This window comes from Streptomyces antimicrobicus, from assembly GCF_020532625.1.
GTDB classification, from domain to species: domain Bacteria; phylum Actinomycetota; class Actinomycetes; order Streptomycetales; family Streptomycetaceae; genus Streptomyces; species Streptomyces antimicrobicus.
In genome coordinates this window covers 1-43,879 of the sequence record NZ_JAJAUY010000040.1, presented here as the reverse complement: position 1 = coordinate 43,879, position 43,879 = coordinate 1, and the positions used below count along the sequence as shown (strand labels likewise).

The following is a 43,879-nucleotide window of genomic DNA, read 5'->3' as shown; positions in this document are numbered from 1 at the left end:
CGGCGGCGCCGGAGCGGGCGGCTTCGGGGGCGGGGGCGGAGTCGGGGTCGGAGTCGGCGCCGGTTTCGGTGGAGGGGGCGGGGGCGTCGGGGTCGGGGTGGGCTTCGGCGGGGTGGGCCTGGGCGTCGGGCACGGCGGGGGAGGCGGTGGCGGGCAGTGCCGGTGCCCCTTGGGGTACTTGCGGCAGTGCCGGCCCTCGTGATGTCCGCCACCATGGCCACTCCCGTGACCGCCCCCGCGGCCACCGCTGCCCGCGGCCGCGACGAGCCCCACCACCGTGCGACCGCCGCCGTCGGTGATCGTCGCGTAGGCGCAGCTATCGGCCACGGCCGGGGTGGTGGTGAGGGCCGCCCACACCAGGACCGGGACCGCCAGTAAGCGCCGGGAACGGGGTCTGTTCACGCGGGGATCATGGGCCGGACCGGCGGCGCGCACGCCGCGCACGCGAACGGTTCGCCTGAACGGGTGACCTTCGGTCCAGAACGGTTTGAGCCAGAGACGGACAGCGGCGGTCCGCCCGGCGTCAATTCTCAAAAGGGACTTGTCGGTTTCGGCCAATGCGGGGCCGGGGTCCGCGCCCGGCTTTGGTGTGTGACGAAGAACGGACCGCCAATTTCCGCTTTAGCTCGCTCTGTTGGCGAATGATCAGTACATTCGGCTCGGACAGCAGTCCGACCGCAGATGGACTACGGCTTGGAGACCTCGATGGACCGCCCCGCCTGGGCCCCGCCAGGCATCGACATATCGGTGCCGAGCGTGTCGCGCATCTACGATTACTACCTGGGCGGCTCCCACAATTTCGATGTCGACCGCCAGGCCGCCCGCCGGGCCATGGAATTCCTGCCGGGCCTGCCCAAGATCATGCAGGCGAACCGGGCATTCATGCGACGCGCCGTGCGCCACGCCGTGGCCGAGGGCATCACCCAGTTCCTCGACATCGGCTCCGGCATCCCCACCTTCGGCAACGTCCACGAGGTGGCCCAGCAGGCCTGCCCGCAGGCGCGCGTCGTCTACGTCGACCACGACCCGGTCGCGGTCGCCCACAGCCGGGCCGTCCTGGCCGGGGACGACCTCAGCGCCATAGCCGCCGCCGACCTGCGCAAGCCGGCGTCGATCCTGCAGAGCCCCGAGGTGGAGCAGCTGCTGGACCTCGACCGGCCGGTCGCCCTGCTGCTCGTCGCCGTCCTGCACTTCCTGGAGGACGCGGACGACCCGCACGGGGCCGTGGCCGAGTTGCGTGACGCCCTCGCCCCCGGCAGCCTGCTGGTCGTCACCCATGCCTCCTACGAGGGGCTGCCGGTCTCCCAGGAGGAGGCCAGCGGGACCGTCGGCGTCTACCGGGACATGCGCAACCCGCTGGTGATGCGCACCCGCGAGGAGGTCACCCGCTTCTTCGACGGCTTCGACCTGGTCGACCCGGGGCTGGTGCCGATGCCCATGTGGCGGCCCGAGGCGCCCGAGGACCTCGGCTCGCCGGAGGATCCGTACGCCTTCGCCGGCTTCGCGGGTGTGGGACGCAAGGCGTGAGAGTCCCCGCCCAGACGGCGCACCCGGAGCAGGCGCCGGCGGCCACGGGCCTGCCGGAGGACCTGGCGGACCGGATCGGCCGCTTCGCGACCATCTGGAGCCGGGCCATCTTCCCGGTCACCGCGACCTCGCTGACGCGGGCCGAGTTCGAGCGGCACCTGCTGCCACTGGCCCACGCCCTCAACGAGGCCCTGCACGCGCGCTCCTTCGACCCGGCCGTGCCCCAGCGCGTCGGCGCCGAACTCGTCGCCGTCCACTGCACCGACCCCGAGGCCCTGTCCGGGACCCTGGGCGTGGTCGACTCCTACCTGGTGCTGTACTGCGGCCCCGGCGGGGCCGGCCCGGAGGAGAGCGAGCAGTACCGGGCCCGCTGCGCCCGCCTCCAGCACGGCATCGCGGCCGGCTTCGCCCGGGCCCTGCGCGAGCGCACCCTGCGGGAGCAGGAGGCCATCGCCCGCTCGGCCCTGACCGCCCGCTCCGACGCCCAGGAGGCCCTGCACCTGAGCGAGGAGCGCTTCCGGGCCGTCTTCGAGGGCGCCGCCATCGGCATCGGCATCGCCGACCTCGACGGCAACGTCCTGGAGGTCAACGACGCGCTGCTGCAGATGTTCGGCGGCCTCGAAGGCCACGTCCGCGGCCGCAACGTCAGTGAGTGGGGCCACCCCGACGACGCCCCGAACATCTGGCGGATGTACGGCGAACTGGTCCGCGGCGAGCGCGAGCACTACCGGGTCGAGAAGCCGTACTACCGGCACGACGGCACCGTGCTGTGGACCAACCTGACGGTGTCCCTGCTGCGCGACGCCGAGGGCCGCCCGCAGTACCAGCTGGCGCTGATGGAGGACACCACCGAACGCCGGCTCCTCAACCTGCGCCTGCGCTACGAGGCCACCCACGACGCCCTGACCGGCCTGCCCAACCGCACGCTGTTCTTCGAACGGCTGGAGAAGGCGATCAGCGCCCCTGCCGAGGACGGCGCCCGCTTCGGCCTGTGCTACCTCGACCTGGACGGGTTCAAGGCGGTCAACGACAGCCTCGGCCACTCGGCGGGCGACCGCCTACTGGTGGAGGTCGCCGACCGGCTGCAGAGCTGCGCGACCGGCCCCGGCGAGGTGGTCGCCCGGCTCGGCGGCGACGAGTTCGTGGCGCTGACCACCGGTCCCGACACCGAACAGAAGGTCACCGACCTCGCCGTCCGCATCCTCTCCGCGCTGGCCGCCCCGATCCGGCTGGAGGGCCGGGAGCTGACCGTGCGCGGCAGCATCGGCATCGTCGAGGGCCCCGCAGGCGAGCGCACCCCGGCCGAGGTGCTCCGCAGCGCCGACATCACCATGTACCGGGCGAAGGCCGCCGGCGGCAACCGCTTCGAGTTCGCCGACGCCGAGGCCGACGCCCGTGCCATCACCCGACACGGCCTGACCAACGCCCTGCCCGGCGCCCTGGAACGCGGCGAGTTCTTCGTCGAGTACCAGCCGCTGGTGGACATGAACGACGGCAGTGTCTACGGCGCCGAGGCGCTGGTGCGCTGGTCCCACCCCCAGTACGGCGTCCTGGGACCGGACCGGTTCATACCGCTCGCCGAGCGCACCGGCCTGATCGTCCCCCTCGGCCGCTGGGTGCTGGAGGAGGCGGTCCGCCAGGCCCGCAACTGGCAGCGCGAGCACGGCGGCCCCCTGCGGATCAACGTCAACCTCTCACCCACCCAGCTCCACCACCCCGGCCTCGTCGCCGACACCGTGGCGGTCCTGGAGAACTCCGGCCTGGAGCCGGGGTCCTTGTGCCTGGAGGTCACCGAATCGGCCCTGATCGGCGCCGACGACGAACTCCTGGAACCCCTGCGCCGGCTGGCCGCCCTGGGCGTGGACATCGCCCTCGACGACTTCGGCACCGGCTACTCGAACCTCGCCAACCTGCGCCGCCTCCCGGTGAGCGTGCTGAAACTGGACCGCTCCTTCACCCAGGGGATGCAGCAGCAGCCGGCCGACCCCGTCGATGTCAAGATCGTCGAAGGGATCGTCGCCCTCGCCCACAGCCTCGAACTCGCGGTGACGGTCGAGGGCGTGGAGACCGGGGCCCAGGCTGCCCAGCTGCGCGCCCTGGGCTGCGACACGGCACAGGGCTGGTACTACGCCCGCCCCGGCGCACCCGACCGCATCCACTCCCTCACCCTCTCGGACGCCGCCCCTTGACCGCAGCTCAGTCCAGGCCGGCCTCGATCCCGGTGCCGGGTGTCCGCACCGCTTCCCGCACCCTGCGCATGCGCGCCGCGGTGTCGGTCAGCACATGGGCGGCGGCCGGCAGGCGCTCGGTCTCGTAGGTCTCCAGCGGCGCCTCCCCGCTCAGCGAGCGGGCCAGCGCGGCGGCGTCCTCGATGCCGGTGTTCATCCCGAAGCCGCCCGCTATCGGGTGCACATGGGCCGCGTCCCCGGCGAGGAAGGCGCGGCCCTCCCTCAGCCGGTCGGCCATCCGCACGTTGACCCGCCAGGTCGACAGCCAGGTGGGATCGGCCAGCCGTATGCCCGGCATCCGGGCATGCCGGTCGAACAGCCGCTGGCAGCCCTCCAGCGTCGGCGCCAGGGGCCGCCCCTCGGCGTCCCGCTCCGGCGAGGCCTGGAGCTGGAAGGAGTCCGTGCCCGGTATCGGGCAGAGCATCATCGCGTCGCCGTCCGAGGTGAACCACTGGTGCCAGTAGCCCCGGCTCAGCCCTGGCGCCCGTACGTCACCGACGACCATGGCCTGCTCCTCGTCGGTGTGCCCCTCGAAGGAGATGCCGAGGAGCTTGCGCACGGTGCTCCGGCCGCCGTCGCACCCGGCGAGATGAGCCGCCCGCACCGAACGGCCGTCGGTCAAGGTGGCGGTGACGCCGTCCTGGTCCTGGGCGATGGCGCTGACCCCGGCGCCGAACTCGACCCGGCCGCCGAGCTCGGCGAGCCGGTCGCGCAGCGCCTCCTCGATCCGCCACTGGCCGATCAGCAGCATGCCCTCGACGTCGGTGTCGGCGGCGTGCACGCCGTCGAAGTACTTGCGGAAGACCATCCGCGGCTCGCCCGCTGCGCGCACCCGGTCGGCGATGCCGAGGCCGGCGAACACCTCCAGGGCGCCCGGGCGCAGCGCCTTGCCCCGCGACTCGCGGTGCGGTGACTCCCGCTGCTCCAGGAGGCGCACGGTGCGGCCCCGCCGGGCCAGTTCGCAGGCCAGTGTCAGGCCGGTCGGGCCGGCGCCCACGATCACCACATCGGTCGTCATGTGGTCCGTCACGTCGGTCGTCACGTCGTTCATCTCTGGTCCCCCGTCTCCGTTCGCAGTCGGTCGCTGCTGTTCCTCCGCCTCCTGTCGGCGGCCTGGAACCAGGAAAGCGCAACCGAGGAAAAAATGCAACCCAGTAAAAAAATTAACTCGGTCATCAATGTCTGCTACGCTTGGAGTGAGGAGTGAAAGGAGACGGGCATGACGGACGCCGCCACCCCCGGCCTGCGCGAGAGCAAGAAGCAGCGCACCCGCACGCACCTGCGGGCCACCGCGCTGGAGCTGTTCCTGGAGCGCGGGTTCGACGACGTATCGGTGGCCGACGTCGCGGCGGCGGCGGAGGTCTCCAAGCCGACCCTGTTCCGGTACTTCCCCACCAAGGAGGACCTGGTCCTGGACCGGTTCGCCGATCACCAGGACGAGGCCGCCCGTGTCGTGCGGGACCGGCCGGCCGGCCAGACCCCGGTCGGCGCGCTGCACGCGCACTTCACGGCGGCGCTCGCGGAGCGGGACCCGGCCACCGGGCTGTCGGACCTGCCCGACATCGTGGCCTTCATGCAGCTGCTGTACTCCGCGGAGAGCCTGCTCGACCGGGTCGCCCGCTACGTCGAGCGCGAGGTCGAGCTGCTGGCCGAGGTCCTGGAGGCGGAGGCCGTACCGCCGCTGCTGGCCCGGCTCTCCGCCCAGCACCTGATCGCCGTGCGGCACGAGCTCGGCCGGGTCAACTGGACCCGCCTGGCCGCCGGGGCGACCAGCGACGAGGCCTACCCCGACGCCGTGGCCGACGCCGACAGCGCCTTCGGCGCCCTCGCCCACGGCCTCGACTCTGTCCTCCCGAGCCGCACCCCCTGAGCCGGCGGACCTGCCCGGCCGCCGAGGGCGGTCCTGTTCGGGCGATCTTCCTCGGTTGCGTGTCGGGCGGAGCGGTGTGGCAGAGGCAGGGTGCGTGCGATGGAGGAGCTCGGAATGGTCCAGTTCCTGGCCGCGCTTTGCGACGGGAGGTTGGAGCCGTGACCCTTTCTTCAGGTCGGGGCCGAGGTCGCCGATGCGCGCGATGCGCGCGATGCACGCGATGCGCGCGATGCGCGCGATGCACGCGATGCACGCGTGTGCGCGCGTGCCGTGCCTGCGCCGGGGGGCTCGTGACGGGGGTGACGGCGCGGTCGGTATGGCCTCCGGCCCGCCGAGGTGCGGGCGGGGTGCCGCTGGACCCGTTGAGGGGCCCCGTCCGGAGCCGCACCGGCCGGACCGCCCGATGGGGCGTGCGGCTACTCGGTGCCTTGGCCGCTGATGTCGACATGGGGGCAGGATCGGGCGGACGCCGAGTGGGGTCGGCTGCGGCTGTTCCTACCGGTCGGCCCCGTGGGTTGTGGCCGGGAGCGGGATCAACCAGGCGGGCCGCCTCCGCCCCGCCGCCGGCGAGCCGCCTCCGCTCGCCGCGAGCCGCCCCCGGTGAGCCGCCTTCGTCCCGGCGAGCCGCCTCCAGGCGAGGTGGCGAGCCACCTCCGGCCCCACGCGAGTCGCCTCGCCGAGCCACCTCCGGGCTCCCGGCGAGGCGCCCTGTCGAGCCGCTCCGGGTGGGCCCGCCTCCGGCCCCTGTAAGCCGGCCCAGTGCCCGCAGGCGAGCCGTTCGGCCCCCGGCGGGGCGTGCTCGTTGAGCCGCCCCCGGGTGGGCGGCCTGGAGCCGCCTCCGGGCAAGGCGCCCGGGGTGGTCCCTTCCGCCCCCGCCGGGCCGCCCTCGTCGAGCGGCCTCCGCAGGGGCTGCCTCCGTCGAGCTGCCTCCACTGGGCCGCCCCGCCGGGCCGCCCCCGGTTGAGCAGCCTGCGGCGAGGCGCCGAGAGTGGGCCCTTCCACCTCCGCCGGGCCGCCTCTGCTGGGCCGCCCCGCCGAGCCCCCCTCCGTCGGGCCGCCCCCGCGGACCGCTTCCGCCGGGCCGCCCTCCCCGAGCGGCCCCCGTCGAGCCGCATCCGTCGAGCTGCCCCCGCCGGGCCGCCCGCACCGGGTCGCCTCGTGGAGCTGCCCCGATCGAGCCCCCGCCGAGCCCCCGCCGGGGCGTCCCGGTTGAGCCGCCTCGGGTGGGTGGCCTCGAGCCGCCTTCGGCGAGGCGCCGAGAGTGGGCCCTTTCGCCTCCGCCGAGCCGTCCCCGTCGGACTGCCTCCGTCGGGTCGCCCCTGCGGACCGCTTCCCGCTGGGCCGCCCCCGTCGAGCTGCCCCTGCCGAGCCGCCTCCGTGGAGCTGCCTCCATCGAGCCCCGCTGAGCCCCCGGCGGGGCGTCCCGGTTGAGCCGCCTCGGGTGGGCGGCCTCGATCCGCCTTCGGCGAGGCGCCCAGACTGGGCCCTTCCGCCTCCGCCGGGCCGCCCCCGCTGCCGGGCCGCCCCCGCGGACCGCTTCCGCTGGGCCGCTCCCGTCGAGCTGCCCCTGCTGAGCTGCCCCCGCCTGGCCGCCCTCCGCTGAGCCCCCGGCGGGGCGTCTCGGTTGAGCCGCCTCGGGTGGGTGGCCTGGAGCCGCCTTCGGCGAGGTGCCCAGATTGGGCTCTTCCGCCTCCGCCGGGTCGCCCCCGCGGACCGCTTCCGCTGGGCTGCCCTCGTCGAGTTGGCCGCCCAGCCGCATCCGTCGAGCCGCCCCATCGAGCCGCCCCGCCCAGCCGCCCCCGGTGAGCAGCCTCCGGCGAGGCGCCCGGAGGCCCTCCGCTTCCGCCGGGCGGCCCCCGGCAGGTCGCCCCCGCCGAGCCGCCCGCGCCGAGCCACCCCGCCGAGCCCCTCCGCCTCCGCCGGGCCGCCCTCGCCGAGCGGCCCCCGCCGAGCCCCCTCCGCTTCCGCCGGGCCGCCCCCGCCCTACCCCACCAATATCCGCTTCAACTCCCGCGCCGCCCGCGGCGGTGCCACGTCCGTGCGGTGGGCCAGGGCGATCGTGCGGCGCAGGGGGGAGCCCGCCAGGGGGGTCGTCCGCAGGCCGTGGCCGGCATGGTCGACGACCATCGCCGGGACCACCGCCAGCCCGAGGCCCGCCCGGACGAAGCCCAGGACGGCGTCCATCTCGCCGCCCTGCACCGTGAACGTCGGCTCGAACCCCTCCGCCCGGCACGCCGCCACGGTCAGCTCCCGCAGGTCGTACCCGTGCCGGAACATCACCATCGGCTCGTCCCGCAGCGCGGAGATCGTCAGCGGCCCGCCGCCGCCCGGCGGCGGCAGCTCGGCCGAGGAGACCACGACCAGGTCCTCGGTCAGCAGCTCGACGGTGGTCAGCGACGGCGCCGCCGGCGGCAGCGGCAGGGTGATCATCGCGAGGTCCAGCGCCCCGCGCGCCAGTTCCCGCACCAGGTCGAGCGAGCCGCTCTCCTCGATCAGCAGCTCCACCCCCGGATGCGCCGTGTGGAAGGCCCGCAGCACGTCGGGCAGCAGGCCCGTGCAGACGCTCGGCGTGGCCCCCAGCCGGATCCGCCCCCGGCGCAGCTGCGCCAGTTCCTGCACCTCCAGTCGCGCGGTGTCCGCGTCGGCCAGGATCCGGCGCGCCAGCGGCAGCAGCGCCTCGCCCGCGTCGGTCAGCGCGATGTTCCCGCGCGCCCGGCTGAACAGCTCCGCCCCCAACTCCCGCTCCAGGGCCTTGATCTGCTGCGACAACGACGGCTGGGCCACGTGCACCCGCTCCGCCGCGCGGGTGAAGTGCCGGGTCTCGGCGACGGCCACGAAGTAGACGAGCTGCTGGAACTGCATCTCTCCAGGCTAGCCCGACCTCATAGCGGATGCCTATCAACATCAGCCGCATCATGTCTTGGACCTTTCGGGACCTCCGTCCCTACCTTCGTGGCATGGCTCTGGCAACGCGGACGGGCCGACGGCCGTCCATCACGCGCACGCTCTGGGACTCCTCCGTCGGCAAGAAGACCGTCATGGCGGTCTCCGGGCTGATCATGCTCGCGTACCTCGTCGTGCACATGCTCGGCAACCTCAAGGTCTTCTTCGGCCCGGAGGAGCTCAACGCCTACGGCCACTGGCTGCGCCATATGGGAGAACCGTTCCTGCACAGCCACTGGGGCCTGTGGGCCGCCCGCATCGTGCTGATCGTCTCGGTCGTCGCGCACGCCGTCTCCGCGTACCAGCTCAGCCGCCGCGACCTCAAGGCCCGCCCGGTCGCGTACGCCCACAAGCGCCGCCGGGCCGGCTACGCGACCCGCACCATGCGCTGGGGCGGGATCATCGTCGGCCTGTTCATCGTCTGGCACATCCTCGACCTGACGACGCTCACCGTGAACGAGCGCGCCTGGGAGGGCCACCCGTACCAGAACCTGCTGGCGACCTTCTCCACCTGGTACGGCAACACGATCTACATCGTCGCGATGGCGGCCGTCGCCCTCCACGTCCGGCACGGCTTCTGGAGCGCCGCCCAGACCCTGGGCGCCGGCAACGCCCGCCGCGACAAGACCCTGAAGTTCCTGGCCCACGCCCTCGCGCTGGTCCTGTTCGCGGGCTTCGTATCCGTCCCCGTCGGCGTCATGACCGGAGTGGTGAGCTGACCATGAGCACGAGCACGAACACCACCACGAGCAAGAGCACCGCCACGAGCACGAGCACCACCACGCCCACCATGAGCGCGTACACCGACTTCTCCACCGGCGAGCCCCTCGCCGACACCAAGGCCCCGGCCGGCCCCGTCGCCGAACGCTGGGACCGCCGCCGCTTCGAGGCGAAGCTGGTCAATCCGGCCAACCGCCGCAAGCACACCGTGATCGTCGTCGGCACCGGCCTGGCGGGCGGTGCCGCCGGCGCGACCCTCGCCGAGCAGGGCTACCACGTGGTCCAGTTCTGCTACAGCGACTCCCCGCGCCGCGCCCACTCCATCGCCGCCCAGGGCGGCATCAACGCCGCGAAGAACTACCGCAACGACGGTGACTCGATCCACCGCCTCTTCTACGACACCGTCAAGGGCGGCGACTTCCGCGCCCGCGAGTCCAACGTCCACCGCCTCGCCCAGATCTCCGTCGAGATCATCGACCAGTGCGTGGCCCAGGGCGTCCCCTTCGCCCGCGAGTACGGCGGCCTCCTCGACACCCGCTCCTTCGGCGGCGTCCAGGTCTCCCGCACCTTCTACGCCCGCGGCCAGACGGGCCAGCAGCTGCTGCTCGGCGCCTACCAGGCGCTGTCGCGCCAGATCGCCGCCGGCAACGTCGAGATGCACGCCCGCACCGAGATGCTCGACCTGATCGTCGTCGACGGCCGCGCCCGCGGCATCGTCGCCCGCGACCTGGTCACCGGCGCGATCTCCGCGTACTTCGCGGACGCCGTCGTCCTCGCCTCCGGCGGCTACGGCAACGTCTTCTACCTGTCCACCAACGCCATGAACTCCAACGCGACGGCCGTCTGGCGGGCCCACCGGCGCGGCGCGTACTTCGGCAACCCCTGCTTCACCCAGATCCACCCCACCTGCATCCCGCGCACCGGCGACCACCAGTCCAAGCTGACGCTGATGAGCGAGTCCCTGCGCAACGACGGCCGGATCTGGGTCCCCAAGGCCAAGGGCGACACCCGCCCGCCGGCCGAGATCCCCGAGGACGAGCGGGACTACTACCTGGAGCGGATCTACCCCTCCTTCGGCAACCTCGTCCCGCGTGACATCGCCTCCCGCGCCGCCAAGAACGTCTGCGACGAGGGCCGCGGCGTCGGCCCCGGCGGCCAGGGCGTCTACCTGGACTTCGCCGACGCGATCCGCCGCATGGGCAAGGAGAAGGTGGCCGAGAAGTACGGCAACCTCTTCGACATGTACGAGCGGATCACCGCGGAGAACCCGTACGAGGTCCCCATGCGGATCTACCCCGCCGTGCACTACACGATGGGCGGACTGTGGGTCGACTACGACCTCCAGACCACGGTCCCGGGCCTGTTCGCGATCGGGGAGGCCAACTTCTCCGACCACGGGGCCAACCGCCTCGGCGCCTCCGCCCTCATGCAGGGCCTCGCCGACGGCTACTTCGTCCTGCCGTCCACCATCAACGACTACCTGGCCCGCAACCCGCACGCCACCCCCGTGGACGACACCCACCCCGAGGCCGTGTCCGTCCTGCGCGAGACCCGCGAGCGCGTCGAGCGCCTCCTCGCCGTCGACGGCGACCGCACACCCGACTCCTTCCACCGCGAGATCGGTGAACTGATGTGGGAGTACTGCGGCATGGCCCGCACCGAGGCGGGCCTGCGCAAGGCACTCGCCCGGATCCCCGAGATCCGCGAGGAGTTCTGGCGCCGGATCAAGGTCCCGGGCACCGGCGCGGAACTCAACCAGTCCCTGGAGAAGGCCAACCGGATCGTCGACTACCTGGAGCTCGCCGAGCTCATGTGCCTCGACGCGCTGCACCGCGCCGAGTCCTGCGGCGGCCACTTCCGCGAGGAGTCCCAGACCCCCGACGGCGAGGCGGCCCGCCAGGACGAGGCCTTCTCCTACGTCGCCGCCTGGGAGTTCACCGGCACCGGCACCGCCCCCGTCCTGCACAAGGAAGACCTGGTCTTCGAGTACGTCCACCCCACCCAGCGGAGCTACGCATGAAGCTCACCCTGCGCGTCTGGCGCCAGCAGAACGCCGACGCCCCCGGCGCCATGGTCACCTACGAGGTCGACGGCGTCTCGAAGGACATGTCGTTCCTGGAGATGCTCGACACCCTCAACGAGGACCTCATCCTGCGCGGTGAGGAGCCCGTGGCCTTCGACCACGACTGCCGCGAGGGCATCTGCGGCGCGTGCAGCCTCGTCATCAACGGCGACGCGCACGGCCCCGAGCGCACCACCACCTGCCAGCTGCACATGAGGTCCTTCACCGACGGCGACACCATCGACGTCGAGCCGTGGCGGGCAGCGGCCTTCCCCGTGGTCAAGGACCTGGTGGTGGACCGTTCGGCCTTCGACCGGATCATCCAGGCCGGCGGCTACATCACCGCGCCCACCGGCTCCGCACCGGAGGCCCACGCCACCGCCGTGCCGAAGGCCGACGCCGACCACGCCTTCGAACACGCGGAGTGCATCGGCTGCGGCGCGTGCGTGGCGGCCTGCCCGAACGGCTCGGCGATGCTGTTCACCTCGGCCAAGGTCAACCACCTGAACGTGCTGCCGCAGGGCGCCCCGGAGCGCGAGACCCGGGTCCTGGACATGGTCGCCACCATGGACGACGAGGGCTTCGGCGGCTGCACCCTGACCGGCGAGTGCGCGACGGCCTGCCCGAAGGGCATCCCCCTGCCGTCGATCGCCGCGATGAACCGCGAATGGCTGCGCGCCGTCCGCAAGGGCCCCCGCAGGCCCTGACCCCGGTGCCCTGCGCCGATCGGCTGAGCGCACCCCGCTCGCCCGTGCCGCGCCCGGCCCGGCCGACGGCCATCGGCGACAGTGTCGCCCATGGCACACACACGCAGAACCGTGCTTGCGGCCGGGCTCGCCGCGGGGGCCGGGCTCGTGGGGTGCTCCTCCGCCTCCGAGGGGCACCACCACCGGGCCGCCGCCGGGCCGGCGCACCCGGCCGGCGCCCCCGACACGCTGATCATGCTGATCCGGCACGCGGAGAAGCCGTACGCCGGTGACGTCGGCGAGGACGACGAGGGCAACGACGACCCCGGCTCCCTCGCCCTGCGCGGCCGCCGCCGCGCCGAGGCCCTGCCGGGGCTGTTCCCGCCCGCCGCACGGGCCCCGCTGCCGCGGCCCGCGAGCCTGTTCGTGCCGTCGGGGAGCCCGGCCCGCTGCCGTCAGACCGTGGCCCCCCTCGCCGAGGCGCTCAAGCTGCCGATCCGCGCTCCGCTCCCGGCCGGCCGGGAGGCCGACCTGGCCTGCGCCGCCCTCGCCGCACCCGGCCCCGTCCTGATCTGCTGGGAGCACACCGGCCTGCCCCGCGTCGTGCAGGCCCTGGGCGCCGCCGGCCTCCGGGACGTCCCGGCCCTCTGGCCGGACCGCTACGACCTGGTGTGGCTCCTCACCCGGCACCGCGGCGCCTGGTCCTTCCGCGAACAGGGCCAGCACCTCCTGCCCGGCGACCCCTGAGCCCGGTCCGGCGGACCGGGCCGCGGCCCGCGGCGGCGCGGAGGAATGATCCCGGCGGCCACGGGAAGGGGCCCCGACGGGAACGCGTCGACCCGTCCGGGGGGCGAGGGCGACCTTCGGGGGCGAAATTCCGGCCAGACCCGACGAAAGCCGCAACCATGTGTCCGGTGCCGCTGAGAGATCCCGAGACCGTCAAACAGCTGATCGCACGCGAGATCGGTCAGCTCAGGGCCATCGCCGCCCGCTCCGCGGGGGCCTGCGAGGGCTCCGTGCCGACCGCGGAGAGCGAACTGGTCCCCCCGGCCGAGGCCAGCGGCCAGGCCTGCCCGTGCGGGCAGGGCACAGGGGCGGGACACGCCTGCCACGACGCCGCCGAGGGGCACGACCCCTGGGACTGCCTGTGCGCGACGCTCCCGGCCATCCCCGTCTCGGCGGCCCTGCTGGCGCCCGTCAAGGACGAGGACGGCCGGACCGTGGACTTCGTGATCAGGGCCGGCAACCACGTCCGCTCCGCCGGCTGGCTCGACCCCCCGGACCGCCAGGTCGGCAAACGCCTCCTCGACGTCCGGCCCGGCGCCGAGGCCTCCGGCCTGCTCGACGCGCTGATCGAGGTCCTGGCCAGTGGCCGGGCCCTGCGCGCGCACCCCGTGGAGTACACCGAGCGCCGGCCCGACGGCCTGCACCGCACCTCCTTGCTCTACGACGCCGCCGCCTGCGGCGGCCAGGTGCTGGCGACGTGGCGCCAGGCCCGTGACCGCACCGAACTGCTGTCCCTGGAGGCCCAGTTCATCGCGTCGATGGGATGGGCCCGCTACGACCTGCTGTCCGGCGAGACGATCTGGTCCGACGGGCTGTGCGGCATCTTCCGCACCACCCCGGGCCGGCCCCTGACCCTGATGGAGCTGTGCGACGTCGTGCTCCTGGAGGACCTCCCCCTGTGGGGACGACTCCTGCGCGCCCTGCTCGACGGCGAGGAGCCGCCCGGCACCGACATCCGCTTCGCGGTCCAGGGCGACGTCCGCACCCTCCACGTCGTGGGGCGGCCCGTCATCTCCACCGACGGCCTGGCCTGGGCCCTGCACCTGATCGCCCGCGACCTGACCACCCAGATCCGCGGCCGTCAGCGCCTGGCCGCGACCCGCCGCCAGACCGAACGGTTCCGCGAGGAGGCCGTGGCCGAACGGCGGGTGGCCACCGCCCTGCGCGAGGCCCTGCTGCCGACCCATTCCGAGCAGATCGTCGACCTGGGCTACCGGGTGGCCGCGGCCTACCTGCCCGCCGAGGCCGCCGTCGGCGGCGACTGGTACAAGTGCCGGGCCCTGCCCGACGGCCGGATCCTGCTCGCCATCGGCGACGCCTGCGGGCACGGGCTGAGCGCCGTGGCCCGGATGGCCCAGCAGCGCCACGGCCTGGCCGGCCTCGCCCACACCCCCGGCAGCGACGCGAGCCGGCTGACCGGGTGGCTCAACGACCTCATGTGCGCCGATCCGGCCGCCGAGACGGCGACGGCCGTCATCGGCCACCTCCACGGCGACCACCTGCTGACCTGGGCGAACGCCGGACATCCGGCACCCGTCCTGGTACGCGGCGGCACGGCCTCCCCGCTCCCGACCCACCACCGCGGGCCCCTGCTCGGCCTGCTGCCCGGCCATCCGTACGAGACCGCCACGACCTCGCTGGAGCGCGGTGACCTCCTCGTGCTCTACACCGACGGCCTGGTGGAGCGCCGGGACGCCGACATCGAGGAGGGACTGCGCGTCCTGTGCCGGCACCTGGCGGAGCACCCCGGCCTGGGCGCCGAAGGCACCCTGGAGTCGGTGATGGACCACTACGCGACGGGTGACCTCTCCGACGACACCTGCCTGGTCGCCCTCGAAGTCACCTGAGCCACCTGGCCGTCAGCCCGCGCCCGCATCCGCGCCCGCATCCGCGCCCGCGTCCACGCCCGCCGCGCCGAGCGCCCGCGCCAGGTAGGCCGCCGTACGGCTGCCCGCAGCGCGCGCCACCTCGGCCGGGGTACCGGCGGCGACGATCCGGCCGCCCCGCGCGCCGCCGCCCGGACCCAGGTCGATCACCCAGTCCGCCCCCGCCACCACGTCCATGTCGTGCTCCACCACGACCACCGAGTGCCCGGCGTCCACCAGCCCGTGCAACTGCCGCAGCAGCACCTCGACGTCGGCCGGGTGCAGCCCGGTCGTCGGCTCGTCCAGCAGGTACAGCGTGTGGTCCCCGCGCAGCCGCTGGAGCTCGGTGGCCAGCTTGATCCGCTGCGCCTCGCCGCCCGACAGCTCGGTCGCGGGCTGGCCCAGCCGCAGGTAGCCGAGCCCCACGCCCTCCAAGGCGCGCAGGCTGCGGGCCGCCGCCGGGACGTCCGCGAAGAACTCCGCCGCCGCCTCCACCGTCAGGGAGAGCACCTCCGCGATGTCCAGCCCCGCGTACCGCACCTGGAGGGTCTCGGCGTTGTAGCGGGCGCCGCCGCACTCGGGGCAGGGCGCGTACGTGCTCGGCAGGAACAGCAGCTCGACCGAGACGAACCCCTCGCCCGTACAGGTCTCGCAGCGCCCGCCGGGCACGTTGAAGGAGAACCGGCCCGCCTTCCAGCCGCGCGCCTTCGCCTCCGGAGCGGCCGTGAACAGCCGCCGCACCACGTCGAACAGACCGGTGTACGTCGCCAGGTTGGACCTCGGCGTGCGCCCGATCGGCTTCTGGTCGACCTCGACCAGCCGCCGTACCGGGAAGTCCGCCGCCCCGATCCGCTCCGTCACCGCCCCGGCCAGGGCCTGCCCGACCAGGGTGGACTTCCCCGAGCCGGAGACGCCGGTCACCGCGGTGAACACCCCGAGCGGGAACGCGGCGTCCACGCGGCGCAGGTTGTTGCGCTCGACCCCCACCAGCCGGACCGTCCCGGACGGCGTCCGCACCGGCCGGGGCTCCCGCGCCGGACGGGCGTACAGGTACCGGGCCGTGGCCGATTCCGGATGGCCCGCCAGGTCCCGAGGCGGTCCGCTGTGCAGCACCCGGCCGCCGTGCTCCCCGGCCAGCGGACCCACGTCCACCAGCCAGTCCGCGTGCCGCACCACGTCGAGGTGGTGCTCCACCACGCACACCGTGTTGCCGGCCGCCTTCAGCCGGTCCAGCACCCCGAGCAGCGCCTCGGTGTCCGCCGGGTGCAGCCCCGCCGACGGCTCGTCCAGCACGTACACCACCCCGAACAGCCCCGACCGCAGCTGGGTCGCCAGCCGCAGCCGCTGCAGCTCGCCCGCCGACAGGGTCGGCGCGCCCCGGTCCAGGCCGAGGTAGCCGAGCCCCAGCTCGACGACCGGCCCGATCCGTGCGCGCAGGTCCGCGACCAGCACCCGGGCCGCCTCACTCGTCCCCGCCGTCTCGCCCGCCCCCGCCGCCTCGTCCGTCCCCCCGGCCAGTACGGCGTCCAGCTCGGTCAGCGGCAGCGCCGCCAGCTCCGCGATCGTCCGCCCGGCGAAGGTCACCGCCAGGGCCTCCGGCCGCAGCCGGCGGCCCCCGCACGCCGGGCACGGCGCGTCGGTCAGGAACCTCTCGGCCCGCGCCCGCAGGGTGGCGCTCTTGCTGTCGGCGAAGGTCCGCATCACGTAGCGGTGCGCGCTCATGTACGTGCCCTGGTACGGCCGCTGGATCCGGTCCGCGTCGCGCACCGGGTGCACGGTGACCACCGGCTGCTCCTCGGTGAACAGGATCCACGCGCGGTCCTCGGCCCTCAGCTCCCGCCACGGCCGGTCCACGTCGTAGCGCAGCGCCTCCAGGATGTCGCGCAGGTTCTTGCCCTGCCACGCTCCCGGCCAGGCCGCGATCGCGCCCTCGCGGATGGACAGGCCGGGGTCGGGCACCAGCAGTTCCTCGCTGGTGCCGTGGATCCGGCCCAGCCCGTGACAGGCCGGGCAGGCACCGGCCGCCGTGTTGGGGGAGAAGGCGTCGGAGTCCAGCCGGGGCGCGCCGGGCGGATACGTCCCGGCCCGGGAGAACAGCATCCGCAGCGAGTTGGAGAGCATCGTGACCGTCCCGACGGACGAGCGCGAGCCGGGCGAGGAGTGCCGCTGCTCCAGCGAGACGGCCGGCGGCAGACCGCTGACCGCGTCCACCTTCGGCGCCCCGATCTGGTGGATGAGGCGGCGCGCGTACGGTGCCACCGACTCGAAGTAGCGCCGCTGCGCCTCGGCGTAGAGCGTGCCGAAGGCGAGCGAGCTCTTGCCGGAACCGGACACGCCCGTGAAGACGGTCAGGGCGTCCCGCGGGACGTCCACGTCGACGGCCCGGAGGTTGTGCTCCCGGGCGCCCCGGACGCGGATGAAGGGGTCGGTGGGCTGGTGCATTCGCCCCACTTTAGGGGTCAGGGGTCAATGCCCGGCGGGTGGGGGGACCCGTTCAGGCGATGGGCCCGGCCGGGCTTCCCTGGCTACGCTCGTCCCGAAATCCGGCTCAATGCAATTGCATATGGGACGGGCGGTGCGGTGCAGAGGGGAAACGAGAAAGGTGGGCGCTGTGCGTTTTGAGAACGGTGTGGCCGCGGACACCATCCCGGCGGTGCGCTGGGTGAAGAGCTCGGCGAGTTCGGGCATCGGCAACTGCGTGGAGGTGGCGGCCCTTCCGGGCGGCGACTTCGCCGTGCGCAATTCCCGCTTCCCGGCCGGTCCGGCCCTGGTCTTCACGCAGGCCGAGATGACCGCGTTCGCGGCCGGTGCGGGCGCCGGTGAGTTCGACGACCTGCACGGGAGGGGTGCGTAGGGTCAATTCATGGCCAATGCTTGAAGGGGCGGGCATGCGAGAACCAGACTGAGCCGCTGAGAGCGCACCGCGCGCCGGCACGCCGCGCCGGCCGCGCACGTCCCGTTGGGTCAGCAAGGAGCACCGCATGTCCGTCGGCAGTTCGTCCGCCAGCATCGCCGGCCGCGGGGTCGCGGCGCGGTTACTGGGGGAGCGGCTGCGCAGACTGCGCTGCGACGCGCAGCTCTCCCTGGCGGACGCCGCCACCCTCATCCGCGGCTCCTCCTCCAAGCTCAGCCGGCTGGAGCGCGGTGAGAGCCCGCCCAAGGAGAACGACGTCTGGGACCTCGTCCGGCACTACGGCCTCGACGCCGAGGGGCAGGACGAGATCCACGAACTCCTCAGCCAGGTCCGCGACGAGAGCAAGCGCCGCAAGAAGTACAGCGATCTCACCCCCGACTTCGTGCGCCGGCTGATCGCCCTGGAGGGCCAGGCGAAACGGATCTGCGTGTACGAGACCCACGTGGTGCCCGGCCTGCTCCAGACCAAGAACTACGCCCGGGTGCTCGTCGGCCTCGCCCTGGAGGGCGCCGACTACGTGGACGTCAGCCGGCACGTCCAGGTCCGCCGCGACCGCCAGGCGCTGTTCGACCGCCCGCGGCGGCCCGAACTCATCGTGATCATCGACGAGAGCGTGCTGCGCCGGCCGATCGGCGGGCCCGAGGTGATGTGCGAGCAGCTGCGGCACCTGCGGAAGTTCGCGGGGGAGGACGCCCCGGACGTGCACTTCCGGATCCTGCCCTTCGAGCACGAGAACGTCGGCTTCGCCCCCAGCTTCCCGATCACGCACCTGCAGTTCGCCGACGGCGGCCCGGCCGAGCTCGTGTACGTCGAGCAGATGGAGAGCGCGGACTACGTGACCACCCCCGAGCACGTCCGGCGCTACCGCAAGGTGCTGGACGAGCTGATGGCCACCTCGCTGTCCCGGGAGGACACCCTCGACCACCTCGACCGGCGGCTCGCCCACTACGAGGAACGGGCCGCGTCCCGGTCCGCCGAGTTCGGGGAGGTCCCCGCTCCGCGCAGCGCCTGAGCGGGCAGCCTGCCGACCCCGCCCCACGCGATCAGCTCGGCCTCCGCGTCGCGCAGCGTGGGTCTGCGTTCGGCCCGCCAGTGCGCCACGTCGCCCAGTCCGGGTTCGATGATCTCCAGCCCGTCGAGGTATCCGCGCACCTCCTCCTCCTCGCGCAACCGTCCCCAACTGCCGTCGGTGGCCTCGCGCATCAGCCGGGTGACCCGTTCGCGCACGTCGGCGTAGGGGCTGGTGAACTGGCACAGGACCACGAAACTGCCGGGCGCGAGCCGCTGCTTGACCCGCTCGATCATCGGCGTGACGTCCTCGTCGCCGAGGCACTGGGCCACCGAGACGAACAGCGCGGCGGTCGGCTCGTCCGGCCGGATCAGCCGGCGGACGGCGGGGTCGGCGAAGATGGCGGCGGTGTCGCGCACATCGGCGTCGACGACCGCGGTGCGGGGGTTCTCCACGAGCCGGGTCCGGGCGTGGGCCACGACCAGGGGGTCGTTGTCGACGTACACCACGCGGGCGTCGGGGGCGACGGCCTGGGCGACCTCGTGGACGTTGTCCCGGGCGGGCAGGCCGCAGCCGTGCTCCAGGAACTGTCTGATGCCGTAGTCCCGGGCCAGGACATGGACCGCGCGGCGCAGGAAGGCCCGGTTGCTCAGCGCGCCGGTGCGCGAGCCGGGGGCGATGTCGAGGAGGTCGGCGCCCACGCGGTGGTCGGACGGGTAGTTGTCCACCCCGCCCAGTAACCAGTCGTAGATCCGTGCGACGCTCGGCCTGCGCACGTCGTGGTGCATCCGTCCGTCCCCCTCAACGCTGGTCAGCGGCCTCGTCGGTTGGAGTGCCCATGCTAGAGAGGATCCGTCCCGCGCGCCGTCCCCTGAAGGTGTGGTGGCCGGCGGCGTCCGGGTCACGGACGCCGCCGGCCACCGGTGCGTCAGCGCCGTGTACGCCGGAGCCGGCGCCGTACGCGCCGGGAGGCCCACAGGCCGCCGCCGAACAACGCCAGCGTCAGGCTCAGCGCGAAGTCCGCCACGCCCACCGCGTTCGGCCCCGCGGTGCGGTGCAGGGCGACGGCGCCGCCCCCGCCGAGCGGGAGCAGGACGAGGAGGAAGACGGCGCGCAGAACTGTTTGCCGACTGGGGAGGTGCGGGATAATCCGCTTACGGAACGCCAAGATCCCTGCCTGCGTCGCGAGGAGAGCTTGGCGTAACTGGTGCAGCAAGGCGATTCCCTTCTCTTTGCTGGCCGTCGGCCCCGGGCGTTGCAGCGCCCGGGGCCTTCGCGCGTCGGTCGGTCGTCGACCGGGCGCAGCGAATGTACCGTCTTGCTCCACACACGTGACGTCCCGTCGGAGCTTGCAGCCGGCGCGGAAATGGGAAAGCGATTCACCCGATGATCTGCCAGTGCCTGTCAACCCCCGGGAGTGGGCCGGTACGACGGGCCGGAGACCGCAATAACGGTTCTGTCCTGGACCACTCCGACTCCCGGCGGCGGCCGCGAATCAGTCGAATAATTCACCCTCCAGGGTGAAGATCAAATGACCGGAGGATGAAGGGATCAACTCCCGTCCCAGGATTCACCTCGTGCACATGCAACGAGGTAAGGGGACCTTGATTAGCCTTCGTGAACACGCGGCGCCGCCGGGCCCGGCGGCGCCCGCACCGGGACGCCGGCGGCCGCATGGGGCGGGACGCCGGCGGCCGCATGGGGCGGGCGCGGGTGGGCAGACGCGGGAGATGACCGTACCCAAGACACCCGTGATCTCCCTCGACTGCGCCGAGCCCGAGACGCTGGCGCGGTTCTACGCAGGCCTCCTCGACGCCGAGGTCAGGCCCGGACCCACCCAGGACGAGGTGGAGGTGGTGGGCGCGGACGGCGTCCGGCTCGCGTTCCGCCGCGACCCCGGCTTCGCGCCGCCGAGCTGGCCCCGGCCCGAGGGGTCGCTCCAGGCGCACCTGCGGATCCGCGTGGCCGCTGCCGACCTCGACGAGGCCGAGCGGGAAGCGGTCTCGCTGGGCGCCCGGCCGCTGGGGACGGACGACGAGGACGGCCCCCGGCCGGTCCGCCTGCTCAGCGACCCGGCCGGGCACTCGTTCGCGCTGACCGCCGCCGACCCCGCCGCGGGGCCGGGACCGCTCGGCGGCTGAAAGACCGGCACCGACCGTACCGCGCGGTTACGGTGGCGGGATGGAACAGCGGATCAGCCTGATCACCCTGGGGGTCACCGACCTCGCCCGGGCCAAGGGGTTCTACGCCGCGCTCGGCTGGCGCGGCACCGAGGTCGAGGAGACCGTGTTCCACCAGGCGGGCGGTCTGGCCCTGGTGCTGTGGGACCGCGCCAAGCTCGCCGCTGACTGCGGCCTTCCCGCCACCCCGCCGACCGGTTTCGGCGGTATCGCGCTCGCCCACAACGTGCGCACGGACGCCGAGGTGGACGCCGTGCTCGACGCCGCGGCCGCGGCCGGCGGGACCGTCACCCGGCCGGCCGCCGTCAACGCGATCGGCTTCTACTCGGGGGTGTTCACCGACCCGGACGGCCATGCCTGGGAGGTCGCCCACAACCCGGGCTTCACCCTCGCCGCGGACGGTTCGCTGATCCTGCCCGACTTCGGGGTGTAGCCGGGGCCGGGGCGGACCGCCGGGCGCGGGACGCGCGCGGGCCGGCGGTGCGCCGGTGGCGCGCCCGGTGCCGCTGCGGCCCCCGCTCCGGCTCCGACTGCGGCCTCGGCCCCGGCTCCGCCTCCGACCCCGCCTCCGCCGCGGTCGCCGGCTGCCCCGGCGCGGGCCGGGACGGGAGTGGCGGATCCGGGCGGCCGAGCACGAGTTCCTCGTAGCGGCCCAGGGCGAGGACGGCGCAGAGGAGGGCGGGCAGGAGCAGCAACGCGGACATGGCGGCCATGGGGTCGTCCCTTCGTCCCTTCGGCGGGCCTCCTGCCGCGCATGCCCCGGACCGGCCGGGGCACGCAGCCGGGACGCGGCTCAGTCGGTGCCGGCCGTGGTGATCCGCGCGCACTCCCGGACCACGGCCGCGAGGTCGCCCTGCGACGCCAGCAGGTTCCGCTGGACGCGGGCCCCGTTCCCCTGGTCCAGGAGCCGGGCGATGCCCGCCCGGACGAGGTCCTCGTCGCCGGAGTCCGCCAGGGCCTCGCCGACGTGCCGGTGCAGCGCGTCCACGGCCTCCTCGGGCGCGACCCGCCGCATCGTGCGCGGGTGCAGCAGCGGGCCGTCCAGCCCGGACCGGCCGGCCTGCCAGTTGGCCAGCCGGATCAGGCCGGTGCTCACGGGCGCGGGCGGCTCCCCGGCGCGCCAGGCCCGGGCGGCGGTCTCCACCAGTGCGCGGGCGAGGGCCGCCAGCAGGACGGGGGTCGAGGCGTCCAGGCACACGTCCGCGACCCGGAGTTCCACCGTGGGGTAGGAGGCGGACAGGCGGGCGTCGAAGTAGATCATGCCCTCGTCGCGCAGCACGCCCGATCCGACCATGGCGGCCACCTCGGCGTGGTAGCGGTCGGCGGACCCGAAGACGTCCGTGGGTCCGGCCGAGGGCAGGCGGTTCCAGACCCGGCTGCGGTAGCCGGCGTACCGGGTGTCCTCGCCCTGCCAGAACGGCGAGTTGGCGCTCATCGCGGCGAGGACGGGCAGCCAGGGCCGGATCCGGTCCAGGACCGCGACGCCCTCCTCGTCCGACTCGACCGACACGTGGACGTGGCAGCCGCAGGTCAGCTGCTCCTGCGCGGTCAGGCCGAACTGGCGTGCCGCCCACGCGTAGCGGCGGCCCGGGGAGAGCGAGGGCCGCACCGGGAGCGGGGAGGTGGCGAGCGCGGCGATCCGGGCCCCGGCGGTCGCCGCGTGGCGGGCGGCCTCGGCGCGCCACCGGACGATCTCCCGCTGGAGTTCGCCCATCTCCGTGACCGGCTTCGTGGCGAACTCGACCTGTTCCTCCTGGAGCTCCGACTCCAGGGTGTGGCCCGGGGTGCCGTCGTCGGCGACGGGTGCGGCCCCCCGTTCGGCCGCTCGGTCGGCGGCGTCGAGCACGACGCCCGACAGGGCCAGTGGCTCCCCGGTCTCCGCGTCGGCCAGCAGCAGTTCCTCTTCGACACCCACGCTGCGCATGTGTCTCCCTGGTCTCGTGGTGCACTCCGGTCGCGGCCCGTCTGCCCCGGCCGGCGGATTCCGAACCGGTCCGGCCCGTGACCGGGAATTGGGGCGAGTCGATCCGCCGAACGGGGGCAGGCGAGCGGCATGACGACGAACGAATCCGCCGCTCTCGCCGGCGGCCCGGCCCCGCCGGGCCCGGCCTGGCTGCACCTCCTGATCATCGCGTTCGCCCTGGGCGTGCTCCTGCACAGCCTGGCCGGACGCCACCGCGGAGAAAGGAAGCAACCGTGAACGACATCTGGTCCTACCGCCTCACCGCCGGCCGGCTCGAAGGCGTCGATCTGACGGGCTACAAGGTGGAGGCGGTCGACGGCACCATCGGCAAGGTGGACAAGCACTCGCACGAGACCGACGCCTCGTGGATCGTGGTCGACACCGGCCCCTGGATCTTCGGCCGGGAGGTGCTGCTGCCCGCGGGCACGATCACCCGCATCGACACCGCGCAGGAGAAGGTCTACGTCAACCGCACCAAGCAACAGGTCAAGGACGCGCCCGAGTTCGTCCGGGACACCCACCTCGACGACGCCTCCTACCGCCAGGCGGTCGGCGGCTACTGGGGCGACGCCCCGCTGGGCCGCTACTGAGTGCGGCGGGCACCGCCGCGGGAGGACGCGGTGCGGCGGGGCGACGGACGTCGCCCCGGGTTCCGCCCGCGCGGGACGCGCGGATCGCCCGGCCTGATCCGAAAGAGACGACCTACGCTGGCCCGCATGAGTGACAGCGCGCACCGGCCGCCCCTGGCCGTCTTCGACATCGACAACACCCTCTCCGACACCGCGCACCGCCAGCACTTCCTGGAGCGGCGGCCGCGGGACTGGACCGGGTTCTTCGGCGCGGCCCTGGACGACCCGCCGTTGGCGCGCGGGGTGGCCCTGGCGCTGGAGAGCGCGGCCGAGTGCGAGGTGGTGTACCTGACCGGGCGGCCGGAGCGCTGCCGGGCGGACACGTTGGAGTGGCTGGAGCGGCACGGGTTGCCCGAGGGGCGGGTGTGGATGCGCGGTGACCGTGACCGGCGCCCGGCCCGGACCACGAAGCTGGAGGTGCTCCGGCGGCTCGCCCGGGGCCGCGAGGTGCGGATGCTCGTGGACGACGACGAACTGGTCGTCCAGGCCGCCCGCGCGGCGGGCTTCCGCGTGCTGCACGCGGACTGGACCGCCGACTCCCCGGCCCTCAAGGACGCCCAGGAGCGCGAGGGCCGCACCTGAGCACCTGATCCGCGGCGGCGGGGCCGGCCGTGCCCGCCGGCACGTACCGGCCCGGCCGCCGCGTGCGGGCCCGCCGGTGGTGTCAGCCGGCCGGGTCCTCGCCCTCCAGGCGGAAGCCGACCTTCAGGCCCACCTGGTAGTGCGCGACGGCGCCGTCCTCGATGTGGCCGCGCACCTGGGTGACCTCGAACCAGTCCAGCTTCCTCAGCGTCTGGCCGGCCCGGGCGATCGCGTTGCGGATCGCCTGGTCGACGCCTTCGTGCGACGTGCCGACGATTTCGGTCACCCGGTAGGTGTGGTTGGACATGGGCGCTCCCGAGGGTGGGGTCTGATGCCTTGTGTCACTTTGCCCCAGTCCCTACCGGTTCGCGAGGTGGAGGGCGCCGGGCGGAGTCGTACGGGATCGCGGCGAATGCCGGGAAGTTCCCCCACGAAAGGCCCTTGACCGGCTCATTGGTCCATGCCAATTTCAAGCCAGCCATGATCGACCCACCCGAAGGTGACCTTTCGTGAAGATACGCTTCCACGCCGTGTGCGCCGCCCTCACCGCGACCGCCGCGGCCGCCGCGCTCACCGGCTGCGGCCAGCTCACCGGCGCGGACGGCGGCACCCGGAAGGTGACCCTCTGGCTGATGAAGGGCAGCGCCTCCGACGACTTCATCCGGAAGTTCACCGCCTCCTTCGAGAAGGAGCACCCGGGGATCGACCTGCAGGTCGAGATCCAGGAGTGGACCGGCATCGGCGCCAAGGTCAACGCCGTCCTGAACGGGAGCAGCAAGGAGAGCGCCGACGTCATCGAGGTCGGCAACACCCAGGTCGCCCAGTACATCGAGACCGGCGGCCTCTCCGAGGTCACCCTGGAGGGCCTGCGCGCGTGGGGCAGCAAGGACTGGCTCAAGGGCCTGGCCGACCCCGGCAGTGTCAACGGCGCCCAGTACGGCGTCCCCTGGTACGCGGCCAACCGCGTGGTGATCTACCACAAGGACCTGTTCGCCGCCGCCGGCGTCAAGGAGCCCCCGAAGACCCGCGCGGACTGGATCGCGGCGACCCAGAAGCTCGACAAGGGCGACCAGCAGGGCATCTACCTCGCGGGCCAGAACTGGTACGTGCTCGCCGGCTTCGTCTGGGACGAGGGCGGCGACCTCGCCGTCGAGACCGGCGGCCAGTGGCTCGGCACCCTCGACACCGAACCCGCCCAGGCCGGCATGGAGTTCTACAAGAAGCTCCAGGCCCTCGGCGACGGCCCCAAGGGCGCCGACGAGGAGACGCCCCCGCAGGCGGAGGTCTTCGCCCGGGGCCAGGTCGCCCAGATCATCGCGCCGCCCGGTCAGGCCGCCCAGATCGAGCAGCTCAATCCCGCCCTCAAGGGCAAGCTCGGCTTCTTCCCGATCCCGGGCAAGACCGCCGACAAGTACGGCTCCGTCCTCACCGGCGGCTCCGACCTGATCATCCCGAACCGGACCCGGGACCGGGCCGCCGCCGTGGACGTGATCACGGCCCTGGTGAGCGAGAAGTGGCAGACGGAACTGGCCCGTACGATGAGCTACGTCCCCAACAAGACCACGCTCGCCCATGTGGTCCAGGGCAACGAAGGAGCCAGCGCGATGGCGCTCGGCGCCGCCCAGGGCCGGGCCACGCCGAAGTCCGCCCGGTGGGCCGAGGTCGAGTCCAAGAACCCGATCAAGCCGTACATGACGGCCGCGCTCACCGGCCAGGACCCGCAGGCGGCGGCGCGGACCGCCTCCCAGGCCATCAGCAAGGTCCTCAGCTCGGACCGCTGACCGGGCGCCGCCGACCCCGGCGCCGCCGGTCCCGCGCGGCTGATCCGGCGCCGCCGGTCCCGCGCCGCTGACCCCGGCTCCGCCGGTCCCGGCCCCCGCCATTCAACAGCCGCACATGTGGGTGCCGCTGGACGGTCATGTCGAATCCAGCCGGTCACGGAAGAAACGTAGGGAGCCAGGCCGACGCGTCCCGGCCTGGCTCCCGCATCCGGACCAGGAGCCGCCATGACCGTCGCCCCCGTCTCCCCGCTGCAGCCGCCGGCCACCGACCTGCCCGCCCCCCGCTACACCGTCCGCCTCGCCCGGGACGAGGACGAGGTGCGCGCCGCCCAGCGGCTGCGCCACCTGGTCTTCGCCGGCGAGCTGGGCGCCCGCCTCGACGGCCCGGAGCCCGGTCTGGACTGCGACGCCTTCGACGCCTACTGCGACCACCTCCTCGTCGTCGAGGAGCGGACCGAGCAGGTCGTGGGCACCTACCGGCTGCTGCCGCCCGAGCGCGCGGCCGTCGCGGGCCGGCTCTACTCCGAAGGCGAGTTCGACCTCTCCGCCCTCGCGCCGATCCGCCCCGACCTCGTCGAGGTCGGCCGCTCCTGCGTCCACCCCGCCCACCGCAACGGCGCCGTCATCGCCCTGATCTGGGCGGGCCTGGCCCGCTACATGGACCGCTCCGGCCACCAGTGGCTCGCCGGCTGCTGCTCGATACCGCTGTCCGACGGCGGGGTGCTGGCCGCCGCCACCCGCGAGACCGTCCTCGCCCGCAACCTCGCGCCCGAGGAGTACCGCGTCACCCCGCACCACCCCTGGAGCCCGGCCGGCATCACCCACCCCGACCGGACGGAGCTGCCCGCCCTGCTGCGCGGCTACCTGCGGCTGGGGGCCTGGGTGTGCGGCGAGCCGGCCCTCGACGCCGCGTTCGGCTGCGCCGACCTGTACGTCCTGCTCTCGCTGCGCCGGACCAACCCCCGCTACCTGCGCCACTTCCTCTCGCTCGCCCCGGCCGCATGAGCGCCTGGCTGCCCACCGCGCCCTGCACCCCGGCCGGCTGCGCCGCGCACGAGGGCCGGGCCGCCACCGTGGCGCACGCGGTGCTGCGGCTGGCGGCCGTCGCCGCGCTGGTCCTGCTCGGCGTGGCCGGCGCCCCGCCCGTGCGGCTGCTGCCGCAGCGCCCCCGCCGGGCCGTGGTCCGGGCCTGGTGCCGGGCCCTGGTACGCGCCTTCGGCGTCCGGACCACCGTCCACGGCAGCCCCGGCCCCGACGGCGGCCGGCTGATCGTCGCCAACCACGTCTCCTGGCTGGACGTCCCCCTGGTCGCCGCCGCCGTGCCCTCGCGGATGCTGGCCAAGGGCGAGATCGGCCGCTGGCCGGTGCTGGGCCGGCTGGCCGCCCGGGCCGGCACCCTGTTCGTCGACCGCGACCGCATCCGCGCCCTGCCCGCGGTGGTCGGGGCCCTGGCCGCCGCCCTGCGCGCCGGCGACCGGGTCACCGTCTTCCCCGAGGGCAGCACCTGGTGCGGCCGCGGGCAGGGCCTCTTCCGCCGGGCCGCCTTCCAGGCGGCCCTGGACGCCGGGGTCCCCGTCCAGCCGGTGCACCTCGCCTATCTGCTGCCCGACGGCCGCCCGGCCGGGGCGCCCGCCTTCGTCGGGGACGACCCGCTCACCGCCTCCCTGTGGCGGGTCGTGCGCGCCCGCGGGCTGCGCGCCGAGGTACGGCTGCTGCCGCGGATCCCGCCGGGCCGGCATGCGGACCGGCGGGCCCTCGCGGCCGCCGCTCAGTCGGCCGTCACCACCTCCTCGGGCGTCCCGGCCGTGGCGTACCCGCCCAGGGAGCCGGTCCGCACGCTGCCGTCCGCCATCGACAGCGACAGCGCGAAGCGCCCTTGCGCGTCCGTCCACCACTGGGTCAGCTCCAGGCCGGCCGCGGCGAGTTCGGCGCGTACGCCCTCCTGACGGAACTTCGCGGAGATCTCCGTCAGGATCTCCTCGCCCTCGGCGACCGGAACCACCAGGTCCAGGGCCCGGATCTTCACCACCATGTCCGACCGGGCCCGCAGCCGCATCTCGATCCACTCGTGCTCGGCGTTCCACAGCGCCACGTGGTCGAAGTCCTCCGGTCGGAAGTCCGCGGCCAGTTCCCGGTCGATGACGGCCAGCACGTTCTTGTTGAACTCCGCCGTCACCCCTTGGGCGTCGTCGTACGCCGCCACCAGCACGGAGGCGTCCTTGACCAGGTCCGTGCCCATCAGCAGGGCGTCACCGGGCGAGAGCATCGCCCGGACCGACGCGAGGAACGCCGCCCGCTCGGTCGGCACCAGGTTCCCGATGGTGCCCCCGAGGAACACCACCAGCCGCGGACCCGGTGTCGGCGGCAGGTGCAGCGGCCGGGTGAAGTCGGCCAGCAGGCCGTGCACCCGCAGGCCCGGATGCTCCGCCAGCAGGACCTCCGCGGCCCCCGCCAGCGCGCTCTCGCTCACGTCCACCGGGACGTACGTGTCGAGCCCCGGCAGCGCCTCGATCAGGTGCCGGGTCTTCTCCGAGGAGCCCGAGCCCAGCTCCACCAGGGTGCGCGCCCCGGTCGCCGCGGCGATCTCCTGGGCGCGCTCCAGCAGGATCTCCCGTTCGGCCCGGGTCGGGTAGTACTCCGGCAGCCGGGTGATCTCCTCGAACAGCTCGCTGCCGCGGGCGTCGTAGAACCACTTGGGCGGGATCGACTTCGGGGTGCGGGTGAGCCCCGCCAGGACGTCGGCGCGCAGCGCCGTGTCGGCGGCGTGCTCGTCGAGGGTGCGGGTCAGCTGGAAGTCACTCACAGCGGGCTCTCCTTGAGCGGGGTGAGGGCGACGCGGGTGCGGGTGGCCGTCAGCAGGGTGCGGTCGGGCACCTCGCTCCAGCGCGGGTCGTCGTCGTACGGCTCCGACGCCACGACGGTGCGGCCGGCCTCGGGGTCGGCCAGGTACCACAGGGAGTCCCCCCACGCCGTCGCGGTGACGGTCCTGCCGTCCGTGAGCAGCAGGTTCAGCCGGGAACCGGGCGCCGCGGCCGCGAGCTCGCGCACCGGCTCCGCCAGCGCCGTGCCCGGGTCGTCCCCGGCCCGCAACCGGCGCAGCACCAGCGCCCAGACCAGCGCCGAGTCGGTGCGCGCCGTCAGCTGCAGCAGGGCCTCGGGCGGCAGGCCCGCGGCGAGCGGGGCCACCGACCCGGGCCAGTCCCGGACCGCCCCCTGGTGGCTGAACAGCCAGGGCCCGTCGGTGAACGGCGCCGCCGCCGCCTCGCCGTCCGCCCCGGCCAGCGTGGCGTCGCGCACGGCGGCCAGGAACGCCTCGCTGCGCACCACGCGGGCGAGGTCGGCGAAGGACTCGTCGCCCCAGACGGGCCCGTAGCGGCGGTAGCGGGCCGGCACCGGATCGCCCTCGGCGTACCAGCCGACCCCGAAACCGTCGGCGTTGACCGTGCCGTAGCGCTGGCGGCGCGGCGCGTACGACTGGCGCACCAGCGCGTGCTCGGGGTCCGACAGCAGCCGACCGAGCGGTACCGGCGGCCCCACATAGGCGAGATGGCGGCACATCAGGCATCCCTCGCCGTCCGGAACCCGGCGAAGATCTGCCGGCGCACCGGCAGGTCCCAGTTGCGGAACGTGCCCCGGCAGGCCACCGGGTCCACCGCGAACGAGCCGCCGCGCAGCACCTTGTGGGCCGGGCCGAAGAAGACCTCCGAGTACTCCCGGTACGGGAAGGCCCGGAAGCCCGGGTACGGCAGGAAGTCGCTGGCCGTCCACTCCCACACGTCACCGATCAGCTGCCGTACGCCCAGCGGCGAGGCGCCCGCCGGATAGCTGCCCGCCGGGGCCGGACGCAGATGGCGCTGGCCGAGGTTGGCGTGCGCCGGGGTGGGGTCGGCGTCACCCCACGGGTAGCGCGTGGAGCGGCCGGTCGCCGGGTCGTGCCGGGCGGCCTTCTCCCACTCGGCCTCGGTGGGCAGCCGCCGGCCGGCCCACCGGGCGTAGGCGTCCGCCTCGTACCAGCTGACGTGCAGGACCGGTTCGTCGTCCGGCACCGGCTCCGTCACCCCGAACCGGCGGCGCAGCCACACCGTCCCTTCCCGGTGCCAGAACAGCGGGGCCTCGATGCCGTGCTTGCGGATCTGCTCCCAGCCCTCCGGCGCCCACCACGAACGCTCGTGGTAGCCGCCGTCGGTGACGAACGCCCGGTAGTCGGCGCAGGTCACCGGGACGGTGTCGATCCAGAAGGCGGCCGTCTCGCGCCGGTGCGCCGGCCGTTCGTTGTCCAGCGCCCACGGCTCGGTGGAGGTGCCCATGGTGAACGGCCCGGCCGGTACCAGGACCTCGCGCACCGCCGGGGGCGGGCCGGCCGGGGGATCGGGGTCGGGCGCGGAGAGCACCGGTTCACCGCGCCGCAGCTGGTGGGTGATCAGCATGGTCTCGTCGTGCTGCTGCTCGTGCTGGGCGATCATCCCGAAGGCGAACGCCGAGTCCAGCAGCGGGGTTCCCTCCAGCGGCGTCGCCGCCAGCACGTCGAAGACCCGGCCGCGCACCTCCGCCGCGTACCGGCGGGCCTCGGCCGGGCCCAGCAGGGGCAGCCGGGGCCGCTCGGCGCGCGGATGGGCGAAGGCGTCGTAGAGCGGGTCGATCTCCGGGTGCAGGGGGTCGCGTCCGGCGACGTTGCGCAGCAGCCAGAGCTCCTCCTGGTTGCCGATGTGCGCGAGGTCCCACACCAGCGGCGACATCAGCGGGGAGTGCTGGGCGGTCAGGTCCTCGTCGGTGACCGCGTCGGTCAGCAGCCGGGTGCGGGCACGGGCGGCGGTCAGCGCGGTCAGGGCGCGTTCGCGCAAGGACGGTTCGGCCGGGCGGACGGCTTCGGCGGTCATGCGCGGGCCTCCTTCCCGGTGGACAGGTCCTGGGGATCGTCGGCCGGGCAGCGCCCGCGCAGGACGTAGCGTCCGGTGAACTCGGCCACCGCCGCCACGGCCTCGGGCGGCGCGCCGAGCCGGGGCAGGGCCTCGGCGGCGGCCAGGAAGCAGGCGGTGGCGGCCTCGCGCAGCTGCGGGTGGGCCGTGCCGTGGCGGGCCGCGGCGCGCCAGAGCGGGTTGCGGGGGGCCGGCCGGTCGCCGTACGTGCCGGAGAGCGCCTCGGTGACCCGGTACGCGGTCCCGGCGGCCTCGGGGTCGTCGAACAGGGCGTGCACGACGGCCACCGGCACCAGCCAGCCGTCGTCCCCGGGCTGCGCGTCGATCATGCGCAGCTCCAGGTGGCCGCGCGGCCGGACGGGCGGGAACAGGGTGGTCAGGTGGTAGTCGAGGTCCTCGGCGGTGGGCGGGCGGGGGCCGCCGGTGCGCAGCCAGTCGCGGAAGGTCAGCCCGCGGGGCACCGGCCAGGGGTCGGGGCCGTCGGAACGGACGCACATCACCTCGGTGTCCAGCGCGTGCCGGACCCAGCCCGCCCGGGGCGGCGCGTCGAGCGGCGGGGCCAGCGCCCGGCGCCGGTCGAGGGCCTCCCACAGGGCCTGGCGCGCGCACCGCCAGCCGGTGTACGGGCCCTGCCCGGGGGAGTTGGCGAAGGCGGCGACCAGGACGGCGCCCAGCAGGTGGGCGAGGCGCCAGCGGCGGGCGTACCCGAACGGGCCGGGCTCCTCGTGGCCGGCGTCGACGCAGACCTGGACGGAGGCGGAGGAGCGCATCATGACCCGGCCGGCCGGGCCGGTGCGGTCGAAGTACGCCTCCATGGCCTCGTAGCGCGGCTCGGTGAGCAGCCGGCGGGCGAAGGGGCGGCGGTCGCGGCCGAGGCCGCGCAGGACGAGGCCCTGCTCGCGGAGGGTCGCCCGGACGGCGGTCAGGTCCTCCTGGAGGTCCGCCAGGCACTGGGCGAGGGAGGCGGCGGGCGGTGAGCTCAGTTCCAGCTGGCCGCCGGGTTCCACGGTGAACCGGGAGCGCAGCGGCAGCGCGCGGGCCGCGTCGTGGGCGGCGGTGAGCCGGTCGGGGGTCAGGGGGCGGTGCGGACGCTCGGCGTCGACCACCAGCCATTCCAGTTCGGCGCCGAGCAGGCGCGGCGGGCCGGTCTTGAAGCAGATGCCGTGGACCAGGTCCTCGGCGGCGGTCTCGGTGAGGGTACGCGCGGGTGCGAGGGGGGACGTCTGGGACATGACCGGCTCCTCGATTCCTTGGGGGTGCCAGTGGCATCACCCGTGCCTACCCGTCCCGTGCGACAGGAATCGTGTGCTCCGGGCGGTGAATCTGCTTTGCCGACCGGGGCGTTCGGTCGGAATCATGGCCGGATGAGCAGCAGGTTGCGCGCCATCGCGCAGGACAACGCGGAGATCGTGGCGGCCGGTGGGTACCGGACGCGGTCGGGGCGGGAGGTCTCCCTCGCCGCCGCTGTGACGGACGCCACAGCGGGAACCAGGATATACGGGCCGGATCCGGTCGAACCAGGCGAGTCGACCGGTCGGGGAACGGTGGCCGCCTCCGGCCCCACCCGGTTCGAGGTCACCCCGGAGAGCAGCACGGTCGCCGCCCGGCGGCTCGCCGCGGACGGCACGGTCGCGGTGCTGAACTTCGCCTCGGCCCGCAATCCCGGGGGCGGCTACGTGCGCGGGGCCAAGGCCCAGGAGGAGGCGCTGTGCCGGGCGTCGGCCCTGTACACGACGCTGCTGCTGGCCCCGGAGTACTACGCGGCCCACCGCGCCCTGCGCTCGGCGCTCTACACCGACCGGGTGATCCACTCGCCCGGGGTGCCGGTCTTCCGGGACGACCGGGGCGAGCTGCTGGAGGAGCCGTTCCTGGCCGGCTTCCTCACCTGCCCGGCGCCCAACGCGGGCGTCGTGCGCCGGCAGGAGCCGGACCGGGCGCACGAGATCCCCGGCGTCCTCGCCCGGCGGGCCGAACGGGTGCTGGAGGTGGCCGCACTGCACGGCTACCGGCGCCTGGTGCTGGGGGCCTGGGGGTGCGGGGTCTTCCAGAACGACCCCGCCGAGGTGGCAGGGGCGTTCCGGCGGCTGCTGACCGGACGGTTCCGGGGGACGTTCGCGCACGTGGTGTTCGCCGTCCTGGACCGCGAGGGGACCACCCGCCGCGCCTTCGAGACGGCGTTCGCGGAGCAGACGGGGTAGCCGAGGGGGAGCGGGCGGCCCGCAGCGGCAGCCGGGCCGCGGCCCGGACGGCCTAGAGGTGGCCGGCCGGCTCCGGCGGTGCCGAGCGGGGCTGCGCCCGCGGGACCGCGGCATCCGTGAGCGGCGCGGGCGTGCGCAGCTGCCAGGCCGCCGCCGCGAACAGCACGAGCGTCACCACGGCGTACGGGGACGCGAGCGGCTGCTGCCACCAGGCCATGTGCAGGTCCATGTCGCCCTGGTGGGGCACGAGCCACAGCGAGCGGGAGGCGAACACGACGGTCACCGCCAGCGCCGTGCGCTGGTAGCCCGAGGCCACCAGCACGGCGATCACCGGCACGCACCACACGAAGTGGTGCGACCAGCTGATCGGCGAGACGAGCAAAGCCGTCCCGGCCGTGATCGTCACGCCCCAGCGGTCGCCCCGGCCGGGCGTCAGGTGGGCCCGCCGCGCCAGCCACAGCGCGGCCCCGCCGCAGACGGCCGCCGCCAGCGGCCAGACCCAGCCGGAGTCGGTCGTGTGCAGCACCCGGGTGACCAGGCCCTGGAGGGACTGGTTGTCGATGATCCAGGTCTTGCCCACCCGGTCGGTCTCGAACAGCCGGCGGGTCCAGAAGTCCACGCTCGCGCCGGGCAGGACGAACACCCCCAGCAGGACCGATCCGGCGAACGCCGCCAGGGCGGTCAGGCCCGCCTTGATCCGGCCCGTGACGAGCAGGTAGACGATGAACACGGCGGGCGTCAGCTTGATGCCCGCGGCCACGCCCAGGGCGACGCCCTTGCCCGGCGCCCGGTCGTCCCGGCCGAGGTCCCACAGGATCAGGCAGGCCAGGGCCAGGTTGACCTGGCCGAAGAACAGCGTCTGGAACACCGGCTCCAGCCACAGCGCCGCCGCGACCGCCGCCACCATCAGCCCCTTGCGCCGGGGCAGTCCGGCGAACCGCCAGGACAGCACGACCAGCAGCGCCAGCAGGGCCACGTTCCCGGCGAAGAAGGCGGCCTTGAGCAGACCCACCGGCAGCCAGGTCGTCGGCACGAAGAGGATGGCCGCGAACGGCGGGTACGTCGCCGCCAGCTTCCCCTCCGTGACGCGGAAGCCGTACAGGTCCGTGCCGTCGGCGACGGCCGCACCCTCGGCGCGGTACACGAGGGTGTCGACCATCGGGAACCGGTCGAGCAGGAAGAACGCCGACATCGCCAGGAGCGAGGTCGCGAGCAGCAGGACCAGGACGGGTCGCCGGGCGCGCGGCGGGCAGATGGAGGTGAGTCTCCGGATCACTCGCGTGACCCTAGCGGACGCCGAGCGTGATCAGTAGAGCAGCGCGCGGCAACGAGCCGCAGGTCACCGCCAGCCGTACCGTTCCCGCAGCCGGTTCACCACCAGCTGGAACCGGCCGCGGTCCAGGGCGCACGCCTCCCGCCGCATGCCGGTGTCGTGGACCCGCAGCACCCGGTCCACGGCCACCCAGGACGCCCGCCCGGACCGGTCCCACGGCCCGCTGCCGAGCGGGACCCACTCCCGGTCGCCGTCGTGCCGCCTGCTCGACAGCTGCACCGCCAGCACCGTGCCCGCCGGCTCCCGGGCCACGACGAGCACCGGCCGGTCCTTGCCGCGCCCGTCGTTCTCCTCGTACGGCACCCAGGTCCAGACGATCTCGCCCGGGTCGGGGTCGCCGTCGTGGTCGGGGGCGTACGAGGTGCGCACCGGCCCGATGGCGTGCGCGTCGGCCTCGGTGGTGGCGCCGGAGCCGGAGCGGCCGGGCTGGTCGACGTGGTCGGAGAGTGCCGTCATCCCGCACACGCTAGGCCTCGGCCGTCCCCCGCGCACGGTCCGGCGCGCGGCCGGTCCGACTCGTTCGCGCGGCCAGCGGTGGCCAACGGGCGGACCACTGCTGGTCGGCCTCCAGTTGGGCCGCCAGCGAGATCAGCAGCGGTTCGGAGTCGGCGGGGCCCAGGAGCTGGGCGCCCAGGGGCAGCCCCTCCGGGGTGAAACCGGCCGGCACGTTGACCCCGGGCCAGCCCAGGACGTTCCACGTCCACGCGTACGGGCAGGTGGCGATCATCGCCCGGTCCGTGTCCAGCGCGCCGAGCCCGGCCAGTTGGCCGATCCGCAGCGGGCCGGTGGCCGTGGTCGGGGTGAGGACGACGTCGAACCGGCCGAAGATCTCCCCGATCCGGTGCTGGAGCAGTGCCTCGGCCCGGCGGGCCACCCGCAGCGGCAGCCCGCCCAGCAGCCGCCCGGTCCGCATCGCCTCGTGCGTGCGCGGGTCCAGCAGCGCCGGATCGGGCACCCGCGCCCGCCAGTCGAGCACGCCGCGGGTCGCGCGGGGCACGAAGGTCAGGCCGATCTGCCCGTACCGCGGGTCCTCGGGCACCACCTCGTGCCCGAGCCCCTCCAGTCGCGCGGCCAGCCGCTCCACCGCCGTACGCACCACCGGGTCCAGGGACTTGGGGGTCGCGGTGAAGGCCATCCCGAAGGACAGGGCGATCCGCAGCCGGCGCGGGGTCCGCCGGGCCGCCGCGCTCGCGTCGACCGGCGCCGGCCGGTGCAGGTCGCCCGGGTGCGGGCCTGCCGCCGCGTCGAGCAGCAGGGCCGCGTCGGCGACCGTGCGGGCCAGCACGCCGTTGACGGTCAGCCCGCGGAACGACTCCGGCTCCGGCCAGGTCGACACGCGCCCGCGCTGCGGCTTGATCCCCACCAGGTGGGTCCAGGCGGCGGGGATCCGGACCGAGCCGGCGCCGTCCGAGCCGAGCGCCGCCGGCACCAGCCCGGCCGCGACCGCCGCCGCGGACCCGCCCGAGGAGCCGCCGGGTGTGCGCTCGGGGTCCCACGGGTTGCGCGTGGCGCCGAAGGCCGGGCCCTCGGTGAACGGCCACTGCCCCAGCTCCGGGGTCGTGGTCTTGCCGACGATCACGGCGCCGGCCGCGCGCAGCCGGCGTACCGCCTCGCTGTCGGCGAGCTTCGGCGGGAAGTCGCCCGGGCAGCCGAAGGCGGTCGGCAGTCCGGCCACGTCCATGTCGTCCTTCACCGCGAGCGGCACGCCGAGCAGCGGCAGCCGTTCACCGGCGGCGAGCCGCCGGTCCGCCGCGTCGGCCTCGGCCAGGGCCGCCGCCGCGCGGACGATGCGGAAGGCGCCCAGCACGGGCTGCGCTGCCTCGATCCGCGTCAGGCAGGACTCGGTCAACTCCCGTGAGGTCACCTCGCCTTCGGCGAGTGCGCGGACCGACTCCTGCAGGCCGCGAGGCATGGAACCCGACACCGGACCTCCCCTGTTACCGTTCGGTAGGGCGACAGTAGCGGGGGAGGTCCGAGGAGGGCCAGGATCGGGACCCGCGACCGCCGCACGGCCCGCCGCCGCCACGATCGCGCCGAATTGCGCATCCTCGTCCGCCGGGCCGATCTCCTCGCCCCGGAGCGCGCGCAGCACCCCCGTGACGCCGGCGGGGAGCGCGTACGGCGCGGCGCGGCCGACGAGCAGCGCGGTCGCCGGGCACCCCACGGCCGACGGGGCGCAACCGCGGTCGCGGCGGCAAAGGCGCCGCCGCCGGAGCCGGTTCGGGTTCCGGCCATCCGCCGGGCTCCCGGCGCGGGCGGTCTGGAAGGATGCCACGGCAATGTCACAGTCACCGAACCCGCCGAAGCCGCCCCCGCCCTCCCGGCCGACCCGCCCGGCTCCGGCGGCTCCCGTCCCCACCAGCGCCGACGTGGCGCGCCTGGCCGGCGTCTCGCGGGCGACGGTCAGCTACGTCCTCAACAACGCCGAGGCCGTCCGCATCAGCGAGCCGACGCGCCGCAAGGTCCGCGAGGCCGCCGAGGAACTGGGCTACGTCCCGCACGCCGCCGCCCGCACCCTGCGTGCCGGGCACACCCGGATCGTGCTGCTGCCGACCTCCCACGTCCCGGCCGGCCCGCTGTACGGCACCTTCCTGGGCGACCTCCAGTGGGCCCTGCGCCGCCTGGACTACACCGTCGTGCAGTACGGCAGCCTCGGCCTCAGCGGCGACCAGGCCGCCCGCGCCTGGGCCGAGCTGCGCCCGGTCGCGGTGATCTCCTTCGGTGAGACCCTGCTCAGCGCCCGCAACGTGGCCACCCTCAAGCGGGCCGGCGCCAAGGCCGTCCTCACCCTCGGACCGGTGGGGGTGCCCGGCGCGCACGCGCTCGTCATGGACCAGCGCGAGGTCGGCGCGGTGGCCGCCGCCCACCTCGTGGCCCGCGGCCACCGCCGGATCGGCGTGGTGGTCCCCGAGGAGCCCGGGCTGGAGCTGTTCTCCGCGCCCCGGCTGGCCGGCGCCCGGTCGGTGCCCGGCGCCGAGGTCGAGGCGCTGCCGCTGGCGTACACCGAACCCTCCGCGGGCGCGTTGGCCCGGCGCTTCCGCTCGCTCGGCCTCGACGCCGTCTTCGCGTACAACGACGAGTACGCGATGCTGCTGATGCGGGCCCTGCAGGACGAGGGGCTCCGGGTCCCCGACGACGTGGCCGTCATGGGCGCCGACGACCTGCTGCTCGGCCGGTTGCTGCGGCCCCGGCTGAGCACCGTGCGGATCGAGATGCCGACCGGCGAGCACCTGGCCGCCCTGGTGGACCGGGCCGTGCGCGAGCCCGAGGAGGCGCCGGAGCAGCACGGTCCGATGGCGGCGGTCGCCGTCGTGCGCGAATCGGGCTGATCACCGGGACCCCCGGGCAGGCGTTGACAGGCCGTGATCGGGGGACGGAGACTGCGGGCGCGCCCACCGGCGCGCCTGCACGGATCCGCCCAGGAGACCCCCATGAGCATCCGCGACGTGTACATCGTCGACGCCGTACGGACCCCCATCGGCAAGTTCGGCGGCGCCCTCGCCGGAGTACGGCCCGACGACCTCGCCGCCCACGTCGTACGGGCCCTGGTCGACCGCACGCCCGAGCTGGACCCCGCCCGCATCGACGACGTCGTCTTCGGCGACGCCAACGGCGCCGGCGAGGACAACCGGGACGTGGCCCGGATGGCCGTGCTGCTCGCCGGGCTGCCCGTGACCGTGCCCGGCGTCACCGTCAACCGGCTCTGCGGCTCCGGCCTGGAGGCCGTGATCCAGGCCGCCCGCGCCATCGCCCTCGGTGACGCCTCGGTGGCCGTCGCAGGAGGCGTGGAGTCCATGACCCGCGCGCCCTGGGTGGTGCAGAAGCCCGAGCGCGCCTACCCCGCAACCCACCAGCAGATGTGGTCCACGGCGCTGGGCTGGCGGATGACCAACCCGCGCATGCCCCAGGAATGGACCGTCTCCCTGGGTGAGGGCGCGGAGCTGATCGCCGACAAGTACGGCATCGACCGCGCCGCGCAGGACGCCTTCGCCCTCGACAGCCACCGCAAGGCCGCCGAGGCCTGGGCCGCCGGGCACTACGACGGCGAGGTGGTCCCCCTGGACGGGGTGGACCTCGTACGCGACGAATGCATCCGCGAGGGCTCCACCCCCGAGGCGCTGGCCCGCCTGAAGCCCGCCTTCCGCCCCGACGGCACGGTGACCGCCGCCAACTCCTCGCCGCTCAACGACGGCGCCGCCGCCCTGCTGCTCACCGACGAGGCGGGCCTCGCCGCCACCGGACGCGAACCGCTGGCCCGGATCCGCGCCTCGGCCGTGACCGGCATCGAGCCGCACCTGTTCGGGCTGGGACCCGTCGACGCGGTCGAGCGGGCGCTCGCCAAGGCCGGCCGCGGCTTCGGCGACCTGACCGCCTTCGAGCTCAACGAGGCCTTCGCCGCCCAGGCGCTGGGCTGTCTCGCGGCGTGGCCCGAGCTGGACCCGGCGCTGGTCAACCCGCGCGGCGGCGCCATCGCGATCGGCCACCCGCTGGGCGCCTCCGGGGCCCGGCTCGCGGGCTCCGCCGCCCACCAGCTCGCGGCGGCCGGCTCCGGCACCGCGCTCGCGGCGCTGTGCATCGGCGTGGGACAGGGCATCGCGCTCGTCCTGGAGCGCTGAGCGCGGGCGGGCGTCCGCACGCGCGGCGACGTCGATCGTTTCCGGTCACCTGCCGCCTCAACTGCCCTATAACAGAAGAGAATCGGGACCTCCGGTCTGGCAGCATGGCGGCTGGCCCGCCACCCCCCGCCCCGTGCCTTCCGGAGGCCCCGCACCATGCCGCTCCTCGACCCCACCATCTGGCAGGACGGACCGACGCTCCGCGGCGGTACCGCCCCGGTCCTCGAACCCGCGACCGGCCGGACCCTGGCCACCCTCGACCTCGCCGCGCCCCCCGACGTCGCCGAGGCCGCCCTGCGCGCGCGGGCCGCGCAGCAGGACTGGGCGCGGGCGACCCACGTCGAGCGGGCCGCCGTACTGCGCCGCGCCGGCGACCTGTTCGCCGCGCACGCCGAGGAACTGCGCACCTGGCTGGTCCGCGAGTCCGGGTCCCTGCCCGGCAAGGCGGACTTCGAGCTGTCCGTCGCCGCTCAGGAGTGCTACGAGGCCGCCGCGCTCGCCTCCCGCCCCACCGGGCAGGTGCTGCCGAGCGAGGCGCCCCGGCTGTCGTGGACCCGCCGGGTCCCGGCCGGGGTCGTGGGCGTCATAGCCCCCTTCAACGTGCCGCTGGTGCTGGCCGTCCGCTCGGTCGCGCCGGCCCTCGCCCTCGGCAACGCCGTGCTGCTCAAGCCGGACCGGCGCACCGCCGTCTGCGGCGGCCTCGCGCTCGCCGCGGTCCTCGCCGCCGCCGGACTGCCCGGCGGGCTGCTGCACGTCCTGCCCGGCGACGCCGCCACCGGTCAGGCACTGGTCACCGATCCGCACGTCCGGATCGTCTCGTTCACCGGGTCCACCGCCACCGGCCGCCGGGTGGGCGAGCTGGCGGGCCGTCACCTCAAGCGGGCCCACCTGGAGCTCGGCGGCAACTCGGCACTCGTCGTGCTGCGCGACGCCGACGTCGAGGCCGCGGTCGCCCAGGCCTCCTGGGGCGCGTTCTTCCACCAGGGTCAGATCTGCATGACCGCGGGCCGCCACCTGGTGCACTCCTCGCTCTACGACGAGTACGTCGAACGCCTCGCGGCCAAGGCCGACACGCTGGCGGTCGGCGACCCCTTCCGCGAGCAGGTCCACCTCGGGCCGCTGATCGACCGGACCCAGCGGGAGCGGGTGCACGCCCTGGTCGAGGCCAGCACCGAGCAGGGCGCCAAGCTGGTCACCGGCGGCACGTACGACGACCTCTTCTACCGCCCGACGGTCCTGGCCGGGGTCGCGGACGACACCCCCGCCTACGCCGAGGAGGTCTTCGGCCCCGTGGCACCCGTGCGCTCCTTCGCCACCGAGGACGAGGCGGTGGCCCTGGCCTCGGCCGGGCCGTACGGGCTCTCCCTGGGCATCGTCACCCCGGACACCGGCCGCGCGCTGGAACTGGCCGAGCGGATCCCGACCGGCATCGCGCACATCAACGACCAGACCGTCAACGACGAGGCCGTCGCCCCCTTCGGAGGGCTCGGGGCCTCCGGCACCGGCGCCCGCTTCGGCGGTGAGGCGAACCTGGAGGCCTTCACCGAACTGCGGTGGACCACCTCGCGCCGCACCCCGGCCGGGCACCCCTTCTAGCCCGGGCGGAATGCCGGACCCGGTTCGTTCGTTCCATGGGGCAGAGGCAAGACTTTGGAGGTCTGGACACCGTGGCAACCATCGAGCTCACCAAGGAGAACTTCGACCGGACGGTCAGCGAGAACGACTTCGTGCTGATCGACTTCTGGGCGGAGTGGTGCGGTCCGTGCCGGGGCTTCGCGCCGGTCTTCGAGAGGGCCTCGGAGACCCACCCCGACCTGGTCTTCGCCAAGGTCGACACCGAGGCGCAGCAGGAACTGGCCGCTGCCTTCGACATCCGCTCGATCCCGACGCTGATGATCATCCGGGACCAGGTGGCCATCTACGCGCAGCCCGGCGCCCTGCCCGCGCCGATGCTGGAGGACGTCATCGGCCAGGCCCGCGCCGTGGACATGGACGAGGTCCGCGGCAAGATCGCCGAACTCCAGGCGCAGGCCGAGGCCCAGGCGAAGTCCCAGGACGGCCGGGCCGAGGCGTAGGCCCCGCCGCCGCGGACCGGGCCGCGCGACGGTCCCGGCACGCCGGATGCGGGAGATCGCTTGGCGGGTCCCTGCCCAGCGGCGAGACTGGGCCGCATGACGCGAGCGGTGGAGTACGACGTGGTGGTGCTGGGCGCGGGCCCGGCCGGCGAGAACATCGTGGACCGGACCCGCGCCGCCGGGCTGAGCACGGCGGTGGTGGAGAGCGAACTCGTCGGCGGCGAATGCTCGTACTGGGCCTGCATCCCCAGCAAGGCGCTGCTCCGCCCGGCGCTCGCCCGCGCCGACGCCCGCCGCGTGCCCGGGCTCGCCCGGGCCGTCTCGGGCCCCCTGGACACGGCGGCGGTCCTCGCCCACCGCGACTACTGGACCGGCGACTGGAAGGACGACGGCCAGCTGGACTGGCTCGACTCCGTCGGCGCCGACCTCTACCGCGGCCACGGCCGGCTGCGCGGCGCCCGGCAGGTCGCCGTCGCCGGCCCCGAGGGCGAGCAGCACCTGCTGACCGCCCGGCACGCCGTGGTCGTCGCCACCGGCAGCCGGGCGCTGATCCCCGACCTCCCCGGGATCGCCGGGGTCCGGCCCTGGACCAGCCGGGAGGCCACCTCGGCCCGGCACGTGCCGGGCCGGCTGCTGATCGTGGGCGGCTCGGTGGTCGCCGTGGAGATGGCCACCGCCTGGCAGGCCCTCGGGTCCCGGGTCACCCTGCTCGCCCGGGGGCCGCGCCTGCTGCCGCGCATGGAGCCCTTCGCGGGCGAGCTCGTCGCCGAGGCGCTGCGCGAGGCCGGTGCGCAGGTCCGTACGGGCGTCGGTGCCGAGGCGGTCGTCCGCGACGGGCACACCGGGCCGGTCACCGTGGTCCTCGAAGGCGGCGAGACCGTCGAGGGCGACGAACTGCTGATGGCCACCGGCCGGACCCCGCGCACCGAGGACATCGGCCTGGAGACCGTCGGGCTGGAGCCCGGCGGCTGGCTCGCCGTCGACGACAGCTGCCGGGTCACCGGACACGACTGGCTGTACGCCGTGGGGGACGTCAACCACCGCGCCCTGCTGACCCACCAGGGCAAGTACCAGGCCCGGATCGCCGGCGCGGCCATCGCGGCGCGCGCCACGGGCGAGGCGAGCGCCCTGGACACCACGCGGTGGGGGGCGCACGTGGCGACCGCCGACACCGCCGCCGTGCCGCAGGTGGTCTTCACCGACCCGGAGGCCGCGGCCGTCGGCCTGAGCCTGGCCGACGCCGAGCGCGCGGGGCTGCGCGTGCGGGCCGTCGACCACGACCTGGGCAAGGTCTCCGGGGCCGGGCTCTACGCCGACGGCTACCGCGGCCGGGCCCGGATGGTGGTCGACCTGGACCGCGAGGTCCTGGTCGGGGCCACCTTCGTCGGACCCGGCGCCGCCGAACTGCTGCACGCCGCCACGATCGCCGTCGCCGGTGAGGTCCCGATCGACCGGCTCTGGCACGCGGTCCCCGCCTTCCCGACCATCAGCGAGATCTGGCTGCGGCTGCTGGAGACGTACCGGGGCTAGGGGGTGTCCGGCGGTCAGAGGAGCTTCTGCAGCCCGAACCCGACCGCCGTCAGAGCCCAGGCACCCAGGCAGGCGAACAGGACGCCCCGGCCGAACGGCAGGGCGCGCACGGCGGTGGCGAAGGCCCGGGCCTGGGCGGGACGGCTCGGGAGCGGGTGGCGGCCGGTGACCAGGATCAGCACGCCGAACAGCGCCATGCCGACGGCCAGCGAGACGATCGCGGCGGCACCGGCGACCGATCCCGCGCCCGGCTCGATGTAGATCGTGCCGTTGTCCCGGACCTCGATCCGGTCGCCGGGCCGCGCCTCGTCGCTGACGAGTTCGTGCTCCGGGTCGGCGGCCGACCCGTCCTCGGCGCTGAAGCGCCCCCAGCAGCGGCGCGTGGCGTGCCGGTCGTCGTCCTCGCGGTCCCGGTCACCGTACGAGACGTCCGTACGGCAGCCGGTGACGGTCAGGGTGCCTCCGGTTCCGCTCAGGCCGGCGGCCGTGGCGAGGGAGCCCGTGCCGTAGAGGCCGAGGAGGAGGCTGAAGAGCACGAGGACGAGACCGCCGGCGCGGGTGATGCTGTGGGACATGGCGGCCGACTGTACCCCGCCGAGCCGCCGTGCCCCCACCCGCGTCGGCGCCGGGGGAGGGGAGCGACCGCCGAAGCCGCTGACGCCGCCCTAGCTGCGGTAGACCTTCACCACCTTGCCGTCGATGCCGGCGTGGACGTAGCCGCCGTTGCCGGTCTCGTCGGTGAGGTACGGGCGCAGGGACGGACTGCCGTCCATCAGCCACGGCTCGACGACCACGTACCGCATGCTCGGGTGGCCGATGCCGAGGTCGCGCTGGGACCGGTCCATCAGGGCGGGCAGCGCGTCCCAGTCGATCTTGGTCATGTCGATCGGCGGCTTGCCCTGCTGCACGGGCAGGCCGCTCGCCCCGAACCGGCTGGCCTTGCCCTTGTCGTACCGGTAGGAGTTCGTCGCCTTGGCCCCGGGCGTCACGGGGATGTCGGCGAGCACGTAGCCCTCGTACAGGCGCAGGTTGAGGAACGTGGTCGTGCCGGTCTCCTTGCGGAACGCCTCGATCGCGGCCCGCGCCCCGGCCGGGCTGATCAGGCTGCCCTCGGGTGCGGCGGCGGCCGGGCCGTCGTCGCCGGAGCCTGCCGAACCGCCCGCCCCGCGGGAGCCGCCGGTGGTGCCCGCCGAGCCGGCCGCCGTCGCAGCGCCGGACGGCGCCGGGGTGGACCCCTGGGCCTGCGACGCGCCCGAGCCCTTCCCCTTCCCGGAGCCGGACCCCGAGCCGCCGGGCAGCCACTGGACGGCGGCCAGGGCGCCGCCCGCCAGCACCACCGCGACGGCCAGGGCGATCAGGCCCGTACGGCGACCGCGCGCGGGCGCGGGCACCGCCACCGTCGGCGGGGCGGCGGGCATCGCGGCAGGCACGGCGGAGGGCATGCCGCCCGGCGGGGTGCCCAGCGG

Annotated in this window: 38 protein-coding genes and 2 pseudogenes; 24 read left to right on the top strand and 16 right to left on the bottom strand. The window is 74.6% G+C overall.

The genetic code is table 11. The features are described from left to right. Positions 1-705: 705 nt before the first annotated feature. Together LG632_RS13230 and LG632_RS13225 are read left to right on the top strand one after the other, a co-directional pair. Positions 706-1,527 (top strand): SAM-dependent methyltransferase, encoded by an 822-nt coding sequence (locus tag LG632_RS13230; RefSeq protein ID WP_226727220.1) that lies wholly within the window; start codon positions 706-708, stop codon positions 1,525-1,527. Further along, positions 1,524-3,716, top strand: coding sequence for a putative bifunctional diguanylate cyclase/phosphodiesterase (locus LG632_RS13225; protein ID WP_374203467.1), 2,193 nt, complete (start codon positions 1,524-1,526; stop codon positions 3,714-3,716). Before LG632_RS13230 ends, LG632_RS13225 begins: the two co-directional genes overlap by 4 nt. 7 nt (positions 3,717-3,723) lie before the next feature. Here LG632_RS13225 and LG632_RS13220 read toward each other — a convergent pair whose 3' ends face one another. Continuing rightward, a complete protein-coding gene (locus tag LG632_RS13220) occupies positions 3,724-4,806 on the bottom strand; it encodes an FAD-dependent oxidoreductase (protein WP_226727215.1) in 1,083 nt (360 codons plus the stop codon). 168 nt (positions 4,807-4,974) lie between these two features. Between LG632_RS13220 and LG632_RS13215 the strand changes: the two genes are divergently transcribed. Then, positions 4,975-5,625, top strand: a complete 651-nt coding sequence (locus tag LG632_RS13215; protein ID WP_226727214.1) for a TetR/AcrR family transcriptional regulator — start codon at positions 4,975-4,977, stop codon at positions 5,623-5,625. Between the two features lie 1,983 nt (positions 5,626-7,608). Here LG632_RS13215 and LG632_RS13210 read toward each other — a convergent pair. Next, positions 7,609-8,487 carry a LysR family transcriptional regulator gene (locus tag LG632_RS13210; protein WP_226727213.1) on the bottom strand — a complete coding sequence of 293 codons (879 nt, stop codon included), beginning with the start codon at positions 8,485-8,487 and terminating at the stop codon, positions 7,609-7,611. Positions 8,488-8,582: 95 nt separating this feature from the next. Here LG632_RS13210 and LG632_RS13205 point away from each other — a divergent pair, with 95 nt between their 5' ends. The 5 genes from LG632_RS13205 to LG632_RS13185 all read left to right on the top strand — a co-directional run bounded on the left by LG632_RS13205 (position 8,583) and on the right by LG632_RS13185 (position 14,669). Then, entirely contained in the window at positions 8,583-9,287 is a 705-nt protein-coding gene (locus LG632_RS13205; RefSeq protein ID WP_226727212.1) for a succinate dehydrogenase, read from the top strand. 71 nt (positions 9,288-9,358) lie between these two features. Then, positions 9,359-11,308 (top strand): fumarate reductase/succinate dehydrogenase flavoprotein subunit, encoded by a 1,950-nt coding sequence (locus LG632_RS13200; protein WP_226727218.1) that lies wholly within the window; start codon positions 9,359-9,361, stop codon positions 11,306-11,308. After that, positions 11,305-12,057: a succinate dehydrogenase/fumarate reductase iron-sulfur subunit gene (locus tag LG632_RS13195; protein WP_226727211.1), complete on the top strand. Its 753-nt coding sequence runs from the start codon at positions 11,305-11,307 to the stop codon at positions 12,055-12,057. The genes LG632_RS13200 and LG632_RS13195 overlap by 4 nt, the downstream gene beginning before the upstream one ends. 90 nt (positions 12,058-12,147) lie before the next feature. After that, positions 12,148-12,783 (top strand): hypothetical protein, encoded by a 636-nt coding sequence (locus LG632_RS13190; protein WP_226727210.1) that lies wholly within the window; start codon positions 12,148-12,150, stop codon positions 12,781-12,783. A gap of 158 nt (positions 12,784-12,941) precedes the next feature. Beyond that, the gene (locus LG632_RS13185; RefSeq protein WP_374203466.1) at positions 12,942-14,669 is read left to right on the top strand and encodes a PP2C family protein-serine/threonine phosphatase; all 1,728 of its coding nucleotides are present in this window, start codon (positions 12,942-12,944) and stop codon (positions 14,667-14,669) included. 12 nt (positions 14,670-14,681) lie between these two features. Here LG632_RS13185 and LG632_RS13180 read toward each other — a convergent pair whose 3' ends face one another. Next, entirely contained in the window at positions 14,682-17,129 is a 2,448-nt protein-coding gene (locus LG632_RS13180; protein WP_226727208.1) for an excinuclease ABC subunit UvrA, read from the bottom strand. Positions 17,130-17,298: 169 nt separating this feature from the next. Between LG632_RS13180 and LG632_RS13175 the strand changes: the two genes are divergently transcribed. Together LG632_RS13175 and LG632_RS13170 are read left to right on the top strand one after the other, a co-directional pair. Continuing rightward, positions 17,299-17,541 carry a DUF397 domain-containing protein gene (locus LG632_RS13175; protein WP_226727207.1) on the top strand — a complete coding sequence of 81 codons (243 nt, stop codon included), beginning with the start codon at positions 17,299-17,301 and terminating at the stop codon, positions 17,539-17,541. A 127-nt stretch (positions 17,542-17,668) separates the two neighbouring features. After that, entirely contained in the window at positions 17,669-18,613 is a 945-nt protein-coding gene (locus tag LG632_RS13170; protein ID WP_226727206.1) for a helix-turn-helix domain-containing protein, read from the top strand. On the opposite strand, the gene LG632_RS13165 is transcribed toward LG632_RS13170, so the two are convergent. Both LG632_RS13165 and LG632_RS13160 read right to left on the bottom strand, forming a co-directional pair. Continuing rightward, entirely contained in the window at positions 18,547-19,398 is an 852-nt protein-coding gene (locus LG632_RS13165; protein ID WP_226727205.1) for an SAM-dependent methyltransferase, read from the bottom strand. The two genes, LG632_RS13170 and LG632_RS13165, sit on opposite strands and share 67 nt — an antisense overlap. A 140-nt stretch (positions 19,399-19,538) precedes the next feature. Then, entirely contained in the window at positions 19,539-19,778 is a 240-nt protein-coding gene (locus LG632_RS13160; protein WP_226727204.1) for a hypothetical protein, read from the bottom strand. Between the two features lie 562 nt (positions 19,779-20,340). Here LG632_RS13160 and LG632_RS13155 point away from each other — a divergent pair. Next, positions 20,341-20,751 carry a VOC family protein gene (locus LG632_RS13155; protein WP_226727203.1) on the top strand — a complete coding sequence of 137 codons (411 nt, stop codon included), beginning with the start codon at positions 20,341-20,343 and terminating at the stop codon, positions 20,749-20,751. A gap of 40 nt (positions 20,752-20,791) precedes the next feature. Further along, positions 20,792-21,223, top strand: a complete 432-nt coding sequence (locus tag LG632_RS13150; RefSeq protein WP_226727202.1) for a VOC family protein — start codon at positions 20,792-20,794, stop codon at positions 21,221-21,223. Between the two features lie 360 nt (positions 21,224-21,583). Here the strand turns inward: LG632_RS13150 and LG632_RS13145 are convergent, their stop codons facing one another. Next, entirely contained in the window at positions 21,584-22,714 is a 1,131-nt protein-coding gene (locus tag LG632_RS13145) for a glutamate--cysteine ligase (RefSeq protein ID WP_226727201.1), read from the bottom strand. 129 nt (positions 22,715-22,843) lie between these two features. Between LG632_RS13145 and LG632_RS13140 the strand changes: the two genes are divergently transcribed. The 3 genes from LG632_RS13140 (at position 22,844) to LG632_RS13130 (ending at position 23,964) form a co-directional block, all read left to right on the top strand. Beyond that, a complete protein-coding gene (locus LG632_RS13140; protein WP_226727200.1) occupies positions 22,844-22,990 on the top strand; it encodes a hypothetical protein in 147 nt (48 codons plus the stop codon). Beyond that, positions 22,987-23,343 (top strand): PRC-barrel domain containing protein, encoded by a 357-nt coding sequence (locus tag LG632_RS13135; protein ID WP_226727199.1) that lies wholly within the window; start codon positions 22,987-22,989, stop codon positions 23,341-23,343. Before LG632_RS13140 ends, LG632_RS13135 begins: the two co-directional genes overlap by 4 nt. A 126-nt stretch (positions 23,344-23,469) precedes the next feature. Then, positions 23,470-23,964 carry a phosphatase domain-containing protein gene (locus LG632_RS13130; RefSeq protein ID WP_226727198.1) on the top strand — a complete coding sequence of 165 codons (495 nt, stop codon included), beginning with the start codon at positions 23,470-23,472 and terminating at the stop codon, positions 23,962-23,964. Between the two features lie 82 nt (positions 23,965-24,046). Here the strand turns inward: LG632_RS13130 and LG632_RS13125 are convergent, their stop codons facing one another. Next, positions 24,047-24,271, bottom strand: a complete 225-nt coding sequence (locus tag LG632_RS13125) for a dodecin (RefSeq protein ID WP_226727197.1) — start codon at positions 24,269-24,271, stop codon at positions 24,047-24,049. 208 nt (positions 24,272-24,479) lie between these two features. On the opposite strand from LG632_RS13125, the gene LG632_RS13120 reads away from it, so the two are divergent. From LG632_RS13120 to LG632_RS30535, 3 genes and pseudogenes are all read left to right on the top strand, one after another. After that, entirely contained in the window at positions 24,480-25,745 is a 1,266-nt protein-coding gene (locus tag LG632_RS13120; RefSeq protein ID WP_226727217.1) for an extracellular solute-binding protein, read from the top strand. Between the two features lie 225 nt (positions 25,746-25,970). Continuing rightward, on the top strand, positions 25,971-26,750 hold the full coding sequence (locus tag LG632_RS13115; protein WP_226727196.1) for a GNAT family N-acetyltransferase: 780 nt from the start codon (positions 25,971-25,973) through the stop codon (positions 26,748-26,750). Beyond that, a pseudogene (locus tag LG632_RS30535) lies at positions 26,747-27,274 on the top strand (lysophospholipid acyltransferase family protein); the annotation flags it as partial. The gene LG632_RS13115 and the pseudogene LG632_RS30535, both read left to right, overlap by 4 nt. Before the next feature lie 239 nt (positions 27,275-27,513). On the opposite strand, the gene egtD reads toward LG632_RS30535, so the two are convergent. From egtD to egtA, 4 genes are read right to left on the bottom strand one after another with little or no spacing between them, the layout of a single operon-like run. Then, positions 27,514-28,548 (bottom strand): L-histidine N(alpha)-methyltransferase, encoded by a 1,035-nt coding sequence (egtD, locus tag LG632_RS13105; protein WP_308108349.1) that lies wholly within the window; start codon positions 28,546-28,548, stop codon positions 27,514-27,516. Next, positions 28,545-29,303, bottom strand: coding sequence for an ergothioneine biosynthesis protein EgtC (gene egtC / locus LG632_RS13100; RefSeq protein WP_226727194.1), 759 nt, complete (start codon positions 29,301-29,303; stop codon positions 28,545-28,547). Before egtC ends, egtD begins: the two co-directional genes overlap by 4 nt. Continuing rightward, positions 29,303-30,622 (bottom strand): ergothioneine biosynthesis protein EgtB, encoded by a 1,320-nt coding sequence (egtB, locus tag LG632_RS13095; protein ID WP_226727193.1) that lies wholly within the window; start codon positions 30,620-30,622, stop codon positions 29,303-29,305. The genes egtC and egtB overlap by 1 nt, the downstream gene beginning before the upstream one ends. After that, positions 30,619-31,893, bottom strand: a complete 1,275-nt coding sequence (gene egtA, locus LG632_RS13090) for an ergothioneine biosynthesis glutamate--cysteine ligase EgtA (protein WP_226727192.1) — start codon at positions 31,891-31,893, stop codon at positions 30,619-30,621. Before egtA ends, egtB begins: the two co-directional genes overlap by 4 nt. A gap of 132 nt (positions 31,894-32,025) precedes the next feature. On the opposite strand from egtA, the gene LG632_RS13085 reads away from it, so the two are divergent. Then, a complete protein-coding gene (locus LG632_RS13085) occupies positions 32,026-32,859 on the top strand; it encodes a TIGR02452 family protein (protein WP_226727191.1) in 834 nt (277 codons plus the stop codon). 52 nt (positions 32,860-32,911) lie between these two features. On the opposite strand, the gene LG632_RS13080 is transcribed toward LG632_RS13085, so the two are convergent. The 3 genes from LG632_RS13080 to LG632_RS13070 all read right to left on the bottom strand — a co-directional run bounded on the left by LG632_RS13080 (position 32,912) and on the right by LG632_RS13070 (position 36,104). Next, positions 32,912-34,135: a glycosyltransferase 87 family protein gene (locus LG632_RS13080; protein ID WP_308108347.1), complete on the bottom strand. Its 1,224-nt coding sequence runs from the start codon at positions 34,133-34,135 to the stop codon at positions 32,912-32,914. 63 nt (positions 34,136-34,198) lie between these two features. Further along, complete coding sequence (locus LG632_RS13075) at positions 34,199-34,648, bottom strand: type II toxin-antitoxin system PemK/MazF family toxin (RefSeq protein WP_226727190.1); 450 nt, start codon at positions 34,646-34,648, stop codon at positions 34,199-34,201. 10 nt (positions 34,649-34,658) lie between these two features. After that, complete coding sequence (locus LG632_RS13070) at positions 34,659-36,104, bottom strand: amidase (protein ID WP_226727189.1); 1,446 nt, start codon at positions 36,102-36,104, stop codon at positions 34,659-34,661. A gap of 367 nt (positions 36,105-36,471) precedes the next feature. Here LG632_RS13070 and LG632_RS13065 point away from each other — a divergent pair, with 367 nt between their 5' ends. The 5 genes from LG632_RS13065 to LG632_RS13045 all read left to right on the top strand — a co-directional run bounded on the left by LG632_RS13065 (position 36,472) and on the right by LG632_RS13045 (position 42,413). Further along, a complete protein-coding gene (locus tag LG632_RS13065) occupies positions 36,472-37,521 on the top strand; it encodes a LacI family DNA-binding transcriptional regulator (protein WP_226727188.1) in 1,050 nt (349 codons plus the stop codon). A 102-nt stretch (positions 37,522-37,623) separates the two neighbouring features. After that, positions 37,624-38,808 carry a thiolase family protein gene (locus LG632_RS13060; RefSeq protein ID WP_226727187.1) on the top strand — a complete coding sequence of 395 codons (1,185 nt, stop codon included), beginning with the start codon at positions 37,624-37,626 and terminating at the stop codon, positions 38,806-38,808. 156 nt (positions 38,809-38,964) lie between these two features. Further along, positions 38,965-40,404 carry an aldehyde dehydrogenase family protein gene (locus LG632_RS13055; RefSeq protein WP_226727186.1) on the top strand — a complete coding sequence of 480 codons (1,440 nt, stop codon included), beginning with the start codon at positions 38,965-38,967 and terminating at the stop codon, positions 40,402-40,404. A gap of 71 nt (positions 40,405-40,475) precedes the next feature. Then, positions 40,476-40,883, top strand: a complete 408-nt coding sequence (gene trxA, locus LG632_RS13050; RefSeq protein ID WP_226727185.1) for a thioredoxin — start codon at positions 40,476-40,478, stop codon at positions 40,881-40,883. A gap of 96 nt (positions 40,884-40,979) precedes the next feature. After that, positions 40,980-42,413: a dihydrolipoyl dehydrogenase family protein gene (locus tag LG632_RS13045; protein WP_226727184.1), complete on the top strand. Its 1,434-nt coding sequence runs from the start codon at positions 40,980-40,982 to the stop codon at positions 42,411-42,413. 14 nt (positions 42,414-42,427) lie between these two features. On the opposite strand, the gene LG632_RS13040 is transcribed toward LG632_RS13045, so the two are convergent. Beyond that, a complete protein-coding gene (locus LG632_RS13040) occupies positions 42,428-42,988 on the bottom strand; it encodes a hypothetical protein (protein ID WP_226727183.1) in 561 nt (186 codons plus the stop codon). Positions 42,989-43,078: 90 nt separating this feature from the next. Next, positions 43,079-43,879, bottom strand: a pseudogene (locus LG632_RS13035) (hypothetical protein); the annotation flags it as partial.

What these genes read in the sequence shown, in the direction of transcription:
- LG632_RS13230 (WP_226727220.1), top strand. Translation starts at nt 706, where the DNA reads ATGGACCGCCCCGCCTGGGCCCCGCCAGGCATCGACATATCGGTGCCG.
- LG632_RS13220 (WP_226727215.1), bottom strand. Translation starts at nt 4,806, where the DNA reads ATGAACGACGTGACGACCGACGTGACGGACCACATGACGACCGATGTG.
- LG632_RS13215 (WP_226727214.1), top strand. Translation starts at nt 4,975, where the DNA reads ATGACGGACGCCGCCACCCCCGGCCTGCGCGAGAGCAAGAAGCAGCGC.
- LG632_RS13210 (WP_226727213.1), bottom strand. Translation starts at nt 8,487, where the DNA reads ATGCAGTTCCAGCAGCTCGTCTACTTCGTGGCCGTCGCCGAGACCCGG.
- LG632_RS13205 (WP_226727212.1), top strand. Translation starts at nt 8,583, where the DNA reads ATGGCTCTGGCAACGCGGACGGGCCGACGGCCGTCCATCACGCGCACG.
- LG632_RS13200 (WP_226727218.1), top strand. Translation starts at nt 9,359, where the DNA reads ATGAGCGCGTACACCGACTTCTCCACCGGCGAGCCCCTCGCCGACACC.
- LG632_RS13195 (WP_226727211.1), top strand. Translation starts at nt 11,305, where the DNA reads ATGAAGCTCACCCTGCGCGTCTGGCGCCAGCAGAACGCCGACGCCCCC.
- LG632_RS13190 (WP_226727210.1), top strand. Translation starts at nt 12,148, where the DNA reads ATGGCACACACACGCAGAACCGTGCTTGCGGCCGGGCTCGCCGCGGGG.
- LG632_RS13185 (WP_374203466.1), top strand. Translation starts at nt 12,942, where the DNA reads ATGTGTCCGGTGCCGCTGAGAGATCCCGAGACCGTCAAACAGCTGATC.
- LG632_RS13180 (WP_226727208.1), bottom strand. Translation starts at nt 17,129, where the DNA reads ATGCACCAGCCCACCGACCCCTTCATCCGCGTCCGGGGCGCCCGGGAG.
- LG632_RS13170 (WP_226727206.1), top strand. Translation starts at nt 17,669, where the DNA reads ATGTCCGTCGGCAGTTCGTCCGCCAGCATCGCCGGCCGCGGGGTCGCG.
- LG632_RS13165 (WP_226727205.1), bottom strand. Translation starts at nt 19,398, where the DNA reads ATGCACCACGACGTGCGCAGGCCGAGCGTCGCACGGATCTACGACTGG.
- LG632_RS13155 (WP_226727203.1), top strand. Translation starts at nt 20,341, where the DNA reads ATGACCGTACCCAAGACACCCGTGATCTCCCTCGACTGCGCCGAGCCC.
- LG632_RS13150 (WP_226727202.1), top strand. Translation starts at nt 20,792, where the DNA reads ATGGAACAGCGGATCAGCCTGATCACCCTGGGGGTCACCGACCTCGCC.
- LG632_RS13145 (WP_226727201.1), bottom strand. Translation starts at nt 22,714, where the DNA reads ATGCGCAGCGTGGGTGTCGAAGAGGAACTGCTGCTGGCCGACGCGGAG.
- LG632_RS13140 (WP_226727200.1), top strand. Translation starts at nt 22,844, where the DNA reads ATGACGACGAACGAATCCGCCGCTCTCGCCGGCGGCCCGGCCCCGCCG.
- LG632_RS13130 (WP_226727198.1), top strand. Translation starts at nt 23,470, where the DNA reads ATGAGTGACAGCGCGCACCGGCCGCCCCTGGCCGTCTTCGACATCGAC.
- LG632_RS13125 (WP_226727197.1), bottom strand. Translation starts at nt 24,271, where the DNA reads ATGTCCAACCACACCTACCGGGTGACCGAAATCGTCGGCACGTCGCAC.
- LG632_RS13115 (WP_226727196.1), top strand. Translation starts at nt 25,971, where the DNA reads ATGACCGTCGCCCCCGTCTCCCCGCTGCAGCCGCCGGCCACCGACCTG.
- egtC (WP_226727194.1), bottom strand. Translation starts at nt 29,303, where the DNA reads ATGTGCCGCCATCTCGCCTATGTGGGGCCGCCGGTACCGCTCGGTCGG.
- egtB (WP_226727193.1), bottom strand. Translation starts at nt 30,622, where the DNA reads ATGACCGCCGAAGCCGTCCGCCCGGCCGAACCGTCCTTGCGCGAACGC.
- egtA (WP_226727192.1), bottom strand. Translation starts at nt 31,893, where the DNA reads ATGTCCCAGACGTCCCCCCTCGCACCCGCGCGTACCCTCACCGAGACC.
- LG632_RS13085 (WP_226727191.1), top strand. Translation starts at nt 32,026, where the DNA reads ATGAGCAGCAGGTTGCGCGCCATCGCGCAGGACAACGCGGAGATCGTG.
- LG632_RS13075 (WP_226727190.1), bottom strand. Translation starts at nt 34,648, where the DNA reads ATGACGGCACTCTCCGACCACGTCGACCAGCCCGGCCGCTCCGGCTCC.
- LG632_RS13070 (WP_226727189.1), bottom strand. Translation starts at nt 36,104, where the DNA reads ATGCCTCGCGGCCTGCAGGAGTCGGTCCGCGCACTCGCCGAAGGCGAG.
- LG632_RS13065 (WP_226727188.1), top strand. Translation starts at nt 36,472, where the DNA reads ATGTCACAGTCACCGAACCCGCCGAAGCCGCCCCCGCCCTCCCGGCCG.
- LG632_RS13060 (WP_226727187.1), top strand. Translation starts at nt 37,624, where the DNA reads ATGAGCATCCGCGACGTGTACATCGTCGACGCCGTACGGACCCCCATC.
- LG632_RS13055 (WP_226727186.1), top strand. Translation starts at nt 38,965, where the DNA reads ATGCCGCTCCTCGACCCCACCATCTGGCAGGACGGACCGACGCTCCGC.
- LG632_RS13045 (WP_226727184.1), top strand. Translation starts at nt 40,980, where the DNA reads ATGACGCGAGCGGTGGAGTACGACGTGGTGGTGCTGGGCGCGGGCCCG.
- LG632_RS13040 (WP_226727183.1), bottom strand. Translation starts at nt 42,988, where the DNA reads ATGTCCCACAGCATCACCCGCGCCGGCGGTCTCGTCCTCGTGCTCTTC.